Source organism: Roseibium sp. AS2 (assembly GCF_038900065.1).
Lineage (GTDB): Bacteria > Pseudomonadota > Alphaproteobacteria > Rhizobiales > Stappiaceae > Roseibium.
This window is the reverse complement of record NZ_JBBMQN010000002.1, coordinates 738914-794405: the sequence shown is the minus strand read 5'-3', so window position 1 is coordinate 794405 and position 55492 is coordinate 738914. Positions and strand designations below refer to the sequence as shown.

Below are 55492 nucleotides of genomic sequence, written 5' to 3'. Positions count from 1 at the left end.
TCTTGCCACCGTCCTGACCATGGTCGAAGTCGATCCGGACGACCCGGCCTTTGCCGATCCGGCCAAATTCATCGGTCCGGTTTATTCCGAGACGGAGGCAAAGGCCAACGCGGCCGAAAAGGGCTGGTCGGTCAGGCGTGACGGCGACGCCTGGCGCCGGGTGGTGCCATCTCCTGCCCCGAAACGCATCTTTCAGGTCAGACCCATTCGCTGGCTTCTGGAAAAAGGGTCGGTTGTCGTCGCCGCAGGTGGCGGCGGCATACCGACCAGATACGGCAGCGACGGCAATCTTGAAGGAGTGGAATGCGTGATCGACAAGGATCATTGTTCTTCGCTGCTGGCCCGCGAAATCGATGCCGATGTCTTTGTGGTCGCGACCGACGCGGACGCCGTCTATCTCGACTGGGGCACACCGCGGCAACGCGGCATTCGCCGGGCCTCTCCCGACCAGATGGACCAGTTCGATTTCCCCGCGGGCTCGATGGGTCCCAAGGTGAAATCGGCTCAGGACTTCGCCCGTTCCACAGGCGGAAAATCCGTCATCTGCGCTCTCGCCGATATTCCAGGCGCGCTGCGCGGTGAAAAGGGCACGACGATCGATCCGGATTGCGCCGAAATCGAATTTCACAGCTGACCGTCACAGAAGGACGAATCTGACATGTCCAAAACTGCCACAGTTCAGTCACCCGGAATGGAAACCCCGGAACCGTCGGAGACGCCCAGGGAGCCCTGGGGCATCTCCGTCGAACAGGCAGCGCAGACATTCGGCGCGGATCTCGGGAGAGGTCTGGACAGCAAGGCGGCAGCGGAAAAACTGTCCCGAACCGGGCCGAACAAACTTGACGAGGCTGAACAGGTTTCGCCTCTGTGGCTGTTTCTCGCCCAGTTCAGGAACCCGCTTCTTATCATCCTGATCGGCGGGGCCGTGATCTCGGGCTATACGGGCCACTGGGTGGACGCCATCGCGATCGGCGTGATCGTGCTGGTCAACGCGATCATCTCCTTTCTGCAGGAACACCGTGCCGCGCAATCCCTCGCGGCCCTGCGCGAAATGGCAGCGCCCCATGCGTTCGTTCGTCGGGACGGAGACTGGATCGACATCCCCGCCGCCGACATCGTTCCCGGTGACATCCTGCGTTTCAAGGCCGGCGACATCCTCGCCGCGGATATCCGGTTCAGCGAAGCGCACCGGTTGCAGGTGGACGAAGCCGCGCTGACGGGCGAATCCGAGCCGGTCGACAAGCACACCCTCGCCATCACAGGCGAGGACGTCGCGCTCGCGGACCGGCTCAACATGGGTTTCATGTCGACCAAGGTGGTCAATGGAACCGGACAGGGTGTCGTCACCGCAACGGGCATGGCGACGGAAGTGGGTCATATCGCGGGCCTGATGGCATCCGCGAAAGAGCCCAAGACCCCCCTGCAGGAGCGGATCGAAAACCTGTCCCGCATTCTCATCGGCGCCGCTCTGAGCGTGGTGGCAATCGTCATCGGCATCGGTGTCATGCAGGGCATGGACCTGACCGAAATGCTGAACACCGGAATCTCGCTTTCGGTCGCCGCAATTCCCGAGGGGCTGCCGACCGTCGTTACCATCGTGCTCACGCTCGGGTCACAGCGGATGGCGGGCAACAACGCACTGGCCAGGCGGCTGAGCGCCGTCGAAACGCTTGGCACCACGTCGGTCATCTGTTCCGACAAGACCGGAACCCTGACGCAAAACCAGATGCAGGTGATGCGCATCTGGGCAGGCGGCAAAACCTGGACCGTCACCGGAGAGGGCTTCGATCCCACGGGAGACTTTCTGGGCGAGGACGGCACGGTCGCGGATACCGCGGGAAATGAAGACCTGCAGCAGATGCTCCGCGTCTCGGCCTATTGCAATGACGCCGAGCTGATCACGGTCGATGGCCGGTACACCATTCAGGGAAATCCGACGGAAGGTGCTCTTGTGGTCGCGGCCCAAAAGGTCGGCATCACCCGTCAGGGCCTGAAAGACAGCAAGATCGATACTCTGCAGACCTTTCCTTTTGACAGCACACGCAAGATGATGAGCCTGCATGTGCGGCTTTCAGACGGCAACAAGTACCTCGTCGCCAAAGGCGCTCCGGACGTGATCCTCGCACGGGCCAAGGAAGTGCGGATCGACGGCCAGAACGTGCCGTTGACGGATGAACGCCGCGCCGAGATTGAAGCTGTCATCGACGCTTTCGGCAGCGACGCATTGCGCACGCTGGCGGTCGCCTATCGCCAGGCCGAAGAGGGCACGATCGATCCCGAGAACCCCGAACAGGATATTGTTCTGCTGGGAATTCACGGCATCATGGACCCTCCCCGGCCGGAAGTGAAAGAGGCCGTCGCAGACGCCACCAGCGCCGGAATCCGCACGGTGATGATCACTGGTGACCATGCCATCACCGCCAAATCGATCGCCGAGCAGATCGGGATCAAGACACGAGACGACCAGACCGTCCATACCGGCGCTGAACTGGACCGGATGGATGACGATGAGCTTGAGCGGGTCGTCGTGAATGCGGCGGTTTTCGCAAGGGTTTCGCCGGAACACAAATTGCGCATCGTCAGCGCCCTGCAGCGAAACGGCGAAGTCGCGGCCATGACGGGCGATGGCGTGAATGACGCCCCAGCCCTGCGCACCGCCGATATCGGTGTGGCCATGGGGATCACCGGAACGTCTGTCGCCAAGGACAGCGCCGCGCTGGTGCTGCTGGACGACAATTTCTCGACGATCGTGCAGGCCGTGCGCGAAGGAAGGCGCATCTATGACAATCTGCTGAAGTTCGTCCGCCAGGCCCTGACCGCGAACGTCGCCGAAGTCTCCACCATCCTGTTCGCCTTCATCCTGATGGGGGCCGATCCCTTGATGCCGCTGACACCGTTGATGATCCTCTGGGTCAATCTCGTTTCCGACGGAATTCCGGCATTGGCGCTCGGATTCGAAGAAAGTGAAGACGACATAATGGAGCGCCAGCCGCGACCGCGCGACGAAGACATCTTCGCCGGCGGGCTGAAGGAAAGGATCGTGCTGAGGGGCCTCGCCGTCGGCGGCGTCACGTTCTGGGTGTTCCAGACCGCGTTGGCACGCGATGCGGAGCTGCAAACCGCGCAGACCATGGCCTTTGTCACCATCATGTTTGCCCAGATCTGGCATGTGTTCGATGCGCGCACCACGACAACCCTCTTCCGCCGATCCCCCTTCGGCAACCCAAAACTGCTGATGGCGATCGGACTGTCGCTGGTGCTGTCCGCTGGCGCGATCTACACGCCTTTCGGCAATTTCGTCCTCGGCACCGCACCGCTTCCCCTCGGTGTCCTGCTGGGCTGTGCCTTCGTGGCCGCGATCCCGACCTTCGCCCTGTCAGGCTTGAAGGAGGTCTTCGGGTTCAGGTTCATCTAGGCCGGCGGCCGTGGGTGATACTTGTTTTCATCGCCGCGGCGGCCGTGAAGGGCTGCGTGCCGATTGGCCCTGAGCGCAAGGTCCAGGGGCATTGGCGCGGGCCTTCAACGATCACCTGGGGCTGAGGGGCCACACTTCGCGGAGCCCCGCCCTACTCCTGTGCGATCCGGCGCAGCCACTCCAGTTGCATTTCGCTCTCGATGGACTCGGAAAATCCGGAACGGATAACGGCGATGGCCCGGTCGAGAGGATGACCGCGCTCGATCAGCATGCCGGCCGCGATGGTGCCGGAGCGGCCGGCGCCGTAGTGGCAGGCGAGCGCAACTGTTCCGCCGGCGGTCAGGGCGCCGGTCAGATCGCCATCCATATTGCGCCAGGCTGTCATGAAAGCCTGGTCCGGCACCTGGTAGTCCGGGATGGGCAGGTGAACCAGCCGGATCGATCGTGCCTCCGCTGCGCCTTGCAGAAGCTGCCAGGCCTCCGGCGGAACTTCGTCCCTTTCAACGAGCACGACGAGGATGCTGCAGTCAGAAAGAGCGGGTGCGGATACGGTCGCTTCCAGGCGCTCCGGATCGATATAGGCATCGCCCTGGATATCGAACGCCAGGCCGGGAAAGCCCAGGGTGACGATGTGCCCGCCGCCCGGGCACGCGATGACGGTGCGAATGCTTGTTGTGTCTTCCATCAGCCGCGCACGTGTTTCGGAGGGATATTTTTCCATCAGGTGTCTTCCAGACTTATACCACCCTCAACAATTAGGAACCTGTTCGACCCTGACATGAGCGTGTTCCGTGAGGAGCGTGTCGCAGGGCGATGTGGGACATCGACCAAGACGCGCGACGCGGCGGAACACGCTCATGTCAGGGCCTCCGGTGGCTTGTTCAGACCCACCGGACTGCGTTGCGCCCCTTGACCGGCCTACCAGGCCGGTCTGCGCCCCGCTCCTTGCCGGCAGCCCCGAACAAGCCATCCAATGGGTTCCTATTTGTTGAGGTTGGTATCATTCTTGTTTTTGTCAGATCCCAACCCTGAAACCGGCGGATGCGTGATCCTGCATCCGCCGGTCAGAGGTCTTGCCGCTGCCGCGGTTCCCTTTAGCGGATCGGATAGGCCATCATCTGACCGCCATCGCCGACCAGCGCGTTCGCCGTTTCCTTCAGTTCGATACCGAACGGGGTTTCCTTGCCCAGATGGCGCTCGAAGACTTCCGAATACGCGCCGACCTGACTGAGAACCTGAAAGGCCCAGTCCTTCGGCAAGCCGAGCTTGCCGGCCATCTCGGCCGTCGCGCTGTCCGTAGCCAACAGCCGGCGGACGCCTTTGGGCTGATTGTCCAGATCCGCGGCAATAGCGGCGACATTTTCGGAATTGATCCCGAACTGGTCGGCGTTCAGCATGACCTGAAAGGCCCAGAAGACCGCGGCTTCCAGAGCCTGATCCGGCTGGGTGACCAGGGTCAGCGGCTCGGCGGAAATGACCTCCGGAAGAACCACGTATTCCTCGGGTGTGTCGGACAGCAACCGGTCGCTCAAGAGCGCGGTGACATCGGACGCATAGACGTCGCATTTGCCCGAATAGAAGGCTTCCAGGCGCGCCGTCTTGTCGGCGATGTTCTCCACCCGGTACGCGATGTCCCGGTCCCCGAACCAGTCGGCAATGTTCAGCAGCGTCGTGGACCCGTCTTCGGCACAGACCGTCGCGCCGTTGAGCCCGGCCGCGCTTTTCACGCCGAGCGACCTGGGCACCATGAAACCCTGACCGTCGTAGAAGGTGGTCACGACGAACGCCATGCCCGGATCGGCATCGCGGGTGCCGGTCGCGGTGATCGAACGCGAGGCCATGTGGGCACCGTCTGCCACGAGCGTTTTCATGGAATCGGAAAACCCGATGCCGCGAATATCCGCCTTGGACGCATCCCCGAGAATGGCCGCTGCCGCCATCCGGCAGAAATCGGTGTTGAACCCCTGGTAGACGCCTTCACTGTCGGGCACCGAAAAGCCGGGGGAATTCGGATTGACCAGGCAGATCAGCTTGTCAGTCGCCTTGATATCGTCAAGCACCGGTCCGGAATGGGCCGGAGCGGCCAGTAGCGTGGTGGTCAGCACGATCGCTGAGGACAACAATTTCTTCATCGGGATCATCCTTTTCCTTCAGTCCGAAGGAGGCTCCGTAAACGCGCCTCAATACTTGTATACAAGTATACTATGACAGTTTCTTGAAGCCTTGACTATCGAAAACGGCGCTCCGTCACACCCATGCGGCGTGGCACGGTTCACCCGGCCTTCCCATTGTGCAACCGGCGGCCCGTGCGCGACAGGAATGCACAGGAAAGGAAGAACCAGACACCGACGAGGGCATAGGCCTCGACGGCATGACCACGCCATCCCGGATCGCCGAAGGACATGCGCGCGGTTGCTGTCAGGTCCAGAATTCCCACGACGACAACCAGCGAGGTGTCCTTGTAGGCACCGATGGTGCTGTTCACCAGGGACGGCAGGCTCCGGCGGATCGCCTGGGGAAGCACGACCAGACGCATCGCCTTCCAGTAGGGCATGCCCAGTGATCTGGCCGCCTCGCCCTGACCCGCCGGCAGAGACAGGAGCCCGCTGCGCATGTCTTCAGCGAAATAGGCCGCATGAAAGAGCACCAGCGCGGTCAGCGTCGCCGTCACCGGTGACACGCCGACACCTTCAGGCAGGGTCAGGGGCAGAACAAAAATGCCCACGAACAGGACTGTCAGCATCGGAACGCCGCGGGCAATCTCGATATAGACGGTGGCGAACCGGGACAGGAACCAGTGCGTGTCCTGAACCCGCGCCAGTGCCAGCAGGATGCCCAGCGGAAAGGCGAGCGCCACGGCGATGATCGACAGCATCAGGAGGATCGGCAGCCCGTTCCAGCGCACCGGATCGACCGCCTCCAGCCCGAACACTCCCCCGCCCATCAGGACGAATGCAAGGCAGATGCACAGGCACCAGGCAAGGGTCAGTTGCCTCACACTCAGGGATGGTCCGCGCCCGGTTAACTGGCGGCAGGTCAAAACGGCCAGCCCGCAGAGCAGCAGCGAGACCGCCGCCGGCCGGACATGAAGGTCGTAAGGATAGGTTCCGAACAGGATGAAGCGCGTCTTCTCGACCAGGAACGGCCAGCAAAGGCCCCGCGCCGCGGAACAGAGCTCCGCGTCCTGCCAGGGCCACACCGCCAGGAAAACGGACCATCTCAGCGCAATGATCGCGATCGCGACGATCAAGACAGCCGACACCACGGACAGAACCGCCGCCAGCGGTGAAGAAAATGCCGCCTTCAGCGATGCGGAAATGCGTGCCCGTGCACTGTTCGCGAAACTCATCTGCTTTCCCTGACCGTCAGGCGCCGGTGCCAGCGATTGAGCGAGGTGGTCACCGACAGGCAGATGACAAGGTAGATCGCCATCGTGATCAGCATCATCTCCAGCGGCTTGAAGCTCTGGTTGATGATGGTCCCTGACACCGACATCAGGTCTGAATACCCGACCGCGATGGCGATCGACGTGTTCTTGATCAGGTTGACATACTGGTTGTTCATCGGCGGCACCACGATGCGGAACACCTGCGGCAGGATGACCAGCCGGACCGTCTGCCACGAGGTCAGACCGAGCGCCTTCGCCGCCTCTCTCTGACCGGCGGGGACAGCCTGCAACCCGCCGCGTACGACCTCTGCGATCTGGGCGCCGTGATAGATGCTCAGGGTCACCGCCACCACCGCGAATTGCAGGGAGATGCGCCCGCCTCCCTCAAAATCAAATCCTTTCATCCGGGGGAAAGAAAAGTCGATCCCGAGGCCGAGTAGAAACGGCAGCAGGACCGCGAAACCGACGACCGCAACGCGGACGGACCAGTGGACCTGCCGTCCGGCGCGCCTCAGGCGCCGGTCGGCCAGCCGCACCAGCAGGAGCCCGCCCCCCAGTCCGGCGCACAAGGCGGCCAGCAGGGTCCAGGTACCAGGGCTCCAGACCAGTGCGGGAAAATTGACGGCGCGGTTGGACAGGTGAAACGGTCCCAGCGACAGGGCCTCGCGCACATGCGGAAGGCCATTGACCGCGACCGCGTAGACCACCAGCAGAATGAGTATCTTCGGCAGGTTCCGGAAGAGATCGACATAGGCGAGTGCAAGCCCCCGGCCGACCGGACTCGGGCCGACACCCAGCAATCCGAACCCGATCCCGATGAGGGTCGCAAGGATGCAGCACACAATGGCCAGGAGGATCGTGTTCAGGACACCCGCAAGGATGACCCGCAGATAAGTGTCGCCGGACGCATAGGGGATCAGGGATTCGCTGACATCGAATCCGGCTTCCTGAGACAGAAACCCGAATCCCGGACTCGCCCCGGCGGCTTCGAGATTGGCGAGAATATTCAGGACAGCAAGTGCGGCCAAAAGGACCACGGCCAGGGCGGCGAAACCATCGGAGATCCGGAGGCGTCGTTTGCGGGGCGGTGGCGCACTCGAAGGAATCATAATATACATGTATACTAGAACATCATTCCATCCTGTATACAGGTATGCTTGAAAATTGTAAACGGGCATCCACCAAAGAAATACACACCATGTCCCAAGGTCCTCAAACTGAAAGCAAACACGCGCACGCTCTCGAAGCGCTGCGGCGGTCGATCTGTCTGGCGACGCCGGATGAAGACATGGTTCTTCATGAAACGGCGCTGACTGCCGAATTCGGCATGTCCCGCACCCCCATCCGGCAGATCCTCCAACGGCTGGCTTACGAACGGCTGGTCGAAACCCGCAGCGGGGTCGGAACGGCTGTCGTCCCACTCAGGCCGGAGCACCGTGCCCGGGACGCGCTGGTTCACAAGGGCATCCTGGAAGCGGTGCTTCTGCTGGACCTTCCGAAGCTCAGCATCACCCAGCATTCCGACATTCTGGCGATTTCCGGACTGGCCTCCCTGGCCGGGGAGGACGACCGCGATCTGCAATACGACATCAGAAGCCGGCTGCATGCGCTGATGTCCGCGTTGATCCCGGACCCGATCCTGCGGGATGCGTTTTCAGCCAGTTACTGGCGGATCGTGCGCTGGCAGATGAGCGACTTCGCGGCCGATGCTCCTGCCGCGGCAGAGGCCCTGCGCGGACTTGTCCGGCACCTTGCGACCTATGAGGCGCAAAACAGTATCGACCTGTTCAACCGCGTTATCGAAGCGGAGAAGCTGCAAGGGTCCCGCTGAGGGATACAACCGCGCGTGTTTCGGCCCCCCTCCTCCTGCGCGGACAAGACCGCCCCTCGAACGGCGCGCTGAAAGCATTGCCTGTGTGTGGCCTGAGGGACCAGGCCTTGTTGCGAGGCGCTCGGCGTCTCCTTGAGGACACTGCGATCGGGCTTGCGGGAACATGCCGGCGCGAACATGCCGGAATGTTCCCGCCCGTCCATCTTCGCCCCACCTTCGCCCTGTCTTCGCCTGCGCCGCCTGAGCCGGGCAAGCGCGGTGCTCGCGGCTGCCGATCCGGCCGTCACCACGACCACTCAGGTGGTGATGAAATTCGGAATTCTGCCTCCCGGCCGCTTTGCCGGTGACTACTGGCGAATCTACGGCGACACGCTTTCGGCGACGCTCTTCTTCTGAGCCGGAGAACCCGTTTCCTGGTTGTTTTTCAAAATTTTCGCAGTTTTGCAGAAACTGGATAGCCGCCTTGCAAATCCACTCCTAAAACGACTCCCGGAAGCAAATGCACTGGCCGGTGGCGATGCCTTTCGGTCAAGGCCGGCTCTCAGACGATTCCGATCCACAGGGTCGGGCCCACAACTTCAACAACAGATACATCGCGCGGAATCAAGCCAGGATCAAATTGGCGAGATCCGGTCCGCCAGGCAACTTATTCATGCGTATCGAAAAAAAGCACACGATCCCTTCCGGCTTGTCGAATTGTCATACGGACGTTCCATCGACATGGAGTTTCACCCCACCAAAATCCCTGCCATCTTCGTTTTCCACACGCGCATTCAGCACCCTGCGTCTCGCCACACTCGACATCGTTCTTGGAACCGCTGTCTTGGCCGCACCATCCGTCACGGCGGTCCAGGCCGGCTCCGTTGGCACAGCAGGTACCGATGGAACCTCCATCACCAACAGCGATGCATCGTCCACCACGAGCACAACGCTGGGAATAAACGCGGGCGTGATCGACCTCACCGCGATTGCCGGTATCGCCAACGGCGACAGGGTTGATTTTACAGTCGACGGCACAACATCCACAGTCACCATCAACACTGGCGATACCCTGGCCGACTTCGCGAATGATATTTCGGCAATCTCCGGTATCACCGCCTCAGTCACGAACTTCGGCACCAACGACACACTCACAATTTCCTCGGAATCCGTGAATACGCAGGTTGTCGTAGCGAATACGGCAGGAACACCGTTAACCGCGCTCGGGTTCGCACTGATCCCGGGAACACTGCCGGTGGTGACCACACCGGGCGGAGACGGCACCGATGGCGGCAGCGGCCAGATACAAGTCGCCGGGACAACGCTCACCGTTGCCGACACGATTACCGGCGGAGCTGGCGGCAAGGGCGGAACGACCGTCTACAATCTGACCGCTACGGACGGCGGCAACGCCGGTGTCGGCGGAGCCGGGCTTTCCTATACCGGAACCGATTTGCAGACGCTGACCAACACAAGCACGATCACAGGTGGCGCCGGTGGCGTGGGCGGTGCGGGAACCGGGCCCGGCGGAAATGATGGCGCAACCGGCAGCGGCGGAGCCGGCATCGCCAACACCGATGCCGGTGCCGCGGGTTTCGAGATCGTCAACTCGGGAACCATCTCGGGCGGCCTGAGCGGCGATGGAACAACACGCGCCAGGGCCATCGATCTGGTCAATTCCGGCAATACGCTTTCCTTGAAGACCGGCTCTTCTCTGGTCGGCGAGGTGGTTCTGGGTTCCGGCGCGGGCACGCAGAAACTGGATGGCACCGGCACCGAGGCCTCCGGTTTCAAGGAGACACAGACGATTGTCGCGGCCGACGGATCCAACTGGACCCTTTCCGGCGATGTCGAGCTTGCAGCCGGTGGCACCCTGGCGTTCACCACAGCGGGCACCAGCACACTGACCATGAGCGGAACCCTTGATGCCGATGATCTGAGCAAGGCCGGCAGCGGAACGTTGCTTGTGACCGGCGACAACTCCGGTCTTACCGGCACGACAATGCTGAATGCCGGCAAGCTGGTGGTCAACGGCAGCATCGGCGGCATCACCCTGAATGGTGGCACGCTTGGCGGCTCCGGCACCGTCGGCTCGTTGACGGCCCGGTCCGGTACCACAGTCGCGCCCGGCAATTCCATCGGCACGCTCAATGTCTCCGGCAATGCCAGCTTCGACTCCGGTTCCACCTTTGCTGTAGAGGTCGACGAGGACGGCAATTCCGACAAGCTTGCAGCCACCGGTGCGGTGACGATCGACAGCGGCGCTGCGGTCAGCGTGAGCGCGGAGAACGGCACGGACGACGGTTCCACCTACGCCGCCTCCACCGCCTACACGATCCTCACTGCAGGCACCGGAGTGACCGGCACCTTCGGGTCCGTCAGCGAGAATTTTGCCTTTCTCGACGCCGCGCTCGTCTATGGCGCGAAGGCCGTCACGCTGACCTTGACGCGCAATTCTTCGGGTTTTTCCTCCGCAGCCCAAACGCGAAACCAGCGCGCAACGGCCAATGCCGTCAGCAGCCTCGGCAATGGCAATTCCCTCTATGATGCGGTCGTTGTCCTCAGCGCAGCGGACGCAAGGGAGGCCTTCGACGGTCTTTCGGGCGAGATGCATGCCTCAACCAACACGCTTCTGGTTCAGCAAAGCCGCTTTGGTCGCGATGCCGTCGGCGAGCGTATTCGCGGCGCGTTCGACGGACTGGCGGCGGGTGACCTGCCGATGATCGCCTACAACGGCGCGGGTCAGGCGCCGGACCGCTCCATGGGCGTGACTGCCTGGGGCAAGGCCTACGGCAGTTGGGGCGAGACCGGCGGCAACGGCAACACGGCGCAGATGGACCACACCAGCGGCGGTTTTTTCCTCGGTCTGGATACGGACATCTTCGACGGCTGGCGCGCCGGTGTGCTGGCCGGTTACGGCAAAACCAGTTTCGACGTCGACGCCCGCACCTCGTCGGGGGATGCCGACAACTACCAGCTCGGTGCCTATGCCGGCCATCGGTTCGGCGCGCTCGGCCTGCATCTGGGGGCCGGTTATGCCTGGCACGACGTCTCCACCACGCGCAATGTCAGCGCGGGCACGCTCAAGAACACCCTGACCGCCGACTACGCGGCCTCCACCGCGCATGTCTTCGGAGAAGCCGGTTATATGTTCGAGACGCCGTTTGCCCGGCTTGAACCCTTCGCAGCGGCGGCCCTTATCCATCAGCACAGCGACGGCTTCACCGAGACCGGCGGCGCGGCGGCGCTCACCGTTGCTTCCACATCGCAAACCCTTGGCACCACCACGCTCGGCCTTCGGGCGGAAGCACAGATCGCAGCTATCGGCGCGTCCAACGCCTCGCTGACCGGCAGCCTCGGCTGGCGTCACGCCATTGGTGATCTGGATGCGGCCTCGACGATGCAGTTTTCCGGTGGTGATGCCGTCGACATCTCCGGCACGCCGCCCTGTTCGAGGCCGGCCTGAACTTCGGCATCGGCGGCAGCCTCAGCGCGACTCTCGGCTACAGCAGCGAACTGGGCGAAACCGCAAGCGATCACGGCGTCAACGCAAGGCTGTCGGCACGGTTCTAGAAGGTCAGATTGACTGCGGGCCCCCGCGAGCAGACAGACCGCGGCATATACCGCGGTCTGAAAAACCGGTCTTGCAAACCCGTCTTACAAGCCTGTCTTACTGGGCCGGAATGCGCAGGACCTGGCCCGGATAGATCTTGTCCGGGTGCGACAGCATCGGCTTGTTGGCTTCGAAGATCGCCTGATACTTGGCCCCGTTGCCATAGGCCTTTTCGGCGACCGCCCACAGCGTGTCACCCTTTTCCACCGTGTGGAAAGTTGCTTCCGGCTCGCTGGTGGCGACCGAAATCTCTTCTTCGACCTTGCCGATTCCCAGAATGTTGCCAGCGGCAAGGATCAGCTTTTCACGGGCTTCCTGTGTCGGTGCCGCGCCGGCGATCTTGACGGTATCGCCATTCACCTCGACCTTGACGTCGCCGTCCAGCCCAAGATCGGCAACTTCCTTTTCGATCGCTTCCGCGCTCGAGGCCGGTGCTTCGTCATCGCCGAAAAGCTTTTTACCGGCATCCTTTACAAAATCGAAGAAACCCATGTCATTTTCCTTTTGAGCGTGCTGATGCGAAACCCGCCGGCCACGCTGGTGGTAGCAATTTCACGTAACGGCATCATATTGCAGAATTATGGTACACGCGGAAGCAATTTTCCCGCGCCGCGCTCGCTGGCAAATGAGATGCTTCTGCCGGCAGCACTTGCGATTGTCCGTGCTCTTGGCTGGATTTGTGAACCGCAGTGCCTACATCCGGTCCTGGAAACCTGCTATTGCGAGACCCATGACCTCATCACAGACGCCATTCCGGTTCGACAATTCCTTCGCCCGCGATCTGCCCGGTTTCTATGTGGCCTGGGAAGGGGCAAAGGTACCCTCACCGGAGCTGATCCTGTTCAACACCGCGCTGGCGGAAGACCTTGGCCTGGACGGCTTGCATCGCGAGACGGCCGGAGCCGCTGAAATCCTCTCCGGCGTGACAACACCGGAAGGCGCCTCTCCCCTTGCCCAGGTCTATGCGGGCCACCAGTTCGGCGGCTTTTCCCCGCAACTCGGCGACGGCCGGGCGCTGCTGATCGGTGAAGTCCTCGATCAGGCCGGGCGCCGCCGGGACATCCAGTTGAAGGGCTCGGGTCCGACGCCGTTTTCGCGCGGTGGTGACGGAAAGGCGGTGATCGGACCGGTGTTGCGCGAATATGTCATCGCGGAAGCCATGCATGCGCTCGGCATCCCGACAACGCGCGCACTCGCAGCCGTGACAACAGGCGAAACCGTCTATCGCGACGGTGAGAAACCCGGTGCGGTCCTCACGCGCGCGGCCGCCAGCCATTTGCGCATCGGCACGTTTCAGTACTTCGCCGCGCGGGGCGAGACCGACAAGGTCGGCCAGCTCGCCGACTATGCAATCGCACGCCATGATCCGGACCTGACCGGCGCCGACGACCGCTATCTTCACCTGTTGCGGCGGGTCGTGGAGCGTCAGGCTGCGCTTGTCGCCCGGTGGATGCTGGTCGGCTTCGTCCACGGCGTCATGAATACGGACAACACAACCATTTCAGGGGAGACCATCGACTATGGCCCCTGCGCCTTCATCGATGCTTATGATCCCGCGGCCGTGTTCAGTTCGATCGATCACGGCGGCCGCTATGCCTTCGGGCAGCAGCCGTCGATCCTGCAATGGAACCTGGCGCGTCTGGCCGAGGCACTGCTGGCGCTGATTGCCCCGGACGATCCGGACGGGGCCGTGGAACGCGCCAGCGCGGAACTTGGCCGCTTCGCCGACCTCTACAGGACGCACTGGCTGACCGGCATGCGCGCCAAGCTCGGCCTGGAAACAGAGGACCCGGGCGACCAGGAGCTTTGCGAGACCCTGCTGGGCCTGATGCAGCAACAGGGCGTCGACCACACCTTGTGTTTTCGCCGGCTTGGCGACGCCGCGGCGGGCGCGCCGGACAGGTTCCGGGATCTGTTCACCGATCTGCCTGCAATCGATGCCTGGCTGCTGGACTGGCGGCGGAGGCTTAAGCAGGAGGCCGCTCCGGACACGGACCTGAAGGCCCGCATGAACAGGGTCAATCCGCTCTATATACCACGCAACCACAAGGTCGAAGAGGCCCTGTCCGCGGCGGAAACTGGGGACTACACATTTGTCAGGACCTTGCTGGAAGCTGTTGGTTCTCCGTACGAGGAGCGGCCCGGCCTGGAGGCCTACGCCGAACCGGCACCGGCCGCCTTCGGACCGTACCAGACCTTCTGCGGAACCTGACGAGGCTTCAAGGGCCTACCCGCGGTTCCCTGAAGCCCCCCGCCCTGGGCCGGAACCGGTACCAGGTCCGCCGGCCGATTTTGTGTGATTGTCCGTCACAGCGCAAACGGCGAAGCTTGCCTCTTGCCCCGCCTCTGCCTCTGGGCATAGTCTCCGGTAAAATCACCCATACTTCGCCTGTCCCGGCACCTGATGAAGGAAATTCACCCCATGTCCACGCCCGCCTATGACGACCAGAATGTGTTCGCGAAGATCCTGCGCGGTGAGCTTCCGTGCCAGAAGGTCTACGAGGACACGAAGACCCTGGTGATCATGGACATCATGCCGCGCGGCGACGGCCATATCCTGGTGCTCCCGAAAGCCCCGTCTCGCAACATTCTCGATATCGATCCCGAGGATCTCAATGCCGTCATGGCGACTGCCCGGAAGATGGCGCGGACCGTGATCGAGGCCTTCGATGCGGACGGCACGACGATCCAGCAGTTTTCGGAACCGGCCGGTGGCCAGGTGGTGTTTCACACCCACGTCCATGTTATCCCGCGCTTCGACGGCGTGCCGCTGAGGCCGCATACCGGCGACATGGCCGACCCGGACGTGCTCGCAAGCCAGGCGGAAAAGATCCGCGCGGCCCTGAGCTGAGGCAGTGGCCAAAACGGCGCGGCATCTTTCTTCAGAACGCGCCGTTCAATGCATCGAGCCCGAGCCAGCCGGCCAGAAGAAACACTTCCGCCGCCAGCACGCCGACCACAACCCGCTGCCTGGACAGAAAAAACGCCGCGAAGCCGAATCCGGCCGCCGCCAGCCGAAGCGACAGCGATGTTTCGGCCAGAGCCCCTTGCGGAAACAGGATCAGCTTGGAAATGACGCCTGCGACCAGCGCCGTCGCCACGCAGCGGACCCAGATCAGCAGCTCGCCGTCTTCTCGAAGCCAGCCGCCCGCAAAGACCCCCAGCCACCGCCAGACATCCGTCGCCAGCCAGCCGGCGACGAGGATCATCACGAAAGGCCACCACCAGGTATCGGCAATGGCCACGCTCGCCACCTGCCCGTCCATCACGACAGCCCCCGGCGCATGAGGCGTGTGCCCAGATAGGCGATCGTGCCGCCGGCAAGCCCGGTCCACAACAGGTCGAGCCCCGGCAGATACAGGAAGAACACCGGCCCCAGCGCCAGTCCGGCCACCATCGCGGCCTTGTCCGCGTTCAGCCGCGCGGCCCCCCAGAGCGAACACAGGAAATAGACCGGCGTCAGAAGGAACAGCGCGCCCGCCACCACATCCGGCAGACGTTCCACCAGCAGATAGGCGACCGCCGTCATGCAGAAGACGAATCCGGAAACGGCACTGCCAAATCCGACGAAAAACGGCAATCGCCCTTCCCTCGGCATATCCGGCAGGTTCTTCATGGCAAAGACCCAGGCCGTCACCGCCACGAAGTGGGACGCGATCAGCAACTGCCAGCTGCGCGTCTTGCCCGGCACCTTGATGAGCGGCATCAGCGCCATCGTCATCGGCATCAGCCTGACGGACGCCAGCGCAACGGCGATTCCCGCCGGCAGCAGACCCATGCCGGACGAAAGCGCGCCGGTCAGCACGACAACCGACGGCAATGCCCAGACAAGGCCGGTCATGGCCAGGGTTTCGGCCAACGTCAGTCCGGTCTCGCGGGCCAGTCCCGCATAACCGACAAAGGCGGCCGTAAGAATAAGCGCGGGGATGGATATGGCAGCACGCGCGCCACGCAGCATCCAGACCCGTGCGGGAGGCAGCGGATCTTCGGGCGCGACAGGCGGCGCAGACCGGGAATGGGCAGTCATGGACCTGATCTCAAGAACTGGATTTTAGTAAGGAAGCCTTACCTTTATACGGACAAGCTGTCTAGGTCACGGCCTCATAAATGAACGCGAAATGGTTTGAGGCAGATTGCGCGTCATCAAGGATCCGGAAGCGGCCGGTCAGACCGACCGGGTCAACCCGCCGTCGATGCGGATGTTCTGGCCGGTAACATAGGCCGCCTGATCGCTGGCAAGATAAGACACCAGACCGGACACTTCGTCGGCACGTCCGTAACGGCCCATCGGAATGCGGGCCAGGCGGTCCTCCTTTTCCGGCAGGCTGTCGATGAAACCCGGCAGGATGTTGTTCATGCGCACGTTTGCGGGTGCGAACTTGTCGGCAAAGAGCTTGGTGAAGCTTGCCAGCCCGGCCCGGAAGACGCCCGATGTGGGAAACAGCGGATCCGGCTCGAAGGTTGCGAACGTGGAAATGTTGATGACCGTGCCGCCTCCCCGTTCGGCCATCACCGGCGCGACCAGCCGGCTCGGGCGTATGACGTTCATCAGGTAGGTGTCCATGCCGAGGTGCCAGTCCTCGTCGGATATCTCCAGAACATCACCTTTCGGGCCATGCCCGGATGAATTCACAAGAACATCTATTCTTCCATATGCTTCTAGAGCTTTTTCAACAAACAGCTTCAAGTCATCATTGGACAGATTGGAGCCCGTGAAGCCGACACCGCCGAGCTCTCCGGCCAGGGCCTCGCCCTTGCCGGAGGAGGACAGGATCGCGACGCTGAACCCGTCCGCCGCGAGCCGCCGCGCCGCATCCGCCCCCATGCCCGAACCACCGGCCGTGATCAGCGCCACCTTCTTGTCGGTCATTGAATATCTCCTGTTCACGTCGTCACCATAGCCGGTCATCGGGACCGGCACCGGAAAATTGTTCCGCTGAACGGGCCGCATCGAACCTGTGAATGAACACCAATGCAGCCATGGCATTTGGTGCAAGCCAGCACCCCTGCCACGACGGGTATTTTATGGTAGCCTAAACCTGAAATTGTCTAACGCTGGGGATACATACATGCCGATCGGACTTGTTCTGGGCGGAGGTGCGCCGCACCTCCCCCTGATGAGTGGCGCCTTGCTTGCGCTCGACGAAGCCGAACTCGATTTCAAGGTCATTTCCACCACGGGCGCCGGCATGCTGGCCGGCCTCCTTTATGCCTCACCGGAGCGGGACCATCCGGGCGAGAGCCTCCGGCAGGCCAGACAGCGCACGCTCAGGGCCACCAGTTCGATGGGCATCGAGGACGCCATCTACCGGTTCATGCCGTTCAATTACAAGGTCTTTCAAAAGCCCGGGCCGTTCGCCGAAGCGCTGGCGCCATTCAACAACATGTTCCTGAAATTTCCCAGGGACACCATGCATCAGCGTCTTGCCGGTGACTGGCTGGCCCTGATGTCCGCGACCTTCACCCCGTCCACGCTCAACCCGTGGAGCAAGGGCCTTTGCCAGCCACCGTCCTGGATCGACGGCATGACCGACTTCGACGGGCTTGGTGCCAATCTTGGCGAAATCGCCTTCCGCCTTGGCGCCTATTGCGTCGAGGACCGGGTCGATGTGTCCTTCAACCAGGAAGACCTCACGATCGATCATTGCAAGGCCGCTCTTGCGATGCCGTTCATCTATGAGCCCTACAAGCTGCCCGCTCCGGGTCCCGGCACCGGGACAAAGACCTATCTGGAAGGGTCCGCATTCGAACCCTTGCGCCTCAACCCGGAAAACATCATGGTCGACAACAACATCGACACGATCATCTTCTTCGACATTCTGGGTCACCGCAAACTGATCGATGAGCCGCGCGACCTGACGGATGCATGGGTTCAGTCGATCATCGCCCCCCTCACCCGCCTGTCCGAAAACAGCCTCGCAACGTTCAAGACCAAGCGTGCGCAAAACGCACGGCAGCGGTTTTTGAATGCCTACCAGCAGGCGGCGGACCTGGCCGGCTCCGACGTCGGCGCCTTCAGGGAGAAACACGCCCAAATCTTGAAGGAACAGGAACTGTATGAACTCGCGGACCTTCTCGGCAGCGCCGATGTCGACCTGGCCGCTTTCAGGAAAAGGGTCGCTGCGCTTCCGGCCGATCACAAGGACCGCAAGCTGAAAGAGATCGTGAAACTCGCCGGTGAAGATTACGCCGCCTTCGTGGATGCGCGGGAGGCCTATCTGAAGGCGCGCGAGCTAGCCGAAGGCGTGCCCTCGGAGCGCCCCCGCACGCACAGCCGCCGGTCGGAATTGCTGCGCATGCCATTCGGCCGGCATATTCCCGACCACCACTGGCCCAAGATCCTGGACTGGAGCCATTCCAACATGTCGACGCTCTTCGACATCGGCTACGACACCGGCAAACAATTTGTCGCCAACCACAAGAACCGGCTGGAAAGCAGCATGACGAAGGACCTTGCCGGAGCCATGGCCTGACACTGCTGACAAACTCTCAGTTGGTCCTCCCGGACAAGTGCAGCGACGCTGCGCGATGATCCGGGATCCAGCATGTCAGCGCGAGCGAAGGCGGGCGCAAGAGCAAGTCAAGCATCTGAAATAATTATTAAAGACGCGCCTACGGCGCGAAGAAATCGCTGGATTCCGGCTCTGGCCATGCAGCTGCGCTGCAGACCGTCCGCAATGACGCCGTGGGTTTGGCCACAAACTGAAAAGCCCCGGACAGATCCGGGGCTTTCGATGAATTCAGTCAGTCAGCCGGCTGATCGTCCAGAAGCTGACCGCTTTCCAGGTGCTGGAGCATCGGGCGTTTCTAAAACGCCCGATGATCAATCCGCCAGCGGGACTTTCGGCACCAGGCTTTTCTTGGCCGGTCCGCCCTTGCCGGGTGCGGACTTGGCCTCCTTGGCCGTTGCCGCCTTGGCAGCCGGCTTGCGCTTGCGCTTGGGTTTGGGCTTGATCTCAGCCCTGGCCTTTGCCTTCGGCGGCGTCGCGCGTTCCTCGATGCTTTCCAGCAACAGGCCCTTGCCGTCCTCGGAAACCGTGACCTTGACCATGCCGCCCTTTTTCAGCTTGCCGAACAGCACCTCGTCGGCAAGCGGGCGCTTGATGTGCTCCTGAATGATCCGGCCCAGGGGACGGGCCCCCATCTGGCTGTCGTAGCCCTTGTCGGCCAGCCACTTGGTGGCATCCTCGGTCAGTTCGAACGTGACACCGCGATCCGCCAGTTGCACTTCAAGCTGCATGACGAACTTGTCGACGACCTTGTAGACGACCTCCATCGGCAGATTGCCGAAGGGAATGATCGCGTCGAGGCGGTTGCGGAATTCAGGCGTGAACAGCTTGTTGATCGCCTCGGCGTCGTCGCCTTCCCGCTTGATCCGGTTGAAACCGACAGGCGTCTTGGCCATGTCCGCGGCGCCCGCATTCGTTGTCATGATCAGGATGACATTGCGGAAATCGACCTGCTTGCCGTTGTGATCGGTCAGCTTGCCGTGGTCCATCACCTGCAGCAGGATGTTGAACAGGTCCGGATGGGCCTTCTCGATCTCGTCCAGCAGCAGCACGCAATGCGGATGCTGGTCGATGCCGTCCGTCAGCAGACCACCCTGATCAAAACCGACATAGCCCGGAGGCGCGCCGATCAGGCGGGACACCGTGTGCCGTTCCATGTACTCCGACATGTCGAACCGGATCAGCTCGACACCGAGCGAGGAGGCAAGCTGGCGCGCGACTTCGGTCTTGCCGACACCGGTCGGACCGGAAAACAGGTAGCTGCCGATCGGCTTGTCCGGTTCGCGCAGGCCCGCACGGGCCAGTTTGATGGCCGAGGCCAGCGTCTCGATCGCTTCGTCCTGGCCGTAAACCACGCGTTTCAGGTCCGTGCCGAGATTTTCCAGCAGCTCGGTATCGTCCTTGGAAACGGATTTCGGCGGGATTCGTGCCATGGTGGCGATGGTGTTCTCGATTTCCTTGACGCCGATGGTCTTGCGCCGCCGGGCTTCGGGAACCAGCATCTGCGACGCGCCGGTCTCGTCGAGAACATCGATGGCCTTGTCCGGCAGTTTCCGGTCGGCGATGTACTTCGCCGACAGTTCAACAGCCGTCTTGATGGCATCGTTGGTATACCGGACCTTGTGGAAGTCCTCGAAATAGGGCTTCAGGCCCTTCAGGATATCGATGGCATCCGGGATCGACGGTTCGTTGACGTCGATCTTCTGGAAACGGCGCACCAGGGCCCGGTCCTTCTCGAAGAACTGGCGGTATTCCTTGTAGGTGGTCGAGCCGATACAGCGGATGGCGCCGGAGGCCAGCGCGGGCTTCAGCAGGTTCGAGGCATCCATCGCCCCGCCCGAAGTCGCGCCCGCACCGATCACGGTGTGGATCTCGTCAATGAACATCACCGCACCCGGATAGTCCTCGACCTCCTTGACCACCTGTTTCAGGCGCTCCTCGAAATCGCCGCGATACCGGGTCCCGGCCAGCAACGAGCCCATGTCGAGCGAAAAGATGGTTGCGTCCTTGAGAACGTCCGGAACGTCGCCGTTGACGATGCGGCGCGCTAGGCCTTCCGCAATCGCGGTCTTGCCGACTCCCGGGTCGCCGACGAACAGCGGATTGTTCTTGGACCGGCGGCACAGGATCTGGATCGTGCGCTGGATCTCGGTGTCACGGCCGATCAGCGGATCGATCTTGCCCTTCTGCGCCTTCTCGTTGAGATTGACGCAATAGGCTTCAAGAGCATCGGTCTTCTGACTGGATTTCTTTTCCGTCTCGGCGCCCGGCAGAACGTCCTCTTCCTCCGCCCCGTCGACCGGGCGGGCATCCGACATGCCCGGACGCTTGGCGATGCCGTGCGAGATGTAGTTGACCGCGTCGTAACGGGTCATGTCCTGATCCTGCAGGAAATAGGCCGCATGGCTCTCGCGCTCCGCGAAGATCGCGACAAGCACGTTGGCTCCGGTCACTTCTTCCCGGCCGGACGACTGGACATGGATCACCGCACGCTGGATGACCCTCTGGAATCCGGCGGTCGGCTTGGAATCCTCGTCACTGTCCGTGACCAGGTTTTCCAGTTCCGTTTCGATATAGTCGATCAGGTTCCGGCGGATCGTGTCCAGATCCACATTGCAGGCCCGCATGACGGCCGCCGCGTCCTGATCGTCGAGCAGGGCCAGAAGCAGATGCTCCAGCGTTGCGTACTCCTGCTGGCGTTCATTGGCAAAGGCCAGAGCCTGGTGGAGCGCTTTTTCAAGACTTCGTGAGAAGGAAGGCACGTGCGATGGTCCTCACTTTTTTTCCATGACGCATTGCAGCGGATGCTGGTGTTTGCGCGCGAAATCCATGACCTGGGTGACTTTCGTTTCCGCCACCTCATAGGAAAAGATTCCGCATTCCCCGACGCCGTGATGGTGAACATGCAACATGATGCGTGTCGCCTCTTCCCGATTCTTCTGGAAGAAACTCTCCACAACATGGATGACGAACTCCATGGGCGTATAATCGTCATTCAGCAGCAGCACACGATAGAGATTGGGCCGCTTGGTCGCTGTTTTTGTCCGGGTGACAACAACCGTTCCGGCGTCGCCACCGTCATCGTCATAATCAGAGCCCGCCGACATTACCGTTACTATCGCCTCAATCACTCCGGCCATCACCAAATTTCGCGGTTTCGATCAGACTGGCGGATGCGGCTGGACCGGAGCTTTTCCGGGCCGCGGGTCACGCCGCCTGTCGATGAACGTCACCGGCAATCCTGCCGCGCAAGCCGCGCTCGCGCAATGGTCGATTTCATCAACATTCAGATGAACAGCACAATCAGGACGACTGCGCTGCTGTTATTGATCAATGTAGGTCGCTTGAATTCGATTAAAAGATGGGAAAGCAACGCAATTCGGCATCCCGTTGTCGCAGGGCAAAAAGGCCCGCACTGCCGGGCAAATCTGTGCATATATGAAAAAACCCGGCTCAAATGAGCCGGGTTCCAAATTCGACGCCGTCGTGAAACGGCTGAAATAGTCGGTTATTTCGCCATTTTGCCCATGACGCCTTCGTAAGGCTTGTAGGCATCTTTGGACAGGTCGGTGACCATTTCACCGATTTTGGTCATTTCGCCGACAAACCCTTCATAGGAGGTTTTGACGTAATCGGCCTGAGCCTCGAAAGCCTTGTCCAGGGATTTTGAAGCCACGAGCTTCTCGACTGCGGCGGTGCTGTCTTCGAAGGACTTCTTCTGATAGTCGGCCACCTCGGCGGCGATCGCCTGGAAACCCTTGCTGAAAGACCCGAAAGACTCCATGGCCATGTCCATGTTGTCCTTGCCCAGTTTCTGGATATCTTCAAAGTTGTTCATCATTTTCACTGCCCTCGTCCAGCGTCCCGGTGCCCTGAAGTCCCGACTTCGGGCCACCTTGGACGACCGGTTCGTTTCTTGCGTTACCTAACGAGACTTCGAAATAATGCACTGCACCATAAGTGTCAAGGTGTTTTTGCAATGCAAAAACAACCTTTGCGCGAACTCTGAATTCTTTTTGCCTGAATCGTGCCGTTTATCAGTTGCGTTAAATTCAGCAGACCACACCCATAGGTTCGTCACCTCACGTTCAACACGGCCGAACGGCCAGATGAACGCCCTCCGTGATCATCTGCACGCCACCGACGAGACAGCAGACCCCAGAAAATAAACGGACCATTAACGCAAAATATACAGTCATTAGAAAAAATTACTTAAATAAAACCAATAATTACTTTCTCTTTAAATTTAACCAAGCATTAACTCTAACAAAAAACTATTTTTTTAAGTGCTTTTCATGTCATTCATTTACACATTCGTAACCGTGATTCAATCAAATGGCCTGAGAGCAACGGGGCGGTGGCTTGAATCGCACGGGGGTTAGATCCAGGCCGCGCAGCTCCAGATACGAACCGTGTAACCCGATATGGGATAGTTATTGTGTTTGGTATGCGTTTTCTTCGCAATGCAGGGACCCTCGTCCACACAGGCAGGCTCCTGGTCCTCGGCGTTCTCCTGTTGAGCCTTCCGGCAACGGCCCTGGCCAATTCGAAGTATGCGGGCATCGTCGTTGATGCCAAGACCGGCAAGACCCTCTATGCGTCTTCGGCCGATGCATACAGATATCCGGCCTCGCTCACCAAGATCATGACCCTTTATCTGGTCTTCGAGGAACTCGAAGCCGGACGGTTGTCGCTGAGCTCCCCCCTGACCGTGTCCAAATACGCGTCTGGACGGCCCCCCTCCAAGCTTGCCCTGAAGCCGGGCAGCACCATCAAGGTCAAGGACGCGATCCTGGCTCTGGTCACCAAATCCGCCAATGATGTCGCCACCGTCATCGCCGAGAATATTGGTGGATCGGAAAAGAAATTCGCCGAACGGATGACGCGCACCGCGCGCCAGCTCGGCATGTCCAAGACCACATTCAGGAATCCGCACGGCCTGCCCAATTCGGGGCAGCGGACCACGGCGCGCGACATGGCCCGGCTCGGCATCGCCGTCCAGGAGCGCTTTCCCCAGTATTACGGCTACTTCAAGACACGGGCCTACAAATACAAGGGCCGGACCTACGGCAACCACAACAAGCTGCTGGGCCGGGTCAAGGGTGTGGACGGCATCAAGACCGGGTATATCCGCGCGTCCGGGTTCAATCTGGTCACCTCGGTCAACCGCAACGGCCGCCAGATCGTCGCGGTGGTCATGGGCGGCAAGACCGGGGCCTCGCGCAACGCCCAGATGACCAAGCTCATCGGCCGTTATTTGCCGAAGGCCAGCAAGGGCACGAAATCGGCGCCGCTGATCGCCACACGGCGCGTGCAGCCGAGTTTCGTGGCCGCCTCCCTGTCCAACCCGCCGCTTCCCAACGCCAAGCCCGGCAGCAAGCCCGCGCCGGCGGCGACCGGTGCGCCGATGGTGCTTGCCCTGAACGCACCGGCGCCTGCTCCGGCACCCGTCGTTCCCAAGCGCGCTCCCGCATTCGCCTCGGCCACAGTCTCGGCGCCTGTTGTCTCGTCGGGAGCCGCGCCGGCTCCGGTCGCCGTTCCCGGCTTCGGTACAAACGTGCCGCTGCCGCCAAAAGCGATCAGGCATCGCCTGGACAGCACCTTCGCGGTGGCAACGTCCCTGCCCCCGATCCCGCCGGACAGTCCGGATGCCCCCCTGACCACCAATTCGATCTCCAGGGTCGCACTGTTGCAGGCGGCCCGCGCCAAACAGTCGGGCAGCGCCCAGCCTCAGAGCGTACCTTCCCAGCCGATGCCGACCAGAAGCGTCAAGGTCGAGACGATCGCGGTTAACCCCACACCGGTGGAAACGGTCGCGGCAGAGCTGGAAACGGCTTCCGACACCGTCACCGTGGCAACCAGCGACACGCCCGATGTCGAACCGGGCTGGCAGGTTCAGATCGCCGCCGCCGAATCGGAAAATCAGGCCATTGCCATGCTGAAAAGCGCCAAGGCCAAAACCGGAGCCTCCCTGCGGGGCCGCGTCCCTTATACCGAACCCGTTGAATCCGCCGGACAGACCCTTTACCGGGCGCGTTTCATCGGCTTTGACAGCAAGTCTGCAGCCTGGAACGCCTGCAAATCCTTGAAAAAGGCAAAATACGCCTGCTTCGCCATCTATCAGTAACCGCGTAACGGATCCGTCAATGTCTTCTGAGAAGCGTGTCTTTAGCCTCGTTGATTTTCGCCGCGAGGAAACCGGAGCCTCCCTGGTCGGGATGGACCCGCATCATCAACCGACGGTGCGCGGCTCGAATTTCCGCGTCCCCGGCCTCACTCGAAAGCCCCAGGATCTGGTAGGCCTCCTCATCTGTCATGGGGCCCGGGCCAGGCGCGCTTCCCTGCCGATCTGTTCCATCCGGCTGGAAGTGTTCTCGCCAGTCGGCAAGCCGGCGGTCGAGATAAGCTTCGACTAACTGCCGGCTCTGGCCGTCCTGGGCAGTCTCCTGCCAGAACTGTTCCAGTTCCGGCTCACTCAGGTCATCGAGCTCGCGACCCTGATGGCCGCCGACCAGGACCGTCCCGGACATGGCGCCCGTGTCATGGTCCAGTTCCATTTCCACCATTGCGGTGCGGACCCGCGATCGTTGCCCCGACGCCTTTTTCGGATTGTAACCTCTCCCCAGCCGGCTCAGCCCGGCAAAGCCCAGCACCGACAGGCCGAGCCCCAGCAGCGGGATCGCCAGGATCACCCGGCCGGTCAGGGCGAACACGGCGGCCAGACCGAGCAGGAACACGCCCGCCAGGGTGCGCAGCCCCCTGGCAAGGGCCGCCGGGTTCGCGGTGACAATACGGTTCGCGAGCAGCAACAGCGCCGAGAGCAGTATCAGGCCGATAAGCAGATAAATCATTTGGCAGGCTTGATCTGTTCCAACAGGAGGCGCGCACTGTGCCCGCCTTTCTTCTCCAGTGCCACAAGAGCGTCTCGCCCGCCAGCCGCAAAAACGGCGACAGCCTTGAGCAGTTCGGCCAGTTGGCGTTCCGCACCCGGCTCGAACCGGCAATAGGCACCGCGGGTCAGCCTTGCCATTTCCCGGAAGGCCCGTTCAGCGACGCTGTCGCGCCCTTCCTGAAACAGGAACATCGGCACGCCGAGTAGACCCAGCCGCCCGGCCTTGTCGCACAGGTCATCGACGTCTTCTTCCATGCAATCGCCCACATAGACAAGAGCGGCAACCTTCTCCGCGTCGGCGGACTTCAGGGCCGCCGACAGAACCTTGCCGATCTGGGTGCGCCCGCCCTGGCAGGAAATGCGGCTCATGACGGTGGCAAGCTCGTCGCCGTCCGCAAACCATCGCGATGCCCTGCATTCCCCGAACCCCCGGAAATAGACCAACTTGATCTGCAGTCCCGAGATCTTGCCGGCCTCCCGGAACATCTCCGACTGGATATGGCAGGCCTGATCCCAGGCCGGCTGACGGCTCATGGTCGCATCAAGCGCGAAGATCAGCCGCCCCCCCTGTCCGGTATCCGGCGTCGCCCGCACCTTGTCCAGAAAGGCCGCCACATCCGAAGCCGCGGATTGCGTGTCGGGCCTCTGGTCCTGCCGAATGAACGGTACCTTTGTACTCTTGCCCGTTGGTGCCACCACGGCCGCTGTCCTCCTGCCAATCGCTGACCCTCAAATTGGGACCGTCAGCCCGGTTTGGCAAGCGCACGTGCGGCGGTGCCGCACACGTGCGGATCAATTCGCGATGGCAACCGCGCCTTGGCGCCGGGCCCTTAACGGGCGCGCAATCCGGAGATAGAGCTCGACGGCAAGGGCATTCGGAACCCAGCAGGCCCAGGCAATCACGGGATAGGCCACCGCGATGTCGGCACCGAATGCCATGGACATGCCCAGATAAAGACGCAGTGTCACCGCAGCGAACGTCAGCGCTGCCGAACGCATCATCCAGGCCGCGTGACGGGAGACTTCCCTGCGCAAGGCAAGCACAAGGGCTGTTGCCGTGGATGCGAGCCATGCCACCGCCAGCACACCGAATCCGATGCCTGCGAAACTGCCTGCGGTGGTGTGAAAGGCAAGCTGAAGCCCGGCAAGCCCGGACACGAGAATCGCGGCGACATAGACCCGCCCGAGCCAGCGGTGGATCGCGGGCCGCCGCGACCTGAGAGCCGGCCAGAACTGGAACGGCATCACCGCCAGGGCGATCGGGGCCAGGCCGATATGGGCGTAGAGCGCCAGAGCGTTGCCATCGAGATTATGGGCCACATGGTCCATGGCCACGACCACGCCGTCGGGAACGAATCGGTACGACACGGCCGCGACCAGAACCGACAACAGTCCCGCAACGAGATAACCACCCCAACCGAAAACCCTCAACACCCGTTCCATTGCCGACCTCCATTAAACTTGACACTGTCAAGATAAGTCGCGACTTGACACTGTCAAGTCAATCGTTGATGACGCTTTCATGAAAACACCCGCTTCGCCCGCGCGCCGCCCCCGGGATGGCACTCTCAAGACCGCTCTTGTGGATGCGGGCGTCGCCCTGTTGCGCAAGCGGGGCCCCGACGGTCTTTCCTTGCGGAAATGCGCGGCACAGGCGGGCGTGTCACACGCGGCCCCGGCCTATCATTTCAAGAATCTGGCGGGCCTTTCCACCGCCATCGCCGCGCGTGGCTACAGCGTGTTCTGCCAGACCATGACGGCACGGCTGGAACAGGCGGATGCTTCAGCCATGGACAGGCTGAACGCGATCTGCCACGGCTACCTCGATTTTGCGAGCACGCAGCCGGAACTGTTTCTGTTCATTTTTTCCGGCCAGACCTTCAACAAGGAAGACGACGAGTTCGAACGGCATTCCTCCAATGCCTATACGATCCTGCGCGAAGCCTGCGCCCCGTTCGTGCCGTCCGGCGCGGAACCGGAAGAGGTCGAAATCCTGGTCTGGTCCGTCGTGCACGGCTATGCGCACCTCACCATGACCCGCAAGGCCGACAGCCCGAGATTTCGCGACAGCTGGCCGAAACTGGATCTCCTGCTCGAGCACCTCGACAGAGCATTGGAAACCGGGCGCGGAAATGATCGCTAGAGCAGGCAGAGATCCGTCAGGTCGCGGCGCATGTCGTCCGGCATGGGCTGGGCGTCACCGCCGGTTTTCAGGTCCGCCGGCGCGTCCGCGGCCTTGAGATAGCGCCAGCCCTGAAACGGGCGTTTCGGCTGATACTGTGTCAGGATCAGCCTGGGCTCCATGACGAGGTCGCAGCGCTTGATCCCCGCCTCGTCGGTGAAGGGCCGGATGTCGGTCAGGTGCTGCCGCACCTGAATGCGGCCCTTGATCACCCAATAGAGCGACCCGCCATCCAGCAGCTCCTCGCTGCGGGACGGTGTCATGCGTGTGGTGTGGACCGATTCCGCCGGCAGTCCGGTCCGGGCCGCATTGTCCATGCGAAAATCGATCCAGGCCTGCAGCGATTCGACGCTGTCGGCACCCACACACAGTTTCACGAGATGCAAGGTCATGTCTGTGACGTAGCAGGCCTGCGGGCAAGGTCAAGATCGGGCAGTCAGATGACGGTGGATTGTGCCTGGGGTGGCGGCATCACCGTGCGCATTCGGCCTCGCAAAGACCACTTTTGTATCGATCAAATGAACCGCTATGATCGGATGATGCTCTCTGGTCTGCGGACAAGGTTCTCTTTGGCAATGGATGTGTTTGTTACAGGCGGCACCGGCACCATCGGCGCACAGGTGGTCCGCCGGCTTGTCCGGGACGGCGCCAGTGTCATCGCTCTGGCACGGTCCGAAGCTTCCGCGGCGAAACTCAGGTCACTGGGTGCGAGTGCCTATCCCGGAGACCTGCGCGCGCCGGAGGGCTGGGTCTCCAGGGCTGCCTCCTGCGACGCGCTGATCCATGCAGGGGCGACTTTTTCAAGTGACATGGGCAGGACCGACCGGCAGTGCATGCTCGCCCTGAAACAGGCGGCAAGACATCGCCATCAACCGTTGAAGGTGATCTATACCGGCGGGATCTGGCTGTTTCCTGCAGTCGGAGGCGGTCGCAAGATAACCGAGAAGACGTCCTTTTCGCCCTTGCCCGCCTTCCGGTTCATGAGCGAAACCATCCGCATGCTGTCGAACGGCACGGACCTCAATCTCGCGGTGGTCCACCCCGCGCTTGCCTGCAGCCGGGAAACAGGGCCGATCGCCGACATGACACAGGCCCTCAAGGCCGGCCGGCCCTTCGAGACGCGCGCGACGCCGGACACCGTCTGGCCGCTTGTGGAAACCGGAGATCTCGCGGAACTTTATCTGCTGGCGCTGCGGCAGCCGAGATTCCGCCTCTCCCTGATCGCCGCCAGCATTTCCGGCATTTCCGTCGGCCATCTGGCATCTCACATCTCCGCCCGCCACGGCCGGCCGCTTGAGATCGTCACCGCGCCCGCCGCCGACGATGTCGATCCGGACAGCGACTGGACCGCCGGCTACGCATTGTCGCAAGCCATCGACACCAGTCACACACACCGCATCACGGGATGGCAGCCGGACCATTCAGCGGTCGAAGACCTGGTCGTGGCGTTGTCAAGATAGACGCGAACCGGTCCGCCGGGACGAAATCTGCCCGGCCCGGTCCGGTCACGGTCTCCTAAATCCTTTCTCAAACTTTCTCCGGGTATCCTCGGCTCCTGAGCGCTCTTGAAGAAAGCAAGGTCCCTTTTCCGGATCGTCCATGTCGGTAGGCCGTGGCAGATGCAGGTTCCGGCCTCAGCGACACGCCCGGCAACAGTCGGCAACCTGTCGGGCGGGCCTCGATACCGGATCGTATGGCTTGCGGGTCTTCAGGAGCATCCTTGTCTCGTTGAAGGTCGGCTTCGTTGAAACTGTTTGCGCAATTCCTGATGTTTTTCCTGCTCTCCACGCCGCTCGTCGCCGGGGAAGAACCGCCAGTCGGAACTTTCAAGATGGTGAACACGAATGGGTTCGTTGAAACCGTCGAGGGCCGGACGCCGCTCGCCCCGGACACGGATGTTGCCACGGTCCTGATCGAAAGGACCGCCGGCGACGGTTTGAACGTCCTGATAAACGGATCCGAAATTCATCTGTTCCGGCTGGAAGACGGTCTGGCCGCGCTGCAATGGAACGCCAATGGAACCTCGCTGCTCCATTCGGCCGATATCGTGGCACTCTTCGGGAAATCCAGCCCGCACGATGTACCTGCCTGGGGAGCGGATCTGGACTGGCCCGGTGCCGGCGCGGTGCAACTGGTCGTGCTGCCCCTCGGACAGGCGGCCTATACCGGCTTTCTGATCAGCCGGCCCGCACACAAGACAGTGGTGCGGCAGATGGAGTTCCGTCAGGTGTTCGGCCCGTCATCCCGGCCGAACAGCCCGGGTGCGGCAACAGTGTCCGATTGACACGGTTCGCGCCTGCCGAAGAAGAACACAAATGCCAAAAACAAAAAAAAGGCGCAGCCATCCGCTGCGCCTTTGGTATCCTGAGCGTCCCGCGCGCTTATTGAGCGGCGGCAACGGCTTGTTGTGCACTTTCCACATCGTTGAACAGCAGCACCATTGTCAATGCGATGCCCACTGCAGCGACAGTCCATAGAGTGACGCTCCAACAAGATTTCTGCACGTTTTCGTCCATTCAATCCCTACACTTCTTGATCGGCGCCTGCCCCCAGCCAAATTCAAATATGGCGCCATTGAGGCGACGAGGTAAACGATCCCTTACCGTTTCGCAAGCGCAAAAAAGGAGCAGCAGCCTCAACATTTTTGCAGATCTTTTTTAATCTATATTTTTCAGATACTTATAAAGAAGTCCAACCACACGAAGAACCCGGCTCCTGTTCATATGTTGCGTTGCGACAAGCTGGAGGTGCGACGCTCCCGCCGCGGGTTTGCACGCCGGCACCGCAAAGCCAGGCCGACCACGATCCGGTACCTCTCGCCCCGGCGATGTCACTTATGGGGGCCGCCAAACTCTGTTATGACAGTCACGGGCAGGATTCGACCGCCCGGAAAACGGAAAGGTTCGCGATGCAGGCGCTTTCGCTTTTGGACCTCGCTGCGGCCGCCTGGTTTCTGGTGGCCTGGTTCGGGTTCAATTTTGTCGTTGATGTCAGCCCTTTGCGCAAGAAAACACTGTCCTTCGCCATGGACAATTACCGGCGCGGCTGGATGTCCTCCATGTGCGTGCGCGAAGTCCGCATCATGGACACGGCCATCATGTCCGGACTTCAGCAGGGAACGGCCTTTTTCGCCTCCGCGTCTCTCCTGGCGATCGGCGGAGGCTTCGCGCTTCTGGACGCAACGGAGCGCATTCTCCAGGTCGCCGGAGATCTGTCGATCCCGGTCGCCGACAACCGGGCTCTCTGGGAGATCAAGGTGCTGGGGCTGATGCTGGTCTTCGCCTACGGCTTCTTCAAGTTCGGCTGGGCCTACAGGCTGTTCAACTATGCCAGCATCATCATGGGCGCCGTGCCGGAAAAAGGGTGGGCGAGCGACGACCAGATCCGGAAGATGGCTGCGCAGGCAGGCGAACTGAACGTGCTCGCCGGCCGCCATTTCAACCGCGGCCAGCGCGCGCTTTTCTTCTCGATCGGCTTCCTGGGCTGGTTCGCGGGTCCCTACGTCTTCTCTGCGGCGACGCTGTCGGTGCTTGTGGTGCTGCTCCGGCGTCAGTTCGCTTCCAAGGCCCGCTCGGCAGTGTTGTCGGGGCAATACCCCATCTCCGAGGCTCCGCTCAAATCCGGTGAGTACACCGCGACAGGATCATCGAACCCCTTCACCTGATAGCGGCCGAAAAGCCCCGACCGGCACCCCATGATCTCCGCGATGGCATCAGAGACCAGAACTTGCCGTTCCAGATCCTTGGCCAGTCCGGCGATGCGGGATGCAAGATTGACCACGGGTCCGACCACGGTGAAATCGAGCCGGGTCTCGCTGCCGACATTGCCGTAAAAGACATCCCCGGCGTGCAGCGCGATTCCAACGCTCATGTCCGGGGTCTCCATGCAGGTCTTGTCCGAGTTGATTTCGGCGATCCGGGACAGGGTTTCGCGCGCCGCCATCAGCCCCCGAAGGGCCGCCTGGCCGGCCTCCTCGTCTGACTGGTACGGAAAGATCGCCATGACCTCGTCACCGATGAATTTCAGCACTTCGCCGCCATGTGCCTCGACAGCCGCCGTCATGGCCCCGAAATACTTGTTCAGGAACAGGACGATCTTGTCGGCCGGCAGCGTGTTCGACAAGCGGGTGAAACCGCGAATATCGGCAAAGGAGACCACCGCCTTGATCCATTCCCCCTCCCCGCGCCGTGTCGTGCCGTCCAGAACCTTGGATCCGGCCCTGGGGCCGACGTAGGTGTTCAGGACGGTTTCCGCCGTCCGGCGGAGCGTCTTCAACTCGCACACCAGGGCCAGCGGACGGATCAGTGAATCGAAGACGCCGACATGGGAATTCGAAAATCCGCCGGGGGTTTTGGTGGCAAAGCTCGCGAATTTGACCGACCCGTCCGAAAACGGCATCGGCAAGGCGATATAGTCCGTATAGCCTTCCTCGCGCATTTCCGCCCCGACCGGGTATTCATCCGCAGCTGCAGGGTCCCGTTCGATCGCGATGCGCACAGGCTGCCGGCTTTCGTGCACGCGTTTTACCGGGCTCTTCACATAGTCGTCTTTTGTTTTGCTGTCGGCTGTGTAGAGCACCAGTTCCGGCGTGCCGTCGCTCGACCAGATGGAGGCTTCCGCGCGCACATTTGGATGCACCACCCAGATCCCGGTGGTGACACGGTCAACCGGCACCTTGCCGGCGCGCAGACGCTGCCCGAGTTCGGTGATGATCTCCAGCGTCCCCTTGAGCTGGGGTGCATCGCTATACAGCCATTGCACGACGTCTGCCGCAACGAGCGGCGCTTCCAGGACCATTTGCCCACGTCCTCTTGTCTCTTAAATCAAGCCTAATATGGGGTAAGCAGCCGGCCGGTAAAAGAGGCGGTTGTTCACATGATGGTAAAGAGTGAAACGGATTTTCAGGCCCGGGGGTGGGGAAAGAACGCCGTGCTCCGGCCCGTCAGCCGATAAACAGCGAGCCCGACCCATTCGCGAAACGCGATATCGAACCGCCTCAGACCTTTCGACGCGCCATCGAAACCGAGCATCCTGTCTTCCGAGCCCCTCGTCCTGTAGTCGACGGGATAGGCGGTAACGCCAGTCCACCCGGCCTGTTCAAAAACCCCCATGGCCCTAGGCATGTGATAGGCGGAGGTGACCAGAAGCCACGTCTGCCCCGCTTCAGGCTTGACCAGATCCTTTGCCAGCACCGCATTCTCCCAGGTATTTCTGGAGGCATCTTCCAGAACAATCCTGTCCGGCGAAATGCCGAAATCCCGGAACAGACGCGCGGCCCCCTCCGCTTCCGTGGCCTGGGAGGACACGATGACGCCCCGGCCGCCGGTATGGACCACCAGCGCATCTGGCAGCCGGGTGGCAAGACGTGCGGTAATCGTGATGCGCTCGGCCGACATGGTCAGCGCCGTGTCGCCGCGTGCGCCCGTCACGACCGTATCGACCGCACCGCCCAGGACGATGATGCCGTCAAATCCCTCGATCTGCCCGGGCCGCTGAAACCGGTCCTCCAGCGGCAGAAGCAACCAGTTCGCAGCAGGTGAAAATCCGCAGATCGCCAGACCGATCGCTCCGGCCCAGGCAAGCCCACGACCGCCCGGGCGCCAGTGTCTCCGCATGCCGACCAAAAGGCCGATGACAATCAGCGCCAGCAGAAAGTTGGACGGCTGGATCACGAACCCGCCAATCTTGGAGAGATAAAAGAACATTCAGCGAATCCCGTTCAGGTAAAGCCCGGCAGCCACATGAGCCCGGCAACCCGACGGTTTTATGACCGCGAAAACCGCCTGTGACATGGGGCACTCCAGGCGTCAGGCCAGGCCTCGAACCAGGCGCTGGACCAGGTTCTGGGCCGGCACCGGGCCGGAAAAGGGAATGTCACAAAACGGATAATCCGCTGTCACAATTCAAGGACATGGTGCTCCGCGCCCGACGCGGGGTCTTCCATGGCCCTTGCCGGCCAGGGCCGCAAATCTCGGACAATGACACTGTCGAATTTTGCAAAGGGACGAACCGTGATCGAGGTCACAGGGCTGTTGGCCCGATTGCGGCAGGCTCTCGATATAGTTTCGAAGGTACGATCGAGGATAGCCAGATGACACTCTACATGAAACTCGGCGGCCGCAAGGCGATCATGCAGGCCATGCCGGATCTGCACGCGCGGCTGGACAAGGACCCGTGTTTCGACCTTGCCACATTTCGCCAGGAATTCGAGCGGTCCGATGACCTGACCGAGTTCCTGATCTTTCTCTCCGGAGGTGCGCCTTTCTACGACGGCAAGCCCGTCGCCGACCTGCTGTCCCCGATTTGCACCGGTGAGGACGTCTATATCCGGTTCGTCGACCATCTGGTCGCCGTGCTGTTTACCGAAAGATCCACGGAAGACGAGAAAGACACCCTGAGACAGCTCATGGACCAGCTTCGTCCGCAGGTCCTGGACCCAAAACCGGTTGCACCGGTTCTGGTCTATGCGATCGAGCCGGACCCGCTGAACGCCTGACGTGGCGCAGGCATCAATAAAAACGCCGGCCAATCGGCCGGCGTCCTCGACTATTGCAATGACACTTTCGGACTGACGCGGGCAGCGTCAGCCGAGCTGGTCGACGCTCGTGACGACTTTCCCGACAAGACCGTATTCGATCCCTTCTTCCGGGCTCATCCAGTAGTCACGATCGGTGTCTTTCTCGATACGTTCGATCGGCTGACCGGTCGCGTCGGCGAAGATCCTGTTGAGCCGGTCGCGCATCTTGATGATTTCCTTGGCCTGGATTTCGATATCCGTGGCCATGCCGCCGGCACCACCGGACGGCTGATGCAGCAGGAACCGGGTGTTCGGGGTACAGAAGCGCTTGTCCTTGGGAACGGAAACGTAAATCAGCGCCCCCGCGCTTGCGACCCAGCCCATGCCCAGAATGCGGACCTCGGGCGCGATGAACTTGATGGTGTCGTGGATCATGTCACCGGATTCAACATGTCCGCCCGGGGACGACACGATGACGGTGATGGGATCGTTCGAGACCTGCGCCAGCGCCAGCAGGCGGGCACAGACGTCGCGCGCCATGTCCTGGGTCACCGGACCGGTGATCAGAACCGTGCGCGCTTCGAACAGATGCTTGTCGACCTGGATCGACGGCTGGCTTTTGGATTTTTCGTCCTCGTCATCATCGAGGCGTGCAGGCACCGTGGTCGAATAGTTTTTCATGCGCAGGATGAAGCTCCCTTGGCTGTTGGGACCGGCAAGGCCGGCATTCTGGAAGGGGTGGCGGACGGACCCGCCATCCCTGCGTTGATTCATGTGTAAGCGATGTGACGGACGCTCGCAAATGCTGAGGCCCTCAATAGCGCGAAAAGAGTTAGCAGATTGGCAACGGACCGTACCGTGCGGTCAGTCGCCCTGCTGTGTCTGTCCGTCAAGCGCCTTTTCACGGCGCCCGACGAACAGATGCCAGACCAGCATCATCGCGAAGGGCAGCGACGGCCAAACGAACCACAGGGACGTCAGCCCGGATGTCAGCAAATTGAGCACGAAGAAGAAGCCGATCATGAACACGCAGCTGCGCACGCGCCTTGGCTGGGCCCGCAGCCAGCGGCGCGCCTCCTCAAAACCGTTGGCGACCGCCTTGGTATCCTTTTCCCAATCGGGATGCGCCGTTCCTTGCTGCGGTCCGTCTCCGGCTGTGCCGGCGTGTTCATCCGCCTTCTCCGGCGCATTTCTGCCACCCAGCCGAACGGCGAAAGTCTCAACCGGTTCGCTGACATTCTTGACGTGCTGGGGCCCCAGCGGATCGAAGCCCAGCGCCATCTTGGTCCGGACCTGCTCGTAAACCGACTGGGACAGCATGATCCCGCCCCTCGGGGCAAGCTCCTGAAGCCGGGCCGCGACATTCACGCCGTCACCGTAGATATCGTCGCCCTCGACCATGATGTCGCCGAGATTGATGCCGACACGGAATTCCATCCGGTTGAGGTCGGGCAGCTCGGCGTTGCGAAGTGACAGCTCGTTCTGGATATCGACGGCGCATTGCACGGCTTCTGTCACGGAAGCGAATTCGATGATGACCGCATCGCCCCAGGTATTGACGATCCGTCCGTTGTGCCGGTCGGTCAGCGATGACATCACCGTGCGATAGGCTTTCAGGCGATCCAGCGTGCCGTCTTCATCCCGCTCCATCAGCGCGGAATACTGTGCAACGTCCGCGCACATGATCGCCGCAAGACGCCGCTTGACCCGTTGCATGCTCTTACCCCTGATTGCTCAAGCTTAGGAATGGGAAGGCGCACCGCAAATTGCAAGGAAAAAACCTTGGAAATTTCAAGTTCGCCCCCCACCGGAACCGATCACGGACGCGTCCTGATCGTCTCCGGCAAGGTGCCGCAGGACAGACATGGCCTCCTCCGCGCGCTCTTCCGGCACGAAAACATGATCATGAAAATAGGCCGCGACGACATTCGCGGGGATGCCCCTGTCGGCGAGCGCGGCGGCCACGGCGGCAGTCAGCCCGACGGCGTCCAGGGAGGAATGCACCGTCAGTGTGATCCTGCGAAACCACTCCGCCTCCGCGAGCCCAAGGCCGCGCGCCTGCTCGACCGGCAGCAGCGCGGTCAGACCTTCCGTCTCGGCGAACAGGCCGATCGGCTCGCAGAGCGCCAGCTCCGTCATGGATTTCGTCGCAAAGGTACAGAACACGTAAGGGACCGGATCCAGCATCGGCCGCATTTGCGCGATCAGGGTGTTCAGGTCGGTCTCACCGGACATGATCGGGTCCATTCCTAAAGGGGCTTGCGCATCAGCGGGCGCCGTTCGCACGGACAAATACAATACCTGCTTCCAGCACCTGCGCCATCGGCCGGGTTCAGCGTTTCAAACCGCGCAGTTCCGGCAGACCTCGGCAAAGGTCTCCCTTGCCGGAAAGAAGAACATCTTTTTTCCTCCGGCGGCAATGTATCTCGCTGAACAGCACGCTGGTCCGGCCGCAAAACGCGCCCCCGGAGGACAGCTGAAGCTATGATGTCGCCGACACGGCCATGTTGCACAGCATCTCGAACATGATGGACACACCGAGGAAGGCCGTGCCGCCGCTGGCGTCGAAAGGCGGCGAGACCTCGACAAGGTCCGCGCCGGCGATCCTGACACCCTCGAGCAGCCGGGCGACCTGGAGAGCCTGGAAGGAATTCGGCCCGCCGACCTCCGGTGTCCCCGTTCCCGGGGCAAAGGCCGGATCGACAAAGTCGATGTCGTAGGAGACATAGGTATCAGCCTCGCCGACGATCCCCCGCGCCTCCGTCATGACATCCTCTGCCCCCCTGGCGTGAAACTCCTCTATCGGGATCACCCGAATGCCGGCGCTGTCGGCGAAATCCCTGTCTTCGCTGTCATAGGCGGTGCCGCGTATACCGATCTGGACCACTCGTTTCGGATCCAGAAGCCCCTCTTCCACCGCCCGGCGGAAGGGCGTGCCATGCGTATAGAGCATGCCGCCGAAATAGCTCTTGTAGAGATCCGTGTGACTGTCGAAATGGATCATGCCGAGCGGCCGCTTCTTCGCCAGAGACCGCAGGATCGGCAGCGAACACAGATGATCGCCTCCGGCAGTCAGCGGTATGATGCCGGCGGCCACCACCTTGTCGAAAAACTCGGTGATGCGTGTGAGGCTGTCCTCGATACTGGCGGGATTGGGTCCGACATCGCCGAGATCCGCGCAATTGACAAGTTCGAACGGCCTGACGCCCGTTGCCCCGTTGCCGGCCCGGATCATTGTCGACATGTCGCGCAACTGGCGCGGTCCGTGCCGGGGTCCCGGCCGATTGGTGGTGCCGCCGTCCCAGGGCGTCCCGATCAGGCCGATGCGCACATCCTTCAGGCGCGGATGGTCCAGATCCACATGCGGCAGGCGCATGAAGGTCGGCACGCCGGCAAAACGCGGCAGGTCGAAACCGGAAACAGGATGAAAGAAGGCGTCGGACATGGTGTTTTCCTCGACAGGGCAGGAAACCCGGGAAATGATGGCCTCATTCAAACCGCGCCGGGATGAAAATTCAATCACCCGCCGTTACCAGGGGATGATGTCCCCCTGCTGATCGAAAAATCCGCCCGATTGCGCGGGCTCAAGACCCCGGACAACATCAAGCAGCCGCCGCGCGGACTGCTCGGGTTCCTGCACTTGCAGCCCGTTCTTGGCGAATCCCTCCGCCAGCGGCGTGCGGACGGTGCCTGGATGCAGCGCCACGCAGACCGCCTCCGGTTTGCCGCGCGCCAATTCAACCGCAGCCGTATGCACCAGTTGATTGAGCCCGGCCTTTGACGCCCTGTAGGCGTACCAGCCTCCAAGCCTGTTGTCGCCGATTGACCCGACCCGCGCCGACAGCGTGGCAAACACGCTTCGACCGGACTTCGGCAACAGCGGCAGGAAGTGTTTCATCAGCAATGCCGGTCCGATGGCATTCACTGCAAAGGACCGCGCCAGCGACACCGGATCGAGTTCGCGCAGGCTCTTTTCCGGGCGCGAACCATTCAGCGTCAGCGCACCGGTTGCGTCGAAGACGAGCCCGATGGTTCCCCCGGTGTCTCCTGCCAATGCGGCGCACTCCCGGATACTGGTCTCGTCAAGCAGATCCAGCGCGGGCTCTGAGGACCGGCTGAAGCCGATGACCCTGTCATAGTCGCCAGAGCGTTCCAGAACGCTTCGGATGGCGGATCCGATCCCGCCACTGGCACCCGTTACAACTGCGACCGTCGTCATCGCTTCCCCCTGGCTCTTGTCTGTCAACCTTACGCATCAGGCCGGCCGGAGGATCTCAAGGCGTGTCAGATGGTCGGCTGCCACGGCCCTTCGACGAACGTCGCTTCCGTGTCGCCGGGCCACGGCGGCATCGAGATACAGATGAACATCAAGGGAGCGCCGCCAGTGTTGCGGTACTGAAACGCGGTGCCCGCCTGAATGTCGATGGACACCCCGCTCTCCAGGTCGACGACGCTCTCGTTCACCCCGTCGCTCCGCCAGATCTGCCCCTTGCCTTCGAGCACGTGCCAGAACTCGTAAACGGTCTCGTGCCGGGTGGCCCGGTTGATCTGGCCGGGCGGAACGGTCGAGTGGATCATGTTGCCCGTCGGGCCATCCATGATGAAGCGGATCTCGGCGCCTGCCGGCGACTTCGCATCCGGATGGTCCGGAACTTTGGTCTGTTTCATGTTGGCCTCGATTGCGCCGGCTCATGCCGTCTTGTTGAAGATCTCCCGGCCGATCAGCATACGGCGAATTTCAGACGTTCCGGCACCGATTTCGTAGAGCTTGGCGTCCCTGAGCAGCCTGCCGGTCGGATATTCGTTGATGTAGCCGTTACCACCGAGAAGCTGGATGGCATCAAGGGCTGTCTTGGTCGCGTTCTCGGCAGCATACAGGATCGCACCGGCTGAATCCTCGCGGGTGGTCTCGCCCCGGTCACAGGCCCTGGCGACTGCATAGACGTAAGACTTGGTGGCGTTCATCGAGACATACATGTCGGCAACCTTGCCCTGGACCAGCTGGAACGTGCCGATCGGCTGGCCAAACTGCTCGCGGTCGTGGACATAGGGGATCACCACATCCATCGCCGCCTGCATGATGCCGACGGCCCCCGCAGCCAGAACCGCCCGTTCATAATCCAGGCCGGACATCAGCACGTTGACGCCCTTGCCGACCTCGCCAAGCACATTCTCTTCGGGCACTTCGCAATCCCGGAAGACAAGCTCCCCCGTCTCCGAGCCGCGCATGCCGAGCTTGTCGAGCTTCTGGGCCACCGAAAAGCCCGGAAAACCCTTTTCCACCAGGAACGCGGTAATGCCCTTCGGGCCGGCGTCCGGGTCGGTCTTGGCGTAGATGATCAGGGTGTCGGCGGATGGGCCGTTGGTAATCCACATCTTGGACCCGTTGAGAATGTAGCGGTCACCCTTCTTCTCGGCCCTCAGTTTCATGGAGACGACATCCGACCCGGCGCCCGGCTCCGACATGGCCAGGGCCCCCAGGTGTTCACCCGTCACCAGCTTTTCCAGGTAGCGCTTCTTCTGGTCGTCACTGCCCCAGCGGCGCATCTGGTTGACGCACAGGTTGGAGTGGGCCCCGTAGCTCAGCCCGATGGACGCCGAGGCGCGGCTGACCTCTTCCATGGCGATGCAGTGTTCCAGGTAGCCGAGCCCGGAGCCGCCCCATTCCTCTTCCACGGTGATTCCGTGCAGGCCGAGCTCGCCCATTTCCGGCCAAAGCTCGCGCGGAAACCAGTCCTCGCGATCGATCTTCTCGGCCAGCGGAGCGATCCTGTCCTGGCTGTAGGAGCGGACCGTGTCTCGCAACATGTCGGCAGTCTCGCCGAGGTCGAAGTTGAAAGACGGAAAATCATTGCGGATCATGGTGTTTCCTCCCGGGCTCCCCGAACCGGGAGCACATATTTCAATCAAAAAGTTCTGCGACCGTAAAACCAGCCGGCCTCAATCGGTGACGCCGGAAACGCTCATGAGCGTGAACAGGCCCGTGGCGACATGAATCTGGTCGCCGTCGTCAAGTCCGTAGACATCCGCCTTTGCGATCGTCAGCGTCCGCCCCGGTTTGACCACCCTGCCCCGCGCCAGCAGAACCGGCTGCCTGGCCGGGTTGAGCAGATTGATCTTGTATTCGCTGGTCAGCACGCCGAAGCCGGGCGCAAACAGGCTCAGCGCGGCATACCCGGCTGCGCTGTCGGCAATCGACGACGTCGCGCCCGCATGGAAAAACCCGTGCTGCTGGGTCAGGTCGGGTTTCATTGCAAGCTCAAGATCGACAGCTCCCGGTGAGACATGCGTCATCCGGGCACCGAGATGGGTCATGAACGCCTGTGCGTCGAAACTGGTTCTGACCCGGTCTTTCCAGTTCGGGTCCCTTGGCGACAGATCCATCATGCCTCTTCGGCCCGCGTGCGCCCGGCAAGCTCCGACATGCGGACCATTGCGCCGGCCTCGACCTCGTCCAGCTCCAGGAGGGTCAGTTCGATATCCCGCTGTTTTTCAGCCAGTTCCGACCGCCGGGCGGCAATCTTGTCGAGCAACAGGCGCAATTGCCCGCTTTCCCCGGGCGAACTGCCGTACATCTCGATCATTTCCTTGATCTCGTTCAGGGAAAACCCGAGGCGTTTGCCGCGCAGGATCAGCTTGATGCGGGTGCGGTCTCCCGGCGTATAGAGCCGCTGGCGCCCCCGGCGCGTCGGCGTCACCAGCCCCTGGGCCTCGTAGAAACGCAGCGTCCTTGTGGTGACATCGAATTCCTGGGTCAGCTGGGTAATCGTAAAATAGCGCTGCATGCCCGCTCCTTGTTGCAGCGAACAGTTCAGTGTTTTTACGTTAAAGTCAACTCATCTGCTTTTCATTTGATAAAACATGCGGTTGATCAATCACAACCGAAGTCTGTCAAGATCCGAATCCGGGTGCAGAACATTGAGGTCGACCTTGCTGGAAATCCCTTCGACCCGTCCCCGGTCGTGATATTGCCACAAGGTCCAGTCCGGCGCATAGTCCGGGGAGTGCCAGATCGACCGCGCCCACAGGCGCCGGTTGAGGCCCCGTCCCTTCAGATAGGCCCCGTGAAACGCATCAGGCGCATAGAAGATCACCTGTTTGCCCAGGGCCTGCTCGACAAGGTTCGTGAACGCGCTGATTTCGCGCAGGACGTCGTCGGCGGGCGGGCGTCTGTCGCAATTGCCGGTGAACTCCAGATCCAGCACCGGCGCCAGCATGGAGCTGTCCCGAGGCAGCACGCTCAGGAAGTTTTCCGCCTGTTTGACCCCGGGCTGGCACAGGCTGAAAAAATGATAGGCCCCGCGCGCCAGCCCGGCGCTGCCGGCACCCGCCCAGTTGCGCGCGAAGGCTCCATCCTTGAAGTCACCACCCTCGCTCGCCTTCATATAGACAAAGGCGACATCATCGGCCGCGACCCGGGGCCAGTCGATATCTCCAAGATGATGGGACACATCAATGCCACGCACGGGAAAATCATCCCGGTCCGGTTCCCAGTTCATGAAGAAAAACGCCGCTCCGCCAATTGAGATTACGCCACCGACCACAACATAGAACAGGGTCCGCAGCATCGTTTGCAAGACATTCATTGCACCACCACCCGACAGCTCCGTATTGGATCTCAAACTGACCCGAAACTGCGTGAAAACGGTTAAGATTCACGACAAGAAATTCGGCCAGAGCGGCGCGGTGGCGAGTTCCAGGACATTGCCGTCCGGATCGTTGAAATAAAGGCTCGTACCACCGGCAGGCCAGACAACTTCACTGATCACCTCGACACCCGCGCCGGCCAGAAAGCGGCGCCACGGCTCCAGTTGACCGGCGGAAACACGGAACGCGAAATGGCTGTGTCCGGTGGTGTCATGACCCGGCACGACGCCGCCTGCCGTCGCCACATCGGCGCCGGTGTGGCCACGGTGAAACACCAGCAGCGCCTGCGCGGGACCAGCGTCATAGGCATAAAGCCGGTCGCCGGCGACCATGCGCTTGAGACCCAGTATTTCCGAATAAAATGCATGCGCTGCGTCCATGTCGTCGACATAGACCGCGGTCTCCAGAATGCCGTCAATTTTCGGTCGCATATCCGTTCCCGTTTCCTGCCCATGCCCATGCCCTGATTGCGTCCTTGCTGTCCGACGCGCCCCGAGCATACCCCTGCAAGCGGAGCTGTCGAGCCTTGCCATGAGCATCTGGCGCCGCCGCAATCCAGTGGATGCGCCTCTCTTTCCCCGCGCGGCTGTCGCAGATGACCCGGATATCAAGGCAAAGGCCGGCATTCCCCCGGACAAGCGGACTGCGCCCGGGAGAATGCCGGCAGGGCATCGGACTTGCCGGTTTGACCGGGGGCGTCCTCATCCCCCGTTCACCGGTCGCAGCAGTGTCAGACGACCGTCAGCTTCACATCGATGTTGCCGCGGGTCGCATTGGAATAGGGGCAAACCTGATGCGCCTTGGCGACAAGATCCTCGGCGGCGGACTTCTCAACCCCTGGCAGGGAAACCTCCAGCGCCACGGTCAGCCCGAATCCGCCCGCCGAACGCGGCCCGATACCGACCGTGGACGTGATCGACGTGTCGGCGGGAACCGCGATATTCTCCTGGCCACCGACGAATTTCATCGCCCCGATGAAGCAGGCCGCGTAACCGGCTGCGAACAGTTCTTCCGGGTTGTTGCCGTTACCACCGGCTCCCCCGAGTTCCTTCGGGGTCGACAGGCTCACCTTGAACGAACCGCTCAGGGTCTCCGCGACACCGTCACGGCCTCCGGTCGCCCGGGCCCTGGTTTCATAAAGCACATCTACTGACATCGGTTTTCTCCTTCAAACCTGGTTCACGCGCCGGTCAATTTTATATCGCCTGCGTTTTTATCGTGTACGATATATATTATTCACAACCGGACGGGACTTGTAAAGACCAAAGGGTTGCGATCATATCGCGCGCGATTTATAACGGCTTCATGAATGACAAGACGAACCAGATGTCACTGCTGGACGCGATTGGTCTCTCCGAACCCGAAAAACCGGGAAAGCCGGAGAAATCCAGAAAGGGCGCCCCGGAGACTGTCGAAACAACCGCGAAAAAGCCACGCCGCAAGGCAGCCAGATCGGCCGGCTCCGCACCCGCGTCCGATGCGGACAATCCGGTGATTGCGGCCAAGCCGCCCTCTCCGGCCGCACTCGAAGACATCCCCGGATCTGTCCCGCCTCCCGCCGCTTCCGCTGACCGGTCTCTTGCAAACGGGGAAGAGATCGCCCGCGATCATCTGCCCCTCGACAGGTTTCTCTGTTTTGCGCTTTATTCGGCCAACCACGCGATGCACTCGGTCTACAAGACCCTGCTGAAGGAGAGCGGCCTTACCTATCCCCAGTATCTGGCGATGACCGTGCTTTGGGAAAACAACAACGTTCCGGTCGGCACCATCACATCGAAACTGCAGCTCGATACCAACACGCTGACACCGCTCCTCAAACGTCTCGAGACGATGGGTCTGGTCACACGTACCCGCAACCCGAAGGACGAGCGTCAGGTCATCCTGAAGTTGACCCGCAAGGGCCGCGCCCTGCAGAAAAAGACCACCCACTTCAGTGCCTGCGTCCTGTCCGGAACAGGCCTGGAAATGGACGATGTCCTGGATCTTCAGTCCAAAGTCATGACCCTGCGCGACAACCTGCGCAAGGCGGGTCTGGAAAGCTGAGCCTTCCCCCCTCGAACATGGCGCCAGGCTAGAGCGGCAATCCGAACCAGAGGGCGGCGATGCCGAGGAAGGCGAAGAAGCCGACAATATCCGTGACCGTGGTCACGAAGACGCTGGAGGCAATCGCCGGATCCGCGCCGACCTTGTCCAGGGCGATCGGGATCAGAAGGCCGGACAGGCCGGCAAACAGCATGTTGATCACGATTGCCCCCGCGATCACCACGCCGAGGCCCGGGCTTGCGAACCACAGCCAGGCCGTCAGGCCGATCAGCAAAGCCAGCACAACACCGTTCAAGGCACTGACCAGTATTTCCCGGTTCAGGACGCGCATCATGTTGCGTGCGCTCAGTTCCTGGGTCGCGATCCCGCGCACGGCCACGGTCATGGTCTGCGTCCCCGCGTTGCCGCCCATGGAAGCGACGATTGGCATCAGCACGGCGAGCGCCACCATGGCTTCGATCGTGTCCTCGAACAGGGCGATCACCACGGAAGCCAGCACTGCGGTGCCGAGGTTGACGACCAGCCAGGCCAGCCGTGAGCGTGCGATGGTCACGACACTGTCGGAAATCTCCTCGTCCCCGACCCCGGCAAGGGCGCGCAGATCCTCTTCGGCCTCTTCCTGGATCACGTCGACGATGTCGTCGACGGTCAGGACGCCGACCAGCCGGTCGTTCTCGTCGACCACGGCGGAAGAAACGAGGTTGTAGCGCTCGAACCGCCGGGCGACTTCCTCCTGATCTTCCGTCGCCAACACGGCCTGGCGGCTTTCCTGCATGATGGACGTGACCTTCTCCTTGCGCTTGGTGCGCAGGATCTTGTCGAGATGGACCGAGCCGAGCAGCTTGAAGGCCGGATCGACCACGTAGATCTCGTAAAAACTGTCCGGCAGGTCGCGGGCTTCACGCATGTAGTCGATGGTCTGACCGACCGTCCAGAACGGTGCCACAGCGATGAATTCGCTCTGCATGCGCCGGCCGGCGCTGTCTTCGGGATAATCGAGCGCCTTCTGCAACTGCGCCCGGTCGGCATAAGGCAGCTCTTCCAGGATCGCCGCCTGGTCGTCCTCGTCAAGGTCTTCCAGAATGTAGACGGCGTCGTCCGAATCGAGGTCTTCCAGACCCTCGGCGATGACATCATGCGGCAGGTCCTCCAGCAATTGCAGGCGGACCGCCTCGTCGATCTCCGTGAGCGCGGTATAGTCGAAGTCGTCCCCGAGCAAGCGGACAAACGCCGCCCGGTCTTCCGTTTTGAGGGTTTCCAGAAGATCGCCGGTGTCGGCTTCGTGCAGATCGGCCGCAAGCGCCCCCAGCGCATCACCGTCATTTTCCTGGATCGCGGCTTCGACGGCGGCAATGAATTCCGGATTGAGGTGCTCTTCCTCGTCGCGAACCGCGATTGCCGGACCGGGAGTGGCGGCCTTTTCAAGCTCCGCTGCTTCGCTCATCCGGCACCTCCCTTCATCACGCGTCGATCACTCCCGGCGAAGCGGCGCCGGGCCTTGTGCCCAGAACTATCGTTTGCCGTTAGAAAGCGCCACAGGAAAAGCGGGCCGGTTCAAAGTCTCGCACCAGGCAGCATTGGATCGGTCGGTTTACGGCGGATAAGCCGACACATCGGCGCACCCGAGCACGGATGACCGTACAGCCATTTCAAGCCGGATCAGAAGCCCGGACACGACTTGGCGTGCGCCGACTGGCGCAGGATTTCGAGATAATCGCGTGCCTTTTCGGGCAGGATGACCTCGCTGTCTGAAATGCAGCGCTTTGCCCGCTGGAAGGCGCGCCGGGCCCTTGCACTCTTCAGGCAGACCCGCCCCTCCGCCAGGACTTCCTGCTCGACATACCAATGCTGCTGGCAGGTCATCGCGCCGAACCGACCTGGATTGACGGAGAGGCTTTGCGCCGCCCCCGGCATCACCGTGAGGCTGACCATAACGCCCGCCAGCGCCGAGACCTTCAATGGCCCGGGCCACAGACGTCTGGCGCGTGCGGCAGATGTGTTCATGCCGTCAGGTCTCCTTGGGATCGCCGCCGCTTCCGCAATACGGCACGGGCCACCGCGTCACGGTCACCCGCATTCCCGGCGGAATTGGGGCCGAGGCAGGCACGGCAGCACCTTCCCTCATGCCAATGCGAGCCTCAGCGCGCACATTCCGGAGGAAGCGTGTCCATGGTCCAGTCGCCCACCTTCATGGCCGGCAGGGATGTCTTGAACGTCTTGTCGTTGTGAACGCCCTTTCCGGTGAGCAGATTGACGTCGCATTGTCCGGCGGCATCCGGGTCAAGCGTGTCGTAATAGGTGTAGGTGTAGCCGGCGACCACGAACGCGCCGCGGCGATAGGCGATGGTCAGGATCTGCTCCCAGCGTTCCCGGCCGACGGCGGAATTTTCCGAATAGATCTTCAGAGATCCATGGTCCCTGGCTTCGAGCCACGGCTCCTGACCATACATGCCGCCGCGCCAGACGATGTCGCCGGCATGGACGGTCTGTTTCCAGCCGTCGCCCGCGTCCGTGAAAATATAAAGGTCTGCGCCCTCTTCGGTTTCGGCAAGCACGGCCCGGTAGCGCAGAATGTCGCCATCCACCGGCACGGTCGCCGATCCGGCAACGGCCTCGGCCGGGATCATGGCGCTCTGGGCCGCGGCGGGCAGCGAATGGATCGCCAGCAGCAAAGCCGCAACGACACATACGGCAACAGGGAAACGGAACTTTGACACCATCACGGTTCTCCGGGACGCATTGGCCGGCGGCCGGTCGGCGCCGCTCGCCGTAGCGACTGTTTCAGGAAAGAAGAGGAAAGCACATCGCGACAGCGGTCAAAAGCCCTCGGGCGAATTCCATCATCGAATTGAAGCAGGTTCCGGATGCGGAGCGTCAGGAATCAAAAAGGCCACCCGGAGGCGGCCAATTGAAGCAACAGGGTTGCTGTTCGAATGGTGCGGTCGAGAAGACTCGAACTTCCACGGGTTTTACCCCACAGCGACCTCAACGCTGCGCGTCTACCAATTCCGCCACGACCGCATATTCGATTGTTCCCGGCGCCTGTCAGCGTCGAGGCGCTCCATGTAGCAAAAGGACTTTGGGGGCGCAAGTGCCGATTTCGCAATAATTCACAAGTGCATGGTTTTCCACGTGCCGGAAGATTTCAGCGGGTCAGAGCGGCCCGTCGGTGCGCATCGGCCGGATTTCGGGTGGCCGCAGCAGAACTTCGGTGATCGAAATCCCGATGCGTTCTCCGAGCAGCACAACCTGACCCTTGGCCACCAGGGTGTTGTTGGCGTAGACCTTGACGTCATCATCCTCGGAAACGTCCAGGTCGATCACGGCACCACGCCCCATGCGCAACAGCTGATGAACGGGCATTTCGTTCTCGCCCAGCACGACGGAAATATCGACATTGATCTCATCGAAGGTGGTCATCTGACGCCTTGATCCTTAAATAGGGCGAACACCCGCCAGCGCTTAACCATATCACGGCACGGCAAGCCAGCTCAAAAAACAATAAAGTGTCATCCACATGTCACCCGCAGAAAGAGACGCCCTTTCCCTGAGTTTTCTGCCTGAATCCGGCTCTCCACCGGTGGAATGGCGGATTTCGGACGATCCGGTCGATTACGAGACCGCGCTTCGGGAGATGGACGACCGGGTCCAGAGAATCATTGCCGGCGACGCCGGCGAACAGATCTGGCTGCTTGAGCATCCTCCGCTTTATACCGCCGGAACCAGCGCGCAGGACAGCGACCTGGTGGCCCCCGACAGGTTCCCGGTCTATCGCGCCGGGCGCGGCGGACAGCACACCTATCATGGCCCCGGCCAGCGGGTCGCCTATGTCATGCTCGACCTGAAGCGGCGTCAGCCCGATGTGCGCGCCTTCGTGTCCGCGCTCGAGGCCTGGCTGATCGGCACGCTGTGGCAGTATCATCTGCGCGGTGAACGTCGCGAGGACAGGGTCGGCGTGTGGGTCCGGCGCCCGGATCGCGGTGCCGGCCACGAGGACAAGATTGCCGCCATCGGTATCCGGCTGCGCAAGTGGGTCACGTTTCACGGCATCAGTTTCAATGTCGAACCCGAGCTGGAGCACTTTTCCGGCATCGTTCCGTGCGGTGTTACCGACCATGGCGTCACCAGTCTGGTCGATCTCGGCATCCCGGTGACGATGGCCGAGAACGACAGTGTGCTCAGAGCCGAATTCGAAAAGATCTTCGGTCCGACAGTGGACGCCTGACACTTCCGCCCCTCCACCAGCGGGACCGCGCGCCCTGCACTCAGGACATACGTTCACGATTGGGCGATCAGGACTGGGCCATCAGGATTGAGAACGCAGAAACGCCTGCAAGCGTCCCACACCTCCCGGCGACCAGCCAAGTGTCTTGAGCCTGTCGATCGCCATGACACCCGGCGCGCCGTCCCCCGGCACCGGCACCGGCAGAGCCCGGTCCATGCCGATGGTTTTTGAATAGAGCCGCAGCAATTCGTGCCGGTCCAGGAGCAGATCGGACACGTTGAAGATCCCGAAGGGACTGCCCGCATTCAGGTCCTGCCGCAGCATCAGGGCAACGGCCCCGGCAAGATCGTCGCCATGAACTTCCGTGCCGATCCGCGGCGGTACAGCTTCTCCCCGCCTGAAAATCTCGAAAAGGTCCGACCATTTGTGCCCGGTCTTTCCTGGCGGGACCCCGTAAACCCCGGTCGCGCGCAGCACACTGCCACGAAAGCTGCCGCCGCAAAGCGCTTGCAGAGCCCGTTCGCCGGCCAGTTTCACCTCGCCGTAAAGCGAGTCCGGCAAGGCCTCGTCCGTTTCCAGCAGGATTTCGCCGCTGCGGTGATCGCCATAGACCGCCCGGCTGGACAAAAACACCGCTTGCCGGCAACCCGTCCTTCTGGCGGCCTCGAACAGCCGCCGGGACCCGTCCACATTCACGCTTTGAAACGTTTCGGGATCCGAGCCCTCCCCGCCGCGAAACCTGCCCGGTTCGTGCAGCAGCGCGCAATGCACCAATGCGTCGGCTGCCGGCAGGTTCGGCACCGGATCAGCCAGATCAAACCAGCTGAACGCAACTGAAGGGTCCTCGGCCGGGCGCCGGCCCAGAGCCGTCACCCTGCATCCGTCCGCCAACAGCTTGCGCATGACGAACCGTCCGATATCGCCGCTCGCGCCTGTCAGGAGGACATGCATTCACGACACCTTTCGGTCGGGCCAATCCCGCGGGCCGGGAAGTCCGGCAATATCCTCAGGGATGCCCGTTCCGGTGGCAAAGGCCTGCCAGAGGTCGATCAGGGGCCGCAGCCGTTCCGACTTGTCGTGGCCCTCCTGCCAGGGTTTTTCGTACTGGTAATGCAGGATGTGGATCCGATTCCAGTCCCACAGGTCAGGCAGGTTGAACCAGACATATTGCAGCATGTTGTAGAACACCGGCAGGCCATGCCACTCCGGAAACCAGCTTTCCAGAAAAGTCTGGTCCGTCCGCCGCCAGAAGGCCTCCGGCCGGTCGAGGCGCTCGAGCATGGCCACATAGGTCGCCTGGCTCGGCCGGGCGGTGAAGACACCGCTGTTCATGCGATGGAAGTCCTGCAGGCCTTCATAGACATTCGGCGCCGCGCAGAATTCCGGATAGTCGAACAGCTTGTCGCAGGTCTTCAGAACCAGCGCATCCGCGTCGATGAAGACGACCTTCTCATACGCCTCGAGCTGCCAGAGACGCAGTTTCACGAAATTGTCCAGCGGCGTGTGAAACACCGGCTTGCCGCCCTTGGTGAACGGCGCCGCCGTGTGCAGCCGGCCGCGCTCATGGCGTTCGTTGAAGGCCTCGGATGTCGGCAGCCGGTCGCACCGTCCCAAGCGCGGATCGAACTCCTGCAGCACCGACAGATCGGCGTCCTCGACACCTGGAGTGACCAGGACCACCAGATCCGCCGCCGTGCCGGTGCGCCGGAGCGAACGCAGCAAGGCGGACGCACCGAGCACGTAGTCGCTGTTGGTCACCAGCGTGACATAGGCAGTCCTGGCGCCCGGGGCGCGGTCAAACCGGGGAGCATCCTGCATCTTCCGTCCTCAGGAGACCGACTTGAGCCTGGGATGTTCCGGATCCCGCTCGATCTCTTCCCCGATCTGCTTCGTCCAGGCAGATACCGCCGGGACGCGGCTGCGGTCGACGCGGTAGGAATAGGTCCTGGCGACATCGACCACCTCGCTCAGCAGCCCTTCCTCCAGCGTGATCGGGTTGAGACCCAGCTCCAGGAACTGCTTGTTCTCGACCACCAGATCGTTTTCCGCAGCTTCCTTGCGCGGGTTCGGCAGATGAGCCACCTTGGCGCCGGTGAGACGCGAGATCATTTCCGCGAGGTCGCGGACGCGGTGGGTTTCGGTCATCTGGTTGAACACCTTGACCTTGTCGCCCCGCACGGGCGCGTTCTTGAGCGCAAGCTCGATGCAGCGCACCGAATCCTGGATGTGAATGAACGCCCGTGTCTGTCCGCCGGTGCCGTGCACCGTCAGCGGATAGCCGATGGCCGCCTGGATGAGGAACCGGTTCAGCACGGTGCCGTAATCGCCATCGTAGTCGAACCGGTTGATGAGCTGCTTGTGGCGCTGGGTCTGCTGCGTATGCGTGCCCCAGACGATGCCCTGATGCAGATCGGTAATCCGCAGCCCGTCATTCTTGGCGTAGAACTGGAACAGGAGCTGATCCAGGCATTTGGTCATGTGATAGATCGAGCCCGGATTGGCAGGATAGAGAATGTCCTGGCTGGCCTTGTCCCCGCTGAGCGTCTCCACGTCGACGGACAGATACCCTTCCGGGATCGCCGCGCCGACGCTGGAATAGCCATAGACGCCCATGGTGCCGAGGTGCACGAGATGGGCATCGAGGTCCAGCTCCACCATCGCGTTGAGCAGATGGTGTGTGGCGCTGACGTTGTTGTTGACTGTGTAGTTCTTGTGGTGGTCCGATTTCATCGAATAGGGAGCTGCGCGCTGTTCCGCAAAATGGATGATCGCGTCCGGCCGGGTTTCTCCCAGCCACGCCTTGAAGACCTCGTAGTCCCTGGCGATGTCAATCAGCTGGAAACGAATCGTGTTGCCGGTTTCCTGTTTCCAGATGCGGGTGCGTTCCTGGATGGAGTCCATGGGCGTAAGAGACTGCACGCCGAGTTCGGCGTCGATCCACCGCCGGCTCAGATTGTCGACGATATGGACTTCATGTCCCTGATCGGACAGGTGCAAGGATGTGGGCCAGCCGACAAAACCGTCACCGCCAAGTATCGCAATCTTCACAGAAAATCTCCCTGGGTTATTCCGGCGGAGCGAGCGGACCGCTCCGATTGCTCCATTTGAGAGATCAGATCATTGCGATATTTCCGTGACAACTCAACATCGAACTTCGAAATTGATACAGGAAGAGGCGAATGGTCACGGGCATTTCGGCAGGTTGGTCAGACTGTTGCGCAAATCTCGAAGCCGCTGTCGACGGGATCGACCGGCTCCAGATCCCTGACAAGGCTTACGCGGGCCAGGGACGGTCCCTGCCAGAGCACATCCAGCATGTCCACCACCGTGTCCGACGGCCCCGAAAAGACGGCTTCGACGGCGCCGGACGCATGGTTCCGGACCCAGCCGGAAAGCGCGCGCGCCACCGCCTGGTCCGCGCACCAGGCCCTGTAGCCGACACCCTGCACCCGGCCCTCTATCAGTACGTGAACGGTCAATGTGTCCGCCGTCATGAAGCACTCCTGTCAGCCGCTGCGGCAAAGATTAGTGCGCTTCGGACCGGGTGGCTAGGGCGTTTGCCCGCGCCATGCGCTTCTGTTCGTCCAGCATCACCAGCAGCGACGCGCCGACGATCACCAGCGCGCCCGGCCAGAAGGCGCCGGCCGGGGCGAATCCGAAGACGAAGAACCCGACGGCGATGTTGAGCGGCAGCTTCAGATGGTCGAAGGGCTGCACGAAGGTGGCATCCGCCTTCTGGTAGGCGAGCGTCAACAGGTAGTTGGCAAGCACCGTCAGGACGCCGGCGCCGACCAGGAGCCAGAGAGCCGCGCCGGAGGGCACGATGCCGCCCTCGCCCAGCGCCAGCAGAGCGTTGACCGGTGTCAGCAGAAGCAGCAGGTAGACCGTGATGGTATCGGCATGCTCGGTCCGGGTGAGCTTCTTGGTGACCAGCGAGGTCCCCGCCCAGAACGCCGCCGCTCCGACGGGCAGAAGGGCCGCCAGGCTGAAACTGTCCGTCCAGGGTTCCAGAATGATCATTCCGCCCGAAAAGCCGGCAAGCGTCGCCAGCCAGCGGACCACGCCGACCCGCTCGCCGAAAAACAGCTTGGCGCCGAGGATGACGAAGAACGGCGACGTCATCACCAATGCGATCGCCTGCCAGATCTCGACTTGGGCCAGACCCGCGACCCAGAGCTGGATGCCGATCACGGCGAAACCGGCGCGCAGGAGATGCCATCCGGGTTGCCGCGTCTTCAACGCTCCCGGCCCGCGCCGCAGGACGAAGGGCAAGGCCACCAGCAGGCCCAGCGCATATTGCCAGAAGGCGGCCGATGTCGACGGGACGCCAAGTTGCATTGTCGCGCCCTGGAGGGCGCCGTTGACCAGTGCGAAACAGGCCCCCGCCCCGACCATGGCCAGCGCGGCAAGAAGTGATTTCCGGGAACTGTCCGGCATGGCATGCCCTTCTGTGTGATCCGTTCCATAGTCCATCAGAACAGTCTCAACAGACACGCGCCCGCACCGCCCCGGCTGGGGCTTGCGGCCAAGTTCTCTCTCATCCGGACTTTCAGGTGGATCCCGAGTGTCGAAATCACACCAACCGTCGGCTCCGGCCTCTCACCGGATCTGCTGACCCTGACAGCGCATAGATAGGTGCTGCCGCCAGGCGCTCGCGGGCTCCAGGTCTCCCTGATACCGCCGGTGGGGAGTTTCACCCCGCCCCGAGAACTGTTCCCTCAGCGCTGTTTACGCGTTGGCCGGCGCCTTTGCAACGCTGACAGGCCTAAATTTTCAGTATCGCTGAAATCTGCTCGGGCCTTTCAGCGATCAATATCGGTCTTTCCGCCTCCAGTTCCTCCCGGCTGCCATAACCCCAAAGGACCCCGACTCCGGCGACGTCATTGGCATTGGCGCCGATGAGATCATGCTTGCGATCGCCGATCATGACCGATTCCGACGGCCTGATTCCCTCCTGCCGCAGGATATGGCCGATCAGCTCCGCCTTCGCCGACCGTGTACCGTCCAGCTCGGAGCCGTAGACCTTGCCGAAATACGGCGACAGACCGAAATGCGCCACGATCTTGCCGGCGTAGACATGCGGTTTGGACGTACACACATGAAGCGTCGCGCCTGCATCGCGCAGCGCTGCGAGACAGTCCACGATACCGTCGATCAGCGCATTCTCGAAAAGGCCCGTCACCGTGTACCGCTCACGGTAGAAGGCAACCGCCCGGTCGAGCTCGGTCCGCTCGTCCGTTCCAAGGAGAACCTCGAAGCTGTCCCACAGGGGCGGTCCGATGCACCAGCGCAGATCTTCCGCGGCCGGCACCAGGCTTCCCATCTTCTCCAGAGCATACTGGATGGAGCGGACGATCCCCTCGAACGGATCGGTCAACGTCCCGTCGAGATCAAAGAGCAGTGTTGGGCTGGTCAAAATTCACCTTTCGAAACAACATCTTTCTACGAGCCTATCCGGCATGGTCCTTGTGGAGATAGATCACCAGGTCACCAAGCTGCCGGTAGACGGAGTAGTTCTCTTCAATCCAGCTTCCGACACGCGCGCCAGTCGTTTCCGAAAAATACCAGGGCGGCATGTCTTTTGCGACAATGAACGCCGGCTTCAGGTCCATCAGCCTGCCGACTTCGTCACCGGACACATAGCCCGCATCGGCCAGGGGCCTGTAGACCGAACTGTCCGGGTTGATATTCGCCGGATGGGTGAGCGCCCGCGAAAGCGGAACGGAATTCAGATACATGTGCACGATTTGATAGTTCATCGCCCAGACCCGCTTGTCGGCGATGTCCGAGGCAAGAATGACCCGCGCAGCTTTCTGGACAAAATGGGCGTCCTGCAATCTGCCACGATTCTCGAACACGCCGATTGCCGATGGCAGCGTGATCGCCAGTGCCCCCGCGACCATGACAAGAACGCCCGCAACACCCGCTCCGTGCACAATACGGGATCCCGTTGCCCGCGAGATCCCGCAGGCAACGAGGACAGCCAGCAGCGGAAAGACCTGGTTCCAGTAGTGGGAATAGGCGGCGCCTCCCAAAATGATGGACAGCAAGACCGCGATCAGGACGAAACCCGTTGCCAACACGGTGCGCTCACCCAACAGGTACGTTCTGCCCGAACGCCCCGGCAGTTGAACTGCCAGCACGACGAACGCCCCGGCAAGAACAAGCGTCGCACTCGCGAACAACAGCGGTTCGTGCAGGATCCTGCCGCCCCAGTAGACCGCATGCGCGCTCAAGGTGTTCATGATGGAGCCGTCTTCCCGCGACGCATAGGAGATCGGCGCATCAATCATCGCCAGCTTCAAGGTGGCCAGTTCGCCCTGCGCGGCGTAAACGCCGACCAGCAACACGACAGGCACCATTCCGCCCACGATGTAAGACGACACTCTTCCGGCAGCGCCACGCATCCCCTGGCCGCGCAGCACGATCAGGAGATAGATCCCCAGTGTCACGGCCACCAGACCGAGATTGCTTCGGGTCAGGACCGCGAGGGACACCAGCAATCCCGCGGCGGCAAGACGCGCGGGCGTCAGCGACGGGGAAGAGGCCAGGTAAACGGCCGGCATGAGAAATGCCATCGCCAGATGCTCGGTCTGCGTGTGCTGGGCAAACCCGGACGCACTCAGACTGATCAGAAACAAAGTACCGAGCCCGGCGCTGAACGCGCCGGCAGACCGGCTGGCCGTCAGAAACGTGAAACAGCAGATCACGAGCAGGCAGGCATCTCCGAACGCCCTGAGGGACCACAGAGTGTCACCGAAAACGCTCATCCAGCCCCCGAGGGCCAGAAACAGGACCGGTGGCTTCAGATCGAACAACTCGACAAATGGCAGATGTCCGCGTGCTACACTCTGCGCCATCAGGGCAAAGGTGCTCTCGTCCCAGTCCAGGACCTCCGTGGACAAGGATCCGATCTGGGTCAGCATCACCAGAACCGCAAACACCAGCATCCAGATCAGGTTGACCAGAACCGCGGCCTGCTTGTCTTCAGTGACCAGATTTTCGCTATCAACAGCCATGCACGCCCCGCCCGTATCAATCAGCGGCCGAACTCAAACAGAACCTGCGAGAAGTCGCAAGCCCCTGAAACCCCGTGTTGACGGCGGACCCGATCGTCCCGGATGGAACATGCTGTGGCCAGCCCGGCAGGGGCCGGCTGCCCGGCGCCCCCCTTGAAGGCGCCGGCTTTTGATCGCCCTGGCTGCTGCAAACGCACGGCTGCCGGGCCGAAAGGCCGCTGAACGGCCAAAG

The 55492-nt window shown here is 61.8% G+C and carries 57 protein-coding genes, 1 tRNA gene and 1 riboswitch (1 of these 59 only partly in view); of the genes, 16 read left to right on the top strand and 42 right to left on the bottom strand.

Annotated features, from left to right (window positions below):
* Both arcC and WNZ15_RS08800 read left to right on the top strand, forming a co-directional pair.
* Positions 1–634 carry the 3' portion of a carbamate kinase gene (gene arcC / locus WNZ15_RS08805; protein WP_342892571.1) on the top strand. 299 nt of this gene lie to the left of the window's left edge, so the window shows 634 of its 933 coding nt (coding positions 300–933); the start codon falls outside the window, past its left edge; its stop codon occupies positions 632–634.
* A gap of 24 nt (positions 635–658) precedes the next feature.
* Positions 659–3415, top strand: a complete 2757-nt coding sequence (locus WNZ15_RS08800) for a cation-translocating P-type ATPase (protein ID WP_342892570.1) — start codon at positions 659–661, stop codon at positions 3413–3415.
* A 151-nt stretch (positions 3416–3566) separates the two neighbouring features.
* On the opposite strand, the gene WNZ15_RS08795 is transcribed toward WNZ15_RS08800, so the two are convergent.
* From WNZ15_RS08795 to WNZ15_RS08780, 4 genes are all read right to left on the bottom strand, one after another.
* Positions 3567–4136 carry a hypothetical protein gene (locus WNZ15_RS08795; protein WP_342892569.1) on the bottom strand — a complete coding sequence of 190 codons (570 nt, stop codon included), beginning with the start codon at positions 4134–4136 and terminating at the stop codon, positions 3567–3569.
* Positions 4137–4509: 373 nt separating this feature from the next.
* Positions 4510–5547 carry a transporter substrate-binding domain-containing protein gene (locus tag WNZ15_RS08790; protein ID WP_342892568.1) on the bottom strand — a complete coding sequence of 346 codons (1038 nt, stop codon included), beginning with the start codon at positions 5545–5547 and terminating at the stop codon, positions 4510–4512.
* 140 nt (positions 5548–5687) lie between these two features.
* On the bottom strand, positions 5688–6764 hold the full coding sequence (locus tag WNZ15_RS08785) for an amino acid ABC transporter permease (protein WP_342892567.1): 1077 nt from the start codon (positions 6762–6764) through the stop codon (positions 5688–5690).
* The gene (locus WNZ15_RS08780; protein ID WP_342892566.1) at positions 6761–7921 is read right to left on the bottom strand and encodes an ABC transporter permease subunit; all 1161 of its coding nucleotides are present in this window, start codon (positions 7919–7921) and stop codon (positions 6761–6763) included. The genes WNZ15_RS08785 and WNZ15_RS08780 overlap by 4 nt, the downstream gene beginning before the upstream one ends.
* A gap of 80 nt (positions 7922–8001) precedes the next feature.
* Between WNZ15_RS08780 and WNZ15_RS08775 the strand changes: the two genes are divergently transcribed.
* From WNZ15_RS08775 to WNZ15_RS08765, 3 genes are all read left to right on the top strand, one after another.
* Positions 8002–8634, top strand: coding sequence for a GntR family transcriptional regulator (locus WNZ15_RS08775; protein ID WP_342892565.1), 633 nt, complete (start codon positions 8002–8004; stop codon positions 8632–8634).
* Between the two features lie 177 nt (positions 8635–8811).
* Complete coding sequence (locus WNZ15_RS08770; protein WP_342892564.1) at positions 8812–9030, top strand: hypothetical protein; 219 nt, start codon at positions 8812–8814, stop codon at positions 9028–9030.
* Positions 9031–9286: 256 nt separating this feature from the next.
* The gene (locus tag WNZ15_RS08765; RefSeq protein WP_342892563.1) at positions 9287–12079 is read left to right on the top strand and encodes an autotransporter domain-containing protein; all 2793 of its coding nucleotides are present in this window, start codon (positions 9287–9289) and stop codon (positions 12077–12079) included.
* Positions 12080–12283: 204 nt separating this feature from the next.
* Here WNZ15_RS08765 and lysM read toward each other — a convergent pair whose 3' ends face one another.
* On the bottom strand, positions 12284–12718 hold the full coding sequence (gene lysM / locus WNZ15_RS08760; RefSeq protein WP_342892562.1) for a peptidoglycan-binding protein LysM: 435 nt from the start codon (positions 12716–12718) through the stop codon (positions 12284–12286).
* A gap of 238 nt (positions 12719–12956) precedes the next feature.
* On the opposite strand from lysM, the gene WNZ15_RS08755 reads away from it, so the two are divergent.
* Both WNZ15_RS08755 and WNZ15_RS08750 read left to right on the top strand, forming a co-directional pair.
* Positions 12957–14438, top strand: coding sequence for a YdiU family protein (locus tag WNZ15_RS08755; protein ID WP_342892561.1), 1482 nt, complete (start codon positions 12957–12959; stop codon positions 14436–14438).
* Positions 14439–14648: 210 nt separating this feature from the next.
* Positions 14649–15077 (top strand): HIT family protein, encoded by a 429-nt coding sequence (locus tag WNZ15_RS08750; protein WP_342892560.1) that lies wholly within the window; start codon positions 14649–14651, stop codon positions 15075–15077.
* Positions 15078–15108: 31 nt separating this feature from the next.
* Here WNZ15_RS08750 and WNZ15_RS08745 read toward each other — a convergent pair whose 3' ends face one another.
* From WNZ15_RS08745 to WNZ15_RS08735, 3 genes are all read right to left on the bottom strand, one after another.
* Positions 15109–15492 carry an AzlD domain-containing protein gene (locus WNZ15_RS08745; RefSeq protein WP_342892627.1) on the bottom strand — a complete coding sequence of 128 codons (384 nt, stop codon included), beginning with the start codon at positions 15490–15492 and terminating at the stop codon, positions 15109–15111.
* On the bottom strand, positions 15492–16253 hold the full coding sequence (locus tag WNZ15_RS08740; RefSeq protein WP_342892559.1) for an AzlC family ABC transporter permease: 762 nt from the start codon (positions 16251–16253) through the stop codon (positions 15492–15494). Before WNZ15_RS08740 ends, WNZ15_RS08745 begins: the two co-directional genes overlap by 1 nt.
* Positions 16254–16391: 138 nt before the next feature.
* A complete protein-coding gene (locus WNZ15_RS08735; protein WP_342892558.1) occupies positions 16392–17096 on the bottom strand; it encodes an SDR family oxidoreductase in 705 nt (234 codons plus the stop codon).
* 199 nt (positions 17097–17295) lie between these two features.
* Between WNZ15_RS08735 and WNZ15_RS08730 the strand changes: the two genes are divergently transcribed.
* Entirely contained in the window at positions 17296–18699 is a 1404-nt protein-coding gene (locus WNZ15_RS08730; RefSeq protein WP_342892557.1) for a patatin-like phospholipase family protein, read from the top strand.
* Between the two features lie 350 nt (positions 18700–19049).
* On the opposite strand, the gene clpA is transcribed toward WNZ15_RS08730, so the two are convergent.
* The 3 genes from clpA to WNZ15_RS08715 all read right to left on the bottom strand — a co-directional run bounded on the left by clpA (position 19050) and on the right by WNZ15_RS08715 (position 22576).
* Positions 19050–21497: an ATP-dependent Clp protease ATP-binding subunit ClpA gene (clpA, locus tag WNZ15_RS08725; protein ID WP_342892556.1), complete on the bottom strand. Its 2448-nt coding sequence runs from the start codon at positions 21495–21497 to the stop codon at positions 19050–19052.
* Between the two features lie 12 nt (positions 21498–21509).
* Positions 21510–21866, bottom strand: a complete 357-nt coding sequence (gene clpS / locus WNZ15_RS08720) for an ATP-dependent Clp protease adapter ClpS (RefSeq protein ID WP_342892626.1) — start codon at positions 21864–21866, stop codon at positions 21510–21512.
* A 377-nt stretch (positions 21867–22243) separates the two neighbouring features.
* Complete coding sequence (locus WNZ15_RS08715; RefSeq protein ID WP_342892555.1) at positions 22244–22576, bottom strand: phasin family protein; 333 nt, start codon at positions 22574–22576, stop codon at positions 22244–22246.
* Positions 22577–23182: 606 nt separating this feature from the next.
* Between WNZ15_RS08715 and WNZ15_RS08710 the strand changes: the two genes are divergently transcribed.
* Positions 23183–24862: a serine hydrolase gene (locus WNZ15_RS08710; protein ID WP_342892554.1), complete on the top strand. Its 1680-nt coding sequence runs from the start codon at positions 23183–23185 to the stop codon at positions 24860–24862.
* Between the two features lie 16 nt (positions 24863–24878).
* Here WNZ15_RS08710 and WNZ15_RS08705 read toward each other — a convergent pair whose 3' ends face one another.
* From WNZ15_RS08705 to WNZ15_RS08695, 3 genes are all read right to left on the bottom strand, one after another.
* Positions 24879–25586 (bottom strand): DnaJ domain-containing protein, encoded by a 708-nt coding sequence (locus tag WNZ15_RS08705; protein ID WP_342892553.1) that lies wholly within the window; start codon positions 25584–25586, stop codon positions 24879–24881.
* On the bottom strand, positions 25583–26323 hold the full coding sequence (locus tag WNZ15_RS08700) for a VWA domain-containing protein (protein ID WP_342892625.1): 741 nt from the start codon (positions 26321–26323) through the stop codon (positions 25583–25585). Before WNZ15_RS08700 ends, WNZ15_RS08705 begins: the two co-directional genes overlap by 4 nt.
* A 96-nt stretch (positions 26324–26419) precedes the next feature.
* Positions 26420–27070 (bottom strand): DUF2306 domain-containing protein, encoded by a 651-nt coding sequence (locus WNZ15_RS08695; RefSeq protein WP_342892552.1) that lies wholly within the window; start codon positions 27068–27070, stop codon positions 26420–26422.
* 79 nt (positions 27071–27149) lie between these two features.
* Here WNZ15_RS08695 and WNZ15_RS08690 point away from each other — a divergent pair, with 79 nt between their 5' ends.
* Positions 27150–27770 carry a TetR/AcrR family transcriptional regulator gene (locus WNZ15_RS08690; RefSeq protein ID WP_342892551.1) on the top strand — a complete coding sequence of 207 codons (621 nt, stop codon included), beginning with the start codon at positions 27150–27152 and terminating at the stop codon, positions 27768–27770.
* Here the strand turns inward: WNZ15_RS08690 and WNZ15_RS08685 are convergent.
* A complete protein-coding gene (locus WNZ15_RS08685; RefSeq protein WP_342892550.1) occupies positions 27767–28201 on the bottom strand; it encodes a DUF1489 family protein in 435 nt (144 codons plus the stop codon). The two genes, WNZ15_RS08690 and WNZ15_RS08685, sit on opposite strands and share 4 nt — an antisense overlap.
* Positions 28202–28384: 183 nt before the next feature.
* Between WNZ15_RS08685 and WNZ15_RS08680 the strand changes: the two genes are divergently transcribed.
* The gene (locus WNZ15_RS08680; protein WP_342892549.1) at positions 28385–29269 is read left to right on the top strand and encodes an SDR family NAD(P)-dependent oxidoreductase; all 885 of its coding nucleotides are present in this window, start codon (positions 28385–28387) and stop codon (positions 29267–29269) included.
* A gap of 371 nt (positions 29270–29640) precedes the next feature.
* Positions 29641–30093: a hypothetical protein gene (locus WNZ15_RS08675; RefSeq protein WP_342892548.1), complete on the top strand. Its 453-nt coding sequence runs from the start codon at positions 29641–29643 to the stop codon at positions 30091–30093.
* Positions 30094–30190: 97 nt separating this feature from the next.
* Here the strand turns inward: WNZ15_RS08675 and WNZ15_RS08670 are convergent, their stop codons facing one another.
* Positions 30191–30325 (bottom strand): hypothetical protein, encoded by a 135-nt coding sequence (locus WNZ15_RS08670; protein ID WP_342892547.1) that lies wholly within the window; start codon positions 30323–30325, stop codon positions 30191–30193.
* 392 nt (positions 30326–30717) lie between these two features.
* Between WNZ15_RS08670 and WNZ15_RS08665 the strand changes: the two genes are divergently transcribed.
* The gene (locus WNZ15_RS08665; protein WP_342892546.1) at positions 30718–31473 is read left to right on the top strand and encodes a DUF599 family protein; all 756 of its coding nucleotides are present in this window, start codon (positions 30718–30720) and stop codon (positions 31471–31473) included.
* Here the strand turns inward: WNZ15_RS08665 and WNZ15_RS08660 are convergent.
* Complete coding sequence (locus WNZ15_RS08660) at positions 31359–32606, bottom strand: adenylate/guanylate cyclase domain-containing protein (RefSeq protein ID WP_342892545.1); 1248 nt, start codon at positions 32604–32606, stop codon at positions 31359–31361. The genes WNZ15_RS08665 and WNZ15_RS08660 overlap by 115 nt on opposite strands.
* Positions 32607–32710: 104 nt before the next feature.
* A complete protein-coding gene (locus WNZ15_RS08655; RefSeq protein ID WP_342892544.1) occupies positions 32711–33514 on the bottom strand; it encodes a YdcF family protein in 804 nt (267 codons plus the stop codon).
* A gap of 386 nt (positions 33515–33900) precedes the next feature.
* Here WNZ15_RS08655 and WNZ15_RS08650 point away from each other — a divergent pair, with 386 nt between their 5' ends.
* Complete coding sequence (locus WNZ15_RS08650) at positions 33901–34305, top strand: Clp protease ClpP (RefSeq protein WP_342892543.1); 405 nt, start codon at positions 33901–33903, stop codon at positions 34303–34305.
* An 87-nt stretch (positions 34306–34392) separates the two neighbouring features.
* Here WNZ15_RS08650 and WNZ15_RS08645 read toward each other — a convergent pair whose 3' ends face one another.
* From WNZ15_RS08645 to WNZ15_RS08590, 12 genes are all read right to left on the bottom strand, one after another.
* Positions 34393–35007 (bottom strand): ATP-dependent Clp protease proteolytic subunit, encoded by a 615-nt coding sequence (locus WNZ15_RS08645; RefSeq protein WP_342892542.1) that lies wholly within the window; start codon positions 35005–35007, stop codon positions 34393–34395.
* A gap of 183 nt (positions 35008–35190) precedes the next feature.
* Positions 35191–36042: an adenylate/guanylate cyclase domain-containing protein gene (locus tag WNZ15_RS08640; RefSeq protein ID WP_342892541.1), complete on the bottom strand. Its 852-nt coding sequence runs from the start codon at positions 36040–36042 to the stop codon at positions 35191–35193.
* 75 nt (positions 36043–36117) lie between these two features.
* Positions 36118–36561, bottom strand: a complete 444-nt coding sequence (locus WNZ15_RS08635) for an ACT domain-containing protein (RefSeq protein WP_342892540.1) — start codon at positions 36559–36561, stop codon at positions 36118–36120.
* Positions 36562–36808: 247 nt separating this feature from the next.
* Complete coding sequence (locus WNZ15_RS08630; protein WP_342892539.1) at positions 36809–37771, bottom strand: agmatinase; 963 nt, start codon at positions 37769–37771, stop codon at positions 36809–36811.
* 84 nt (positions 37772–37855) lie between these two features.
* On the bottom strand, positions 37856–38545 hold the full coding sequence (locus tag WNZ15_RS08625) for an SDR family oxidoreductase (RefSeq protein WP_342892538.1): 690 nt from the start codon (positions 38543–38545) through the stop codon (positions 37856–37858).
* A gap of 65 nt (positions 38546–38610) precedes the next feature.
* On the bottom strand, positions 38611–38994 hold the full coding sequence (locus WNZ15_RS08620) for a cupin domain-containing protein (RefSeq protein WP_342892537.1): 384 nt from the start codon (positions 38992–38994) through the stop codon (positions 38611–38613).
* A 21-nt stretch (positions 38995–39015) separates the two neighbouring features.
* Complete coding sequence (locus WNZ15_RS08615) at positions 39016–40188, bottom strand: isovaleryl-CoA dehydrogenase (RefSeq protein WP_342892536.1); 1173 nt, start codon at positions 40186–40188, stop codon at positions 39016–39018.
* A gap of 78 nt (positions 40189–40266) precedes the next feature.
* The gene (locus WNZ15_RS08610) at positions 40267–40713 is read right to left on the bottom strand and encodes a PaaI family thioesterase (protein ID WP_342892535.1); all 447 of its coding nucleotides are present in this window, start codon (positions 40711–40713) and stop codon (positions 40267–40269) included.
* Positions 40710–41111: a MerR family DNA-binding transcriptional regulator gene (locus WNZ15_RS08605; RefSeq protein WP_342892534.1), complete on the bottom strand. Its 402-nt coding sequence runs from the start codon at positions 41109–41111 to the stop codon at positions 40710–40712. Before WNZ15_RS08605 ends, WNZ15_RS08610 begins: the two co-directional genes overlap by 4 nt.
* Positions 41112–41201: 90 nt before the next feature.
* On the bottom strand, positions 41202–41912 hold the full coding sequence (locus WNZ15_RS08600; RefSeq protein ID WP_342892533.1) for a GH25 family lysozyme: 711 nt from the start codon (positions 41910–41912) through the stop codon (positions 41202–41204).
* 69 nt (positions 41913–41981) lie between these two features.
* Positions 41982–42404: a VOC family protein gene (locus WNZ15_RS08595; protein ID WP_342892532.1), complete on the bottom strand. Its 423-nt coding sequence runs from the start codon at positions 42402–42404 to the stop codon at positions 41982–41984.
* Positions 42405–42703: 299 nt separating this feature from the next.
* Positions 42704–43129, bottom strand: coding sequence for an organic hydroperoxide resistance protein (locus WNZ15_RS08590; protein WP_342892531.1), 426 nt, complete (start codon positions 43127–43129; stop codon positions 42704–42706).
* A 149-nt stretch (positions 43130–43278) separates the two neighbouring features.
* Between WNZ15_RS08590 and WNZ15_RS08585 the strand changes: the two genes are divergently transcribed.
* The gene (locus tag WNZ15_RS08585; protein ID WP_342892530.1) at positions 43279–44016 is read left to right on the top strand and encodes a MarR family transcriptional regulator; all 738 of its coding nucleotides are present in this window, start codon (positions 43279–43281) and stop codon (positions 44014–44016) included.
* A gap of 28 nt (positions 44017–44044) precedes the next feature.
* On the opposite strand, the gene mgtE is transcribed toward WNZ15_RS08585, so the two are convergent.
* From mgtE to WNZ15_RS08560, 5 genes are all read right to left on the bottom strand, one after another.
* On the bottom strand, positions 44045–45460 hold the full coding sequence (gene mgtE, locus WNZ15_RS08580) for a magnesium transporter (RefSeq protein WP_342892529.1): 1416 nt from the start codon (positions 45458–45460) through the stop codon (positions 44045–44047).
* 215 nt (positions 45461–45675) lie between these two features.
* Entirely contained in the window at positions 45676–46020 is a 345-nt protein-coding gene (locus WNZ15_RS08575) for a hypothetical protein (RefSeq protein WP_342892528.1), read from the bottom strand.
* A gap of 134 nt (positions 46021–46154) precedes the next feature.
* Entirely contained in the window at positions 46155–46736 is a 582-nt protein-coding gene (locus WNZ15_RS08570; RefSeq protein WP_342892527.1) for a hypothetical protein, read from the bottom strand.
* Positions 46737–46950: 214 nt separating this feature from the next.
* Positions 46951–47037: transfer RNA gene (locus WNZ15_RS08565), tRNA-Leu, on the bottom strand.
* 132 nt (positions 47038–47169) lie between these two features.
* Complete coding sequence (locus WNZ15_RS08560; protein WP_342892526.1) at positions 47170–47436, bottom strand: FliM/FliN family flagellar motor switch protein; 267 nt, start codon at positions 47434–47436, stop codon at positions 47170–47172.
* Between the two features lie 97 nt (positions 47437–47533).
* Here WNZ15_RS08560 and lipB point away from each other — a divergent pair, with 97 nt between their 5' ends.
* On the top strand, positions 47534–48241 hold the full coding sequence (lipB, locus tag WNZ15_RS08555) for a lipoyl(octanoyl) transferase LipB (protein ID WP_342892525.1): 708 nt from the start codon (positions 47534–47536) through the stop codon (positions 48239–48241).
* 81 nt (positions 48242–48322) lie between these two features.
* Here lipB and WNZ15_RS08550 read toward each other — a convergent pair whose 3' ends face one another.
* The 7 genes from WNZ15_RS08550 to WNZ15_RS08520 form a co-directional block, all read right to left on the bottom strand.
* The gene (locus WNZ15_RS08550) at positions 48323–49192 is read right to left on the bottom strand and encodes an NAD(P)-dependent oxidoreductase (protein WP_342892524.1); all 870 of its coding nucleotides are present in this window, start codon (positions 49190–49192) and stop codon (positions 48323–48325) included.
* Complete coding sequence (locus WNZ15_RS08545) at positions 49193–50059, bottom strand: glycosyltransferase (RefSeq protein WP_342892523.1); 867 nt, start codon at positions 50057–50059, stop codon at positions 49193–49195. It lies immediately after the preceding gene.
* A gap of 9 nt (positions 50060–50068) precedes the next feature.
* Positions 50069–51289, bottom strand: coding sequence for an NAD-dependent epimerase/dehydratase family protein (locus WNZ15_RS08540; RefSeq protein ID WP_342892522.1), 1221 nt, complete (start codon positions 51287–51289; stop codon positions 50069–50071).
* A gap of 158 nt (positions 51290–51447) precedes the next feature.
* Positions 51448–51735, bottom strand: a complete 288-nt coding sequence (locus tag WNZ15_RS08535) for an acylphosphatase (protein ID WP_342892521.1) — start codon at positions 51733–51735, stop codon at positions 51448–51450.
* A gap of 31 nt (positions 51736–51766) precedes the next feature.
* Positions 51767–52678, bottom strand: a complete 912-nt coding sequence (locus WNZ15_RS08530; protein WP_342892624.1) for a DMT family transporter — start codon at positions 52676–52678, stop codon at positions 51767–51769.
* An 88-nt stretch (positions 52679–52766) separates the two neighbouring features.
* Positions 52767–52956: riboswitch (FMN riboswitch) on the bottom strand.
* Positions 52957–53006: 50 nt separating this feature from the next.
* Positions 53007–53657, bottom strand: coding sequence for an HAD family hydrolase (locus WNZ15_RS08525; RefSeq protein WP_342892520.1), 651 nt, complete (start codon positions 53655–53657; stop codon positions 53007–53009).
* Positions 53658–53691: 34 nt separating this feature from the next.
* Positions 53692–55260, bottom strand: coding sequence for a glycosyltransferase family 39 protein (locus tag WNZ15_RS08520; RefSeq protein ID WP_342892519.1), 1569 nt, complete (start codon positions 55258–55260; stop codon positions 53692–53694).
* Between the last annotated feature and the right edge of the window lie 232 nt (positions 55261–55492).

What these genes read in the sequence shown, in the direction of transcription:
- WNZ15_RS08765 (WP_342892563.1), top strand. Translation starts at nt 9,287, where the DNA reads ATGCGTATCGAAAAAAAGCACACGATCCCTTCCGGCTTGTCGAATTGT.
- WNZ15_RS08520 (WP_342892519.1), bottom strand. Translation starts at nt 55,260, where the DNA reads ATGGCTGTTGATAGCGAAAATCTGGTCACTGAAGACAAGCAGGCCGCG.
- mgtE (WP_342892529.1), bottom strand. Translation starts at nt 45,460, where the DNA reads ATGAGCGAAGCAGCGGAGCTTGAAAAGGCCGCCACTCCCGGTCCGGCA.
- WNZ15_RS08625 (WP_342892538.1), bottom strand. Translation starts at nt 38,545, where the DNA reads ATGACGACGGTCGCAGTTGTAACGGGTGCCAGTGGCGGGATCGGATCC.
- WNZ15_RS08615 (WP_342892536.1), bottom strand. Translation starts at nt 40,188, where the DNA reads ATGATCCGCAATGATTTTCCGTCTTTCAACTTCGACCTCGGCGAGACT.
- WNZ15_RS08750 (WP_342892560.1), top strand. Translation starts at nt 14,649, where the DNA reads ATGTCCACGCCCGCCTATGACGACCAGAATGTGTTCGCGAAGATCCTG.
- WNZ15_RS08740 (WP_342892559.1), bottom strand. Translation starts at nt 16,253, where the DNA reads ATGACTGCCCATTCCCGGTCTGCGCCGCCTGTCGCGCCCGAAGATCCG.
- WNZ15_RS08575 (WP_342892528.1), bottom strand. Translation starts at nt 46,020, where the DNA reads ATGAACACATCTGCCGCACGCGCCAGACGTCTGTGGCCCGGGCCATTG.
- WNZ15_RS08770 (WP_342892564.1), top strand. Translation starts at nt 8,812, where the DNA reads ATGCCGGAATGTTCCCGCCCGTCCATCTTCGCCCCACCTTCGCCCTGT.
- WNZ15_RS08715 (WP_342892555.1), bottom strand. Translation starts at nt 22,576, where the DNA reads ATGATGAACAACTTTGAAGATATCCAGAAACTGGGCAAGGACAACATG.
- WNZ15_RS08675 (WP_342892548.1), top strand. Translation starts at nt 29,641, where the DNA reads ATGGTGAACACGAATGGGTTCGTTGAAACCGTCGAGGGCCGGACGCCG.
- WNZ15_RS08735 (WP_342892558.1), bottom strand. Translation starts at nt 17,096, where the DNA reads ATGACCGACAAGAAGGTGGCGCTGATCACGGCCGGTGGTTCGGGCATG.
- WNZ15_RS08640 (WP_342892541.1), bottom strand. Translation starts at nt 36,042, where the DNA reads ATGCAACGGGTCAAGCGGCGTCTTGCGGCGATCATGTGCGCGGACGTT.
- WNZ15_RS08745 (WP_342892627.1), bottom strand. Translation starts at nt 15,492, where the DNA reads ATGGACGGGCAGGTGGCGAGCGTGGCCATTGCCGATACCTGGTGGTGG.
- WNZ15_RS08790 (WP_342892568.1), bottom strand. Translation starts at nt 5,547, where the DNA reads ATGAAGAAATTGTTGTCCTCAGCGATCGTGCTGACCACCACGCTACTG.
- WNZ15_RS08590 (WP_342892531.1), bottom strand. Translation starts at nt 43,129, where the DNA reads ATGTCAGTAGATGTGCTTTATGAAACCAGGGCCCGGGCGACCGGAGGC.
- WNZ15_RS08605 (WP_342892534.1), bottom strand. Translation starts at nt 41,111, where the DNA reads ATGCAGCGCTATTTTACGATTACCCAGCTGACCCAGGAATTCGATGTC.
- WNZ15_RS08695 (WP_342892552.1), bottom strand. Translation starts at nt 27,070, where the DNA reads ATGGAACGGGTGTTGAGGGTTTTCGGTTGGGGTGGTTATCTCGTTGCG.
- WNZ15_RS08610 (WP_342892535.1), bottom strand. Translation starts at nt 40,713, where the DNA reads ATGATGGATCTGTCGCCAAGGGACCCGAACTGGAAAGACCGGGTCAGA.
- WNZ15_RS08595 (WP_342892532.1), bottom strand. Translation starts at nt 42,404, where the DNA reads ATGCGACCGAAAATTGACGGCATTCTGGAGACCGCGGTCTATGTCGAC.
- WNZ15_RS08545 (WP_342892523.1), bottom strand. Translation starts at nt 50,059, where the DNA reads ATGCAGGATGCTCCCCGGTTTGACCGCGCCCCGGGCGCCAGGACTGCC.
- WNZ15_RS08660 (WP_342892545.1), bottom strand. Translation starts at nt 32,606, where the DNA reads ATGGTCCTGGAAGCGCCGCTCGTTGCGGCAGACGTCGTGCAATGGCTG.
- WNZ15_RS08690 (WP_342892551.1), top strand. Translation starts at nt 27,150, where the DNA reads ATGAAAACACCCGCTTCGCCCGCGCGCCGCCCCCGGGATGGCACTCTC.
- WNZ15_RS08705 (WP_342892553.1), bottom strand. Translation starts at nt 25,586, where the DNA reads ATGATTTATCTGCTTATCGGCCTGATACTGCTCTCGGCGCTGTTGCTG.
- WNZ15_RS08645 (WP_342892542.1), bottom strand. Translation starts at nt 35,007, where the DNA reads ATGAAAAACTATTCGACCACGGTGCCTGCACGCCTCGATGATGACGAG.
- WNZ15_RS08530 (WP_342892624.1), bottom strand. Translation starts at nt 52,678, where the DNA reads ATGCCGGACAGTTCCCGGAAATCACTTCTTGCCGCGCTGGCCATGGTC.
- WNZ15_RS08800 (WP_342892570.1), top strand. Translation starts at nt 659, where the DNA reads ATGTCCAAAACTGCCACAGTTCAGTCACCCGGAATGGAAACCCCGGAA.
- WNZ15_RS08665 (WP_342892546.1), top strand. Translation starts at nt 30,718, where the DNA reads ATGCAGGCGCTTTCGCTTTTGGACCTCGCTGCGGCCGCCTGGTTTCTG.
- WNZ15_RS08795 (WP_342892569.1), bottom strand. Translation starts at nt 4,136, where the DNA reads ATGGAAAAATATCCCTCCGAAACACGTGCGCGGCTGATGGAAGACACA.
- WNZ15_RS08600 (WP_342892533.1), bottom strand. Translation starts at nt 41,912, where the DNA reads ATGAATGTCTTGCAAACGATGCTGCGGACCCTGTTCTATGTTGTGGTC.
- WNZ15_RS08585 (WP_342892530.1), top strand. Translation starts at nt 43,279, where the DNA reads ATGAATGACAAGACGAACCAGATGTCACTGCTGGACGCGATTGGTCTC.
- WNZ15_RS08550 (WP_342892524.1), bottom strand. Translation starts at nt 49,192, where the DNA reads ATGCATGTCCTCCTGACAGGCGCGAGCGGCGATATCGGACGGTTCGTC.
- WNZ15_RS08620 (WP_342892537.1), bottom strand. Translation starts at nt 38,994, where the DNA reads ATGAAACAGACCAAAGTTCCGGACCATCCGGATGCGAAGTCGCCGGCA.
- WNZ15_RS08710 (WP_342892554.1), top strand. Translation starts at nt 23,183, where the DNA reads ATGCGTTTTCTTCGCAATGCAGGGACCCTCGTCCACACAGGCAGGCTC.
- WNZ15_RS08780 (WP_342892566.1), bottom strand. Translation starts at nt 7,921, where the DNA reads ATGTATATTATGATTCCTTCGAGTGCGCCACCGCCCCGCAAACGACGC.
- WNZ15_RS08570 (WP_342892527.1), bottom strand. Translation starts at nt 46,736, where the DNA reads ATGGTGTCAAAGTTCCGTTTCCCTGTTGCCGTATGTGTCGTTGCGGCT.
- WNZ15_RS08535 (WP_342892521.1), bottom strand. Translation starts at nt 51,735, where the DNA reads ATGACGGCGGACACATTGACCGTTCACGTACTGATAGAGGGCCGGGTG.
- WNZ15_RS08680 (WP_342892549.1), top strand. Translation starts at nt 28,385, where the DNA reads ATGGATGTGTTTGTTACAGGCGGCACCGGCACCATCGGCGCACAGGTG.
- WNZ15_RS08630 (WP_342892539.1), bottom strand. Translation starts at nt 37,771, where the DNA reads ATGTCCGACGCCTTCTTTCATCCTGTTTCCGGTTTCGACCTGCCGCGT.
- WNZ15_RS08655 (WP_342892544.1), bottom strand. Translation starts at nt 33,514, where the DNA reads ATGTTCTTTTATCTCTCCAAGATTGGCGGGTTCGTGATCCAGCCGTCC.
- WNZ15_RS08785 (WP_342892567.1), bottom strand. Translation starts at nt 6,764, where the DNA reads ATGAGTTTCGCGAACAGTGCACGGGCACGCATTTCCGCATCGCTGAAG.
- lysM (WP_342892562.1), bottom strand. Translation starts at nt 12,718, where the DNA reads ATGGGTTTCTTCGATTTTGTAAAGGATGCCGGTAAAAAGCTTTTCGGC.
- WNZ15_RS08560 (WP_342892526.1), bottom strand. Translation starts at nt 47,436, where the DNA reads ATGACCACCTTCGATGAGATCAATGTCGATATTTCCGTCGTGCTGGGC.
- WNZ15_RS08755 (WP_342892561.1), top strand. Translation starts at nt 12,957, where the DNA reads ATGACCTCATCACAGACGCCATTCCGGTTCGACAATTCCTTCGCCCGC.
- WNZ15_RS08670 (WP_342892547.1), bottom strand. Translation starts at nt 30,325, where the DNA reads ATGGACGAAAACGTGCAGAAATCTTGTTGGAGCGTCACTCTATGGACT.
- WNZ15_RS08775 (WP_342892565.1), top strand. Translation starts at nt 8,002, where the DNA reads ATGTCCCAAGGTCCTCAAACTGAAAGCAAACACGCGCACGCTCTCGAA.
- WNZ15_RS08730 (WP_342892557.1), top strand. Translation starts at nt 17,296, where the DNA reads ATGCCGATCGGACTTGTTCTGGGCGGAGGTGCGCCGCACCTCCCCCTG.
- WNZ15_RS08635 (WP_342892540.1), bottom strand. Translation starts at nt 36,561, where the DNA reads ATGTCCGGTGAGACCGACCTGAACACCCTGATCGCGCAAATGCGGCCG.
- WNZ15_RS08685 (WP_342892550.1), bottom strand. Translation starts at nt 28,201, where the DNA reads ATGACCTTGCATCTCGTGAAACTGTGTGTGGGTGCCGACAGCGTCGAA.
- lipB (WP_342892525.1), top strand. Translation starts at nt 47,534, where the DNA reads ATGTCACCCGCAGAAAGAGACGCCCTTTCCCTGAGTTTTCTGCCTGAA.
- WNZ15_RS08650 (WP_342892543.1), top strand. Translation starts at nt 33,901, where the DNA reads ATGACACTCTACATGAAACTCGGCGGCCGCAAGGCGATCATGCAGGCC.